Genomic DNA, 57,671 nt, shown 5'->3' on the forward strand with positions numbered 1-57,671 from the left:
AGTGTAACCCGTCCGATCAGGTTTGTTGTAAATGCAGGATTCACAGGCAGTATCCGGAACTTTGCAGAGATCAGTGGAGCACAAAATGCGAAGAATCTGGATGATATTGACTCAACACCAGATAGCAATCCGAGCAATGACGGCGCACCGAAAGATGATGTCATCAACGAAGATCACAAGAATAATCCGACGCAGGATGAGGATGATGCCGATTACGAAGATATCACCGTGGCACCGAAACCTTGCAAACAGGAATTGTGCATACCGTTTACGGTGAAAATCAAGCGAAAATAATAGTAATGATAAAAGGTATTTGATTCTGTCAGGAATCAGATACCTTAAAAAGATAACAAATAAGTAAAGTGGGTTCTGGAAAGAAATGTTTTTGCGAGCGAAGCTAACCTTAACCCGGATATGTAAACCCTCAGTCTTTGATTGAGGGTTTCTTTGAAAAAAGTCGTGAAAATCAATACAAAATGATATTTCGCTATTGCTATTATTAAACAGAGATAAAATGATAAATGTGTATTATTCGCCTAATAAAATCAGTAGTCTGTTAGACTATAATACGGTACACGTAAAAAATAATCATAAAGGAGCAGGGTTACCTCATATTAATTTTGAATACAGCAAAATAGAGAAAGGCTTTGAGATTGTGAGTGTTGAGATAATAGCCGGGCAAACGGTGCGATGTATTCAGGAGCCTGATCTGGAGAATAGATGGGTTTTAATATACTTCTGGCTTGAAGGTTTAGCTATTACAGAAAATACCGTTGTCTCAGATTCTAAGATCCATAAAAACGATGGTATATATATGAGTTCATCAATCTATCCCGTGTGCTTTGAAAATATTTCCTCCAAAACAGTAAAAGGCTTTGTAATAGCATTACAGCGAAGCTGGATTCATAAACGGGTACCTGAGAAAGAAGTAGCTAATTTTTGTATGAAAGAGAAGAGAAAGATTAAAGAGCTCTCAATGGACTATGATGCCTGGAAATATATTCGCAACCTGACAGACAATATGATGGATTTTCCTACTGACTGGTATCTGGGTTCGGTTGGCTGGTCGTTAGTAGGGTTGTTTTTCTCACAGTTAAAAAATAAGGGGCTTCAAGCCTGAACCGAAGTTCGTGGCTCACGGACCACCTTTATGCTCTGTGTGCCACAGAGCATGGGTTAGGGGCTTCAAGTCTGATTCTTAACTAATATGATTTGCGACTATCTCTCTTCCCCTTGATTTATGTCCCTGACCTAGCCGTCAGGCTACATGTTGTTTGATATTAATATTTAAAGATTAAAGGAGCATCTACTACATAAGAGTTTCGCATTATTTATTGTTGGATTATTGATGTATAAATTACTCTAAGACACCATCATAACATTTTGAACCGTGGTCCGTGGCTCACTTTCCTTTATGCTCTGTGTACCACAGCGCATGGATTAGGAATAATATCATAATTGACCTTTACCGTATAAACATGCCGTTATACAATCTGATTAAATTATGAAACAAAATTATAACACACACTTCATGGCTGCAATCGTTACGCTGCATGAAACTTCAGACCCTCAGTTAAACAAAAGACGGGTGAAAATCCTTTTTTGTTGTACGTTATTAGTACTGGGGTTACTGACAAGTATAACCGCCACTGCTCAGCAAGGATATATCTATGTCCATAAACAGGCATTGGATGAAAGCTCAAGTGTAAATTCTACGTTTACTGTTACCGGAGGCAGTACCTCTGTAACACCTTTCCAACTAAATGACCAACCTGCTCAGGTTAATATTGCAGATATAGGATCATCACAAAATGGCAGACTGTGGGCAGTTGATGTCAATGATAAGCTTTACTACAGGAATTCCGGCAGCAGTCAATGGGTTCTGACAAATGTTACTGCTAAGAAAGTAGATGGCGGCCCGGGTGGCGATTGCTATTTTATTAATGGTGGAAGTCAGGTGTTTCGTTACGATGGTACAACTGCCACGAAAATAGGTGATCCCTTATCAGGTAGTAATTGGGGGAATGGGGTTGGATTGCTTAGCGGTGATATCTGTAATGGATGGGATGGTAATCCTTACATCATTACCGATCAAGGTAAAATTTTTCGTTTTACAAATTTATGGGTACAATTAAACCCCTCGACAAACAATCGGTCTCTTGATGAATTTGTTGATGGTTCTGGGAGCATTCTGGTAGCAAAAAGTGATTTTAATATCTATAAGATTAGTTCAACGGGAGTTGAAACCAATCTAGGCAGACCATCAAGTGCAAGTGCTTCATACTATCCAAATGATGTGGGGGTAGACGATCAGGGAAATATCTACGCTATTTATTGGGGAAGTAATGGGGCATCTGTATATAAATGGGTCAGTGGAACTTCCTGGACTGCTTCAGAACAGACAAGTATTCATGCTATGAAACTTACTGGTGGTGTAGGTAAACAGATGTGGATGTCTACGGCTTACACGTATTATCAAAATATTTTTGCTCGTAGTACAAATGGAATCAATATAATATGGATTGAAGATGAATTGGTACGGACAAATCCTGTTGGCAATGCAGCAATGATAGCTGTGTCACCAGGTACCTATACAATCACTGAGACAGTCCCTTCAGGATGGGATCTGTATGATATAACCGTAAATGACCCTACAAGTAATTCTTCTAAAAATATTCAGTCAAATACGGCAACGTTAGTGGTTGGTGCCGGAGAAACCGTAAATGTAATATTTCAAAGTGGGCTGGTGAATACACCGAGTAAGGTCCCCGGTTGTGGAACCGCAGGTCGATATATTGAAACATTTGGAACCGGTGCCGCTTGCACCTATGGAACACCTCTGATTGGTCAAACCTCTTATCATTTTGACAATACAACCAACGGTACTCCTCCCGAAGGAGGCTATAATATCGTAGGCAATTCAATAAAATGTAATTCTTCAAATTGGGCTAATATAAATGATCACACCGCTGGAGATGGACTTGGAAGAATGATGGTGGTAAATCCGAATTACGGTCAAGACCAATTTTTTAGACGTCGCTTCGATAATGTTTTAGTAGGACGCCCATATACATTTTCTGCATGGATTGCCAATTTAACAAGCGACCAGGGGAAACCCAATGTGATATTTCAGGTGGTAGACCCTTCCAGTATGAGCGTAATCGCAAGTAATAGCACAGGTGATATTACGAGTCTTGGTGTCTGGACAAAATATTCAATAACTTTTACCGCTACCACCACTGCAGTAGATCTGGTACTAAGGAACAACGGCCCCGGTGGTGGTGGTAATGATTTGGCTTTGGATGATATTTCTTTCCAATTGAATAATTGCCTGGCTGATTTGTCGATCAAAAAAACAGGCCCCGAAAGTATAAATCCATACGGAACTTTAAGTTATAGTCTGGTAATAACCAATAACGGGCCTGATGCCGCTGATGGCGCTATTATCAAAGATCTTGTTGTTCCAAACTTTACAGCAGATACCGTAACCTGTGGCACAGCTACAGGCGGAGCAGCTTGCCCGATACTTCCGTACCTTACCCAATTACAGGGCAGTGGTATGGTGATACCCACCTTACCAAGCGGAGGATCGGTAACGCTGACAATTCCGGGGAACGCAGGGGCAAGCGGGAAAATTACGAATATTGCAACGGTAAGCCCGCCAGCGGGAACTACAGATTCAACTTCAAGTAATAATTCTAGTACAGCTATTACTCAGATTGGCTGTGAGCCATTCAGTATTACAGCAAGTGGGGCAATTTCTCAAAATACCTATAAAACAGATGGCAGCATTACGATAACAGGGTTTACGCCCGGTCATACGTATCTGATTAGCTATAACTTTAATGGTACAGTACAATCAGGGGTTACATATCAGGCAGATGCCGCCGGAAAGATAATGATAACCGGATTTACCAAAGGTGCTTATGATGCTTTTAGTATTAAAAACGACACCGGTTGCTCTACCGGAGCATTTAGCGGGGTAGCAGTATCATTGACAAATTAGGCTGATGACAGCAGTGAAGATAGAAACGTACCTGTAATCTTTAGTACATCTTAACTTCTCTTTACCTTGAACCGTGGTCCGAGGCTCACGGACCACTTTCCTTTATGCGCTGTGTGCCACAGAGCATGGATTAGAGAAAATATAAACAACATGAATTAATAATAGCAATTAAACAATATGATCATGAAGAAGTTATCCATACTATGTGCTCTGGTTCTGATGGGCACCACCGCTTTTGCACAGCAACGCATAAGCGACGGTACTGCCAATGCAGCTATTAATCCTGATGCTGTAGTGGAAATGCAGAGCAACAACAAAGGTATGTTGTTACCCCGTGTAGCGCTTACCGGTACTGCCAATGCAGCACCACTCAGTGCGCATGTAGCAGGTATGCATATATACAACACCGCCACCGTAGGTGATGTAAAGCCGGGGGAGTATTACAATAATGGAACCAAATGGGTGAGTATTGGTGGTACAGGATGGTATCTTAGTGGCACTACGACTGACGCCGGTGACAACAAGACGAATGACATCTATAGAAATGGAGAAATCACTGCAGTTCAGTCAGGTTTCACCAATAATGCCGCCGCTAATCATAGTTTCGGGACACTTGGACGTGGTCTCATCGAACTATGTAGCACTGGTACTATTTACATAGACTTTAAGGACAATTCCGCTGATGATTTTGATGGGCGTCTGACCTATAATCCATCAGCGGGCGAATTTGACTTCTGGAAATACAGCGGTGGGAGCTTTCCGCAGGCATTCATAGGCGCAGGAGGATATAAGGGCAAAGCCGGTATAAATGCCACAGCGTTTAGTAATACTTTCAACTTCAACTGGACCGGTGGGGCTTTAGAAGCTTGGATTGATGCAACGAAAGTCGGCAATGTCTCTTTAACTTCCGATCGTAGGTTAAAGTCCAATATTGCACCGTATAGCTTCAGTGCGTTAGAGAAAGTAGCCCGGCTAAAACCTGTAACCTTCTATTACAAAGATATTCCCAATAGCATCTTCAAAGCCGATTCTCAACAAAAGCTTGGCTTCATTGCCGATGAGCTGCAACAAGTAGTGCCAAGTGCGGTAAGTGGAGAGAAAGACGCAGTTACCACCGATGGGCAAATACAACCTCAAACTTTAAATCTTGCACCGGTAGTTTCCCTGCTTACCAAAGCCATTCAGGAACAACAGGCGCAAATAGAAGCACTGAAAAAACAAGTGGAAGCCTTGCAAGAGAAGAAGTAATACAGACTAACAAACACCCAAGATATAGATTTTAACGCAGATGCTATCCCATGTAACAACCTATAAAAATATAGCCTTGTTCCTTGCTCTGGCCCCCTCCGGGTTGCGCAGGCACAGAACGTCAACGTCTATAAAGCAAGGAACTTTGATGTGGGTGGCACCACCGGGTACAGCTAATATCTGTATCTCTATTCCAATACTAACATACTGTATTTCCGAATTAAACAATATGATCATGAAGAAATTATCCATACTGTGTGCTCTGGTTCTGATGGGCACCACCGCTTTTGCCCAGCAACGCATAAGCGACGGGACGAGTAATGCGGCTATCAACCCCAACGCTATTGTAGAAATACAGAGCAACAACAAAGGCCTGCTACTGCCCCGTGTAGCGCTTACCGGTACTGCCAATGCAGCACCACTGAGTGCGCACGTAGCGGGAATGCATGTATACAACACCGCCACCGTAGGTGATGTAACACCGGGAGAGTATTTTAACGATGGTAAGAAGTGGAAGCAGGTCTTGGCCGATATAGTACCTGCCTACTACACCCGGCTTGCTTGGTCGGGTACGGCCAATCAGAACTTTCCCGCATCGGTGGGTACACAGATTAATGTAGGTACCTGGACCATACCGAAAACAGGGAAGTACTTAATCTTATATCACTCTTTTTTAAGGAGCGTAGCTAATTCTAATAGTGTAGTCTCTTTTTATGTACGACCCCGTCTTAATACTACAATAGTAAGGGATGAAGAAACCTATCTATACATAGGAAATTACGTTAACACGCATTATTCAACAGTAATCACCGCTACGGTCGGTCAGGTACTTAGTTTTGATATTGCTCCAACTTCTGCTATGTATATTGAACAGAGTTTGGGGTGGCGGAATGCCTTTGACATCATCTTTGTAGGGGAGTAATTCTGGAATGTTTAATCCTCATGTTAAGTTCTAAAATCAAATTGTAACATGAAGCACATATTCCCAAAAATCATATTACTCTGCGCACTGCTCGCTCCCTGGGCTGTGCAGACAGAGCAACAGGCACAAATAGAAGCCTTGCAAAAGAAGAAGTAATACAAACTGGCACATATTCAAGATATAGATTTTTAAAGCAGAAGCTATCCCATGAAACAGCTTATAAAATACATAACACTGCTCTGCGCACTGATCGCCCCCTGGGCAGTGCAGGCACAGAGTACGACCGTTTACAGCGGTACCTCCGATGTAGGCGGCACCACCGAGTACAGCCAGTATCTGTACATAGGCTCAGGTGCAATCATCACCATCCCCGCGGGGAAGCAATGGATCATTGCCAGCCAGTACGTTTACATAGATCCCGGGGCTAGTATTAGCGGCCCGGGGCAGATGATCTTCGAAAACCCCGGCAAGATCGGCACCCTCAATGAAACCGTAGCCTGGGCAGGTCAGCCCACTACAGTACATGGTGGCAATAGCAAGATCTTGACTTCAGTACTAATCCGTAACCCCAACAATATTGTGCTGGGTTGGGTAACCATATTACCGTCCGTTGAAATTGCCACTACCAATACCGACAATACCCTGTATATCGGGAGCAGTCTAACCTGGGCAGCCAAGAATGCAGACAGCACCGCTCTGATGGGAAATGACATTATTCTTGCTAATAATGATCTGAGATTCAGCAGTTTGGCTACCCAAACAGGTTCCGATGCAAACAGTTTTGCTGTTACAAATGGAACTGGTCATGTAGTAAAAGACAGCTACAGCAGTGACTGGCTTTTCCCGGTAGGTATGGCAGAAGGTGATTATACGCCTGCCACCGTTTCGCCCGCAGCCGCCAACGGTGTGCATGTAAATGTGGCGAGCTATAGTAACAGTTCACCAACAGAAACCACCACGCAAGGTATAGGGCGCACCTGGAACATCTACGGTGAGAATGCCAGTGGGGCCTATATTACCCTCCAGCACAACACTGCCACCAACCAGACGGACTTCAAGCCGCAGAAGAACTTCGTAAGCCAATATGGTGCCACTCCCAATAACACAGGTGATGCACCAAGCCAGACCGGCTGGCAGGTAAACACCATCACCGCCAGTGCCAGCACTGCAGGTACAGAACCCTCCAGTGAGGTAAACAGCCGGAACTATTCGGCCCTGGCTACGAGTGCCACGGCAAACGAGGCATTCTATACCAAAGAGTCACAAGCCTGTGAGCCATTCGATATAACAGTGAGCGGAGGCAATTCTCAAAACATCTATAAAACAGATGGCAGCATTACGATAACAGGGTTTACGCCCGGTCATACGTATCTGATTAGCTATAACTTTAATGGTACGGTACAATCGGGGGTTACGTATCAGGCAGATGCCGCCGGAAAGATACTGATAACCGGATTTACCAAAGGTACTTATGACGCCTTTGATTTTAAAAATGACACAGGTTGCTCTACCGGAGTATTTACCGGGAAAACAGTAACATTGACAAATTAAGCTGGAACCGTGGTCCGTGGCTCACGAATCACTTTCCTTTCCTTTATGCTCTGTGTGCCACAGAGCATGGATTAGAGCATGGATTAGGGAAGCAACGAAAGAGCAAAAGAGAGAAAATATAAATAACATGAATTTTTACCAACAATTAAACGATATGATGATGAAGAAATCTAAATGTATGTATGTATGTATGTATGTATGTATGTGCGCTACCGCTTTTGCCCAACAGCGCATAAGCGACGGCACTGCCAATGCGGCTATTAATACTAATGCGGTGTTAGAAATACAAAGCAATAACAAAGGGCTATTGCTGCCCCGGGTAGCGCTAACCGGCACCGCCAATGCAGCGCCACTCAGCGCGCATGTAGCTGGTATGCATGTATACAACACCGCCACCGTAGGTGATGTAACACCGGGAGAGTATTACAATAATGGGACGAAGTGGGATCGGATGGTTGGTGCGAGCGATTTGAATGTTACAGTTGTCAATCAGACGGGAGATATGCCTTATGGCAGTTATTCATCAAGTTCATATGCCAATACAGGTGTTTCTTTTAACTTTTTGCGAGCCGGAACGTACATTATTAAATTGCAGCAATCATATGGCTATATAAGCGGTTGTCAGGACTTGGTATTTACGTTTAGTGGCGCTACGATTGTGACTCAGTCAGTTGAAGAAAAGAAACAATTGTGTGGTAATATTAATGCAGAATGGTGGACTCCCATCTATTATATCTCGGTGAACGGGCCGGGTGTAGTGAACTTGAAATATCGTGTATCTACGGGAACAGCTGTGAATTTGAGTATTCCGGGTAATACGGGCAACAGAGCTATCTCTATAAACTAGAAAATCTGTTTGGCAACAGTCTTTGCGACTGTAATGAGTAAAACACAATGTATTAGATTGCTTTTAAATCAAATAGGGGCTTCTTAAAATAGCTAAAAACCATAGAGTGGCTCTGTGTATACCTGAACCGTGGTCTGTGGCTCACGGACCACTTTCCTTTCCTTTATGCTCTGTGTGCCACAGAGCATGGCTTAACTAGCGCAAGCGTCTCGCTTGTGCTATACTGGCTATACTGGCCTTGTGCTATACTGGCAAAGTTGCTATTGATTAATTGTCATAATAATAAATTAAAAATGAGCAGAAAGTATAAATTTTCGGATAATGACAAATTGTATTTTATCAGTTTTGCAGTAGTTTATTGGACTAGGCGTCCCCGATAGACTTGTTTGTTAGAGATGAGTATAAAAGAACAGTTTTAGAAAGCTGGCGATATTGTCAAAAAGAAAAGGATTTAGAAATTTATGGTTGGTGTATTATGACTTCGCACATACATATGATAGTTGGTAGCAAGGGCAGAGCATTAGACAAAGTTGTTGGAGAAATGAAAAGTTTTACTTCAAGAGCATTACGTAAAATGATAGAAAATCATCAAGGAGAAAGCCGAAAAGAATGGTTGATTTGGATGATGAAAAGGGCAGGTACAAAAAATGGCAACAACAATGATTGGCAATTTTGGCAACAGAATAACCATCCAATAGAACTGTTAAATGATGAAATGTTTCATCAAAAACTTTCTTATATTCATAATAATCCAGTAGAAGCGGGTTTTGTTGAAAATCAAGAAGATTGGCTTTATAGTAGTGCTAGAGATTTCTATGGCCAAAAAGGATTAATAGAATTATGTTACATTATTTAAGAGGCACAAGCGAGGAAGGGGCGAAGGGCACAAGCGAGAGTTACATTATTTAAGAGGCACAAGCGAGACGCTTGCGCCAGTGAAGGAACCGTGGTCTGTGGCTCACAGACCACTTTCCTTTCCTTTATACTCTGTGAGCCACAAAGCATGGATTAGGGTTCTGCATATATATTGTAAATCAGATACTCCTTTCCTTTATGCTCTGTGGCACACAGAGCATGGATTAGATACTCTGATACTCTGTCTGTAACACAAAAAAGCTGTAAACATATAAAAGTATGTCTTTTTTGTTTCTTTAAATGTCTTTTTTGTACTAGTGACGGCAAGCTTATTGAATAGTGATATATATAAAGGAACTAACCATCTGAACCGTGGTCTGTGGCTCACAGACCACTTTCCTTTCCTTTATGCTCTGTGTGCCACAAAGCATGGATTAGGGAATGTACAAGTTTCAATCTTACATCTTTTGCCGCTTACCCATACTAATTGTAACATATTTAATCTCCTGCAAATGGTCGGTAGTAAAAAAGTATATAGCTTACTGAGTCTTATTGCTGGTTTAAGCTTTTTCGCACAGCATGTTTATGGGCAAACGTATACAAATATATACAATGGAATCAGCTATTCATCAGATCATCCGTATAATCTGAATGTGGTTTATTTTGTACCAAACGATGTTCCTTTAGACTCTACTTATCAGACCCGGCTAAGTGCCTTACTCCTGTATGGGCAAGGTTTTTATAAGCAAAATATGATCAATAACGGATATGGTCCTAAAACATTCGGCTTATTCACCCAAACGGCCAATCCTGATCAGGTAAAGATTATTTTGATCCATGGTCAGGAAAGTATAGGTTCATATCCTTCCAGTGGTGGAGCTGACAAAATTATGTCAGAAACCAATGCTTTTTTCGCCAATAATCCATCACAAAAAACCAGCGAACATACACTGTATATTACGGCTGTATCTGATCAGACTACAGCAGATGTTCCATTTTATGGCTTGGGCAGAAACTGTTTTGCCCTTGATTACCCTCAGTTAGATATTCAATACAAAGGTGCTTCGGGTAACTGGGGAGATTTGTTTACAAAATGGTTCGGGGGTATGATGCATGAATTAGGGCACGGTTTAAACCTGCCTCATAGTCACCAGACAAATACGGAAAATAATGACCTTGATAAAGGCATGAACCTCATGTTTGGAGGGAACTGGACGCTTGGTATAAATCCCACTTTCATCAATCGTGCAGGTTGTGCTATCCTGAATAACTGTCAGGTTTTTGCAGATGCTCCCGGTGTTACTTACTATAATGGATATAAGTCTGGCCTGACTAAGCTTCATGCAGAATACGATAATGGCGACCTGGTGGTTTCAGGTAAGTTCTATTCCGACAAAACAGTAACGGATATTAATATTTATCAGGATCCTTATGCAACACCCAGTGAGGGGTATTACAAAGTGGCCTGGTCAGTAAGTCCTTTGTCTAACACTTTTTCCCTGCGTATGCCCGTAAGTGAGCTTGCCACAAAGACGGGTCCTTATAACCTTCAGGTAGAACTTGTATTGGCCAACGGTGAAACTACTTTTAACTATTATCCTTTCTCATACGATAACAGTATACCGGCAATTAACATTGATTTCGACGATAACGCAGTTTGCGATGCCCTTCCTGCAGGATGGCATTTCACGAATGTCGGCACAGGAACGACGCCCGGAGTTGTTTGTTACACCGATTCAACGAGGAATTACTGGATAAAGTGTTACGGTTCGGGTGTAAGTGATCCCAATGACGATTTGCCTTTTGTTTACACGATGCTAAGTGGTGATTGCCGGATTATTGCCAGAGTTAAAGACATTACCAGCGATTGGAACACTTTTGGTGGTCTGATGATGCGTAACACCTTAGCGGGGAATAGTAGTTTTATCAGTGTGAATGCCCTTGATACACGAGGGGTATTCCATACCTACAGAATCGTAACCGGCGGTAATACAGGTTACCAGCTTGTTAGCGCCCTTGCTTTGCCAATGTGGTTAAAGCTTGAACGAGTGGGCAACGTAATTACCTCTTATTATTCTGCTGACAGTGTAAATTGGTCGGCCTATCATTCCTCAACAGTATCCTTTAATTCTACTGTTTATGTGGGTTTAGTTGCTTCAGGTTCAGGTGCAACTACTGATATTGATATGGTGAGTGTAAGCAGCAGTTTATGCTCCTGCAACACCAGGTGAATGTAACAGCGACTAATATCAGCCTGGTAGAGTACTTACCAGCGAGTCTGAGTCACAGGTGTATCCGGAAGCCCTGTGTGCCACAGAGCATGGATTAGGGCGAAAAAGATAGTAATGATAAAAGGTATTTGATTCTGTCAGGAATCAGATACCCTCAAACAAGATAATAAATAAGTAAATGGGTTCTGGAAAGAAATTTTTCATGAGCGAAGCTAACCTTAACCCGAATATGCAAACCCTCAGTCTTTGATTGAGGGTTTCTTTGCATGAAATACATATAAAAGAATACTAAATGATTATAATATATGATTTGCCTGATCTATCCATGAAAAGAAAGAAGGTATGTTGTTTGATTGCCATTAAAGGAGTGTTAATTGTACTTGCTACGTTTTTTTTATCCTGTAAGAATACTAAGGATTCAGGTAAGGAGTTGAAGGCTGTCCGGTCGGAATATAAGTTAGTCTGGTCTGATGAATTTGAGCGGAATGATGTGGATACTTCAACATGGAATTTTAGCAGGGCTGATGAAAACACGGATTTACTGAAATATCATGCTGCTAATGCAAAAACAGAAAATGGCAGATTGGTGATAACTGCTATGCAGATAAATAAAAATGAACAACGTTATACTTCCGCAAAACTGAATACCCGGGATAAGTTTTTAATAAAATACGGTCGTATCGAAGCAAGAATGAAACTGCCGATGGTTCCCGGAACATTGTCTTCGTTTTTTTTGCTTGGTAAAAATATCAGTGACGTTGGATGGCCTGAATGTGGAGAAATTGATATTGTGGAGAAAATAAATGATAATGAAAATATCCGGGGAAATATGCATTGGTTCAATGAGGACTTTTTAGATGGCCATGCCAGTAATTCAGGTGTAGATTTCTGTACCCCGGGAAACTATCATGTATATGCAATTGAGTGGGATAGCTTTAGTATAAGATGGTATGTAGATGATATCCTGTATCATATCGGTAACATTCAGAATAATATCAATAATACGGGTGCTTTTCAACTTCCGTTTTTCATGGTGTTAGACCTGTCTGTCATTGGCAATTTACACAATGATAAAAGCGATAATGACCTGTTCCCTGCCAGAATGTTTGTTGACTATGTACGACTTTTTCAGTTTGTTCCGGATCCGGAAGGCCCTCCGTTTGGTCAGGCAATAACTTTAAAAAGTGTAAACAATGGTTTTGCAGGCATAGAAAAAGGGACAGCCTTATTGAAATGTGATCGCCAGACTTCCGAAACTTTTACTGTTGTTAATGCCGGAAACGGTAAAGTAGCCTTGTTAAATATGGGTAAATACATGTCCGGTGAAAACGGGATAAAAGCAGTTACCTGTAATAGACTCATATATGGGGAGTGGGAAAAATTCAGCTGGATCGTAAATACCGATGGCACCATTTCATTGCAGGATAACAACGGGAAATTTCTATCTGTTTCTGATAAAAATGGTTCTAAAGTTATGAAATTTCACAACACTGACTCAAATACCTCTGAGCGTTTTGTAGTAACAAAATTGTCTGACACAAAGCAGGAAGAGCAATTTTTTGAAAATATCAGATAATTGCCCTGTTTCTGTATCGTTATACGGAAAATCTATACTCAACTTTCCCGATTTAATCTGGTTTACAAAACAAATAAAGAAGCTGTATTGAACTCAGGTTCAATACAGCTTCTTTACTTAATCCATTATAATTTTCATGATAGGGCAGATACCTTACCTTAATAATCTCACAATAGATTCATTTCCCTGAATATTGGCATAATCAAGAGCTGTTTTATTATAATTGTCTCTTATTGTTTTATCAGCTCCTTTTTCGCACAATATTTTTACGATGGCATCTGCTCCAAAATTTGCAGCAAAAATTAAAGCTGTTGCCCCGTTAAAATTTTTCTGATTAACATTGGTATGATAGCTCAATAATAGCTGTACCATTTTGTCAAGCCGTTTAAAGCAAACCCCCATAAGTGCGGTATTACCCATTTTATCCTGAATGTGCGGGTTTGCCTTGTTTTTTAATAATAGATCTGCTGCTTCGTAACTGTCATTATAACAGGCTATTATTAAAGCTGTGCTCCCTCTTGCATCTGTAGTGTCTATATTTTTCGTTTCAGACAGAATCTCTTTGAGTTGAGCTACATTGTTGTTACGGGCTGCATTAAAGATGTTCCTCTCCTGAGCGGGAACAAGATGTGAGAGCAGCAGTAATAAAAGTGATACGGAAATCTTGATTTGTGTCATTTTTCTCAAAATCTGTTACGGTCTTGAAAACATTTTTTCAACTTCTTCTCTGGTTAAACCAAGTTCCTTTGCCAGACGTTTACCATAGTCACTATCTGCCATATAGAAATAACCGACCATCTTACGCACAACATCTTTATTGCTTACATTCTTCAAATCACCGGTAAGGTTTTTTATTAAATTCGCTTTATCTTTTTCAGACAAAGAGCGGTAGAATTCGCCAGCCTGCTTAAAATCATTTGGTTTACTGATTTTTTGCTGTACAGAACCGGTATTGGTAAAAGTTGATTTTGAATACTTGTTGTCGGCATTATCTATAAAACCATTTTGCGTAGCACTTGGCTGATAATTGATGTCTCCATTGGTTTTTCTTGTAGCAAAGGCACCATCCTGATTATTTGTCGCAACTGTCGTTTTGGGAGCATTTACAGGTAATTGCTGAAAATTTCCGCCTATTCTGTAACGTTGTGTGTCAAAATAGGAAAACAAACGTCCCTGAAGTAATTTATCTTCCGAAGGTTCTATGCCTGGTACCAGTGTTCCCGGAGAAAAAGCGGCCTGTTCTACTTCCTGGAAAAAATTGTCAGGTATTCTGTTTAGAGTCATCTTTCCTGCCAGTTGCAGAGGCGCAACATTTTCCGGCCATATTTTAGTCGGATCCAATGGATTGATATCGAGTTTGTCAAAATCTGAAGCTTTTAGCAATTGAACGTAGAGTTCCCATTGTGGAAAATTACCCTTTCTGATGTTATCATACAGATCGACCGTTGCATGCTGAAAATCTTTACCTTGCATAACCATTGCTTCCTCTGCTGTCAGATTTTTTACACCCTGCAATGATTTCCAGGTATATTTTACATACGTTACCTCTCCGGCATTGTTAATCCATTTGAAAGCATGTACTCCTGAGCCATCCATTTCTCTGTAACTGGCCGGGATTCCATAGTCAGAATAAACACGAGTCAGCATATGTGTGCCTTCCGGGATATTGCTGAAAAAATCAAACACTCTGTTAGCATCCTGTTTATTGTTTATCGGAGAAGGTTTAAATGCATGTACCATATCCGGGAATTTTATAGCATCACGGATGAAAAACACAGGCAGGTTATTGCCAACCAGGTCATAATTCCCCTGATCTGTATAAAATTTCGTAGCAAATCCCCTTGGGTCTCTCAGGGTTTCCGGGGAACCATTTCCATGAACAACCGTAGAAAAACGAACAAAAACAGGTGTGGTTTTTCCTTTTCCGAAGACAGATGCCTTTGTGAATTTTGTAAAATCGCCGGAAGAAACGAATTCACCATAGGCCCCGACACCTCTTGCATGAACAACTCTTTCAGGGATACGCTCACGGTCAAAATTTGCCAGTTTTTCAATCAGGTGAATGTCCTCTAATAGAACCTGCCCGTCCTGCCCGACAGTTTTGGAATTTTGATTATCACCAACAGGTGCACCTGTATTGGTGGTAATTTGTTTTTGTTGTGCTGCTGCCATCATAGTGGTCATAAGTAAGGCAGCCAGAGTGATTTTTGTTTTCATAAGGATTATAGTTTTATATGACAAATGTATATTTGTGTTTTGATAGATGAAAACTGATATTTTCTATAATAAAATAGATAAAAACTAACAACATGAATATACAACAGCTGGAATATGTAGTAGCACTGGATAAGCACCGGCATTTTTTAAAGGCTTCAGAAGCCTGTTTCATTACTCAGGCTACATTAAGTGGTATGATAAAAAAGCTGGAGGAAGAATTAAATGTTACTTTATTCGACAGAAGCAAATATCCCGTGGAGCCTACAGATGTAGGCAAAAAAATAATAGAACAAGCCAGAATTGCTCTTAGGGAGATTAATCGCATCAAGGAAATAGTGACTGAAGAAACCGGCGAGATAAAAGGTGATATTAAGATTGGGATTATTCCTTCACTGGCTCCTTATCTGATACCGCTTTTTATAAGAGATTTTACTGATACTTATAAGGAGGTGAAATTGATTATTAATGAAATGACTACTGAAAAAATAAAGCAAAAACTGAAAGATAGCGATATTGACGTAGGCATATTGGCAATCCCTCTGATGGATAAGGAGCTGAAGGAAGATACACTGTTTTATGAAGAATTTTATCATTACGGAGAATTGAACCTGAATTCCGGTAAAAAGAAATATATTCTTCCTGAAGATATAAACCTGCCTAAACTATTGCTTTTGGAAGAAGGTCATTGTCTTCGGAATCAGGTACTTAATCTGTGTGAATTGAGAGTAAAGGATTCCAAAGATTTAAGGATTGAGTATCAATCCGGGAGTATCGAAACCTTAAAACAGATGGTAGATCTGGAATTGGGTTCTACGATCTTGCCGGAGCTATCAATTCTGACACTTAATGGCAAGCAAAAAGACAAGTTAAGCAGTTTTTCTGCACCATACCCGGTCAGAGAAATCGGTTTGGTATATTCCAGCCATTACATTAAAAAGAATTTGATTGAGGCATTAAAAAAATGCATTTTGGATAATATTCCGGATAAAATTCTGTCAAAGAAAAACGTCTGTATTATTCCTGTAAAATAGTGTTGCCGTTTCCTGCTGAACAAAAAAGATAAATAAAGGTTACAAAGGTGCAGACAGAGGAAATATATTGTATGACGAAATTAAAAAATGCTTGGTTGCGGGATTTATATTGTCCTCAAAAACAACTTTTCCAAGAAAATCAGTCATTTTATTGAGTTATTTGCCTGAGACTTTATTTATCTCGAATTTATTTTATTAATTTTCTCAATCTTAGAATTTTGCCTTTCTGAGATAAAAACCAAAAAGTCGGAATTTTTCAATTTCTGACCAGAAACTTTGATTTATTTGAATCTATTTTTTTGAAAAATACTTTTATTGGTACATTTTAAGTCGAAACTGAAGCCTAAAAAATAAATCAGGTGAAAATGTACTTTTTTCTACGAGATCATTTCTATAAAGTCAGGCATGAAAAAAATGTACTTTTTGACAAAAAACCATGACGGATAAATCAGTAATTAATTACAACATATATGACGACCACCAGCTTTTAAGTTTTATTGCAAAGGACGATGACCTGGCCTTTGATGAAATTTATGAAAGATATTGGTCGAAACTATATGCCTATGCCTATAACCGAATCAGAATTAAAGAAATTTGTGAAGAAATTATCCAGGATGTATTTGTGTCACTCTGGTCAAACCGTCATATCCTTGTTCTCTCTGCTCCGCTTTCTACTTATTTATATACCGCAGTAAAATACCAGATCCTGAATTTCGTCAAATCCGAGCGCGTTCGCAGCGCCTATGCGGAAAGTTTTATGAAGTTCAGGGATAGCTTGTTTGATGATTCAACCAATGAGCAAATGAATCTGAATGATTTGAAATTATTGGTAGAAAAAAGTATTGGAGAGCTTCCTGAAAAGTGCCGGGAAGTATTTCGTATGAGCCGATCCCAACATTTAAGTATTCAGGAAATAGCGCTTCAGCTTAATATTTCGCATAAAACCGTTGAAAATCATCTTACTAAAGCGCTTAAACATTTGCGTGGTTCCTTAGGAGATTTTATGGCAATAATCGTGTTTTTTGAGGTATATAAAGACTTTTAAATCCACAGAATCTCTTCCGTTTAAACACAGATTAAAAAATTATTAAAAAAACATTACCCTGTAGTAGGTGTATATCCCGTTTGAATTTACTTCACTATAAGAAGGTATTAGAAATAATATTTGGTGGTTTTTGATAAATACAGAATTTTCTTTACCTGTTGAACTTTGGTTAAAATGAAAGATGCAAATTTTATAGAATTGGTGGAAAAATATCAGAAAGGTATTTGTACCGATTCTGAAAAAATGATGGTTGAAAACTGGCTGGATTCTCTCGCTTCTGATGAAAATGAATTCAGGGAATTCAGCGGAGAAGAGAAGTTAGCGTTGAAAGGAAAAATGCAGCAGGCAATTAAACAGAAAATTGCCCTGAACAGATCTGCCCGTGTGATTCCTTTTTACAGAAGAGTACAATTTTTAAGAATTGCGGCGATCCTTGCTTTGGCAATAGGATTAGGATTTTATGCCGGACCATTTGGCAGAGATATTTTTAACCTGAAAAATGAAACACTTTTGCTTACCTCAAATGGCATTACGCAAAAAGTGATTCTTTCAGACGGAAGTATAATCTGGCTGAAAGGAAAAAGTACGCTTTCGTATCCGGAGGAATTTCTGGATAAAAACCGGGAAGTTTCACTTAACGGAGAGGCTTTGTTTGAAGTAGCAAAAGATCCTTCTCATCCTTTTATTATTCATTCAGGAGGGTTTGTTACCCGTGTACTCGGAACCAGTTTCAATATCCGAAAGATTGGTAAAAAAATGGAAGTGGTAGTTTTTACAGGAAAAGTAACGGTTTCAGGATTGAATTCGCCGCATCCTTTGGTACTGTTACCGGAAGAAAAAGCAGTTTTTATCAGTGGAAATACCTCAGTTAATAAGGAAATTTACCATGAGAAGAACGAGTATCTTGCTGGTACTGAGTATAATATGAATTTTGAGGATAGCCGCATGGAGGATATCCTTTCAAAAATAGAATCAAAATTTGATGTAAAGGTAAAAGTAGAAGATCCGAAAATACTGAATTGCCTTATTACGGCAGATTTTACGGATCAATCTTTACAAAAGACCTTTGAACTTTTATGCCAGGCGTTAAACGGGCGTTTTGAAATAGAGGGGAATACAGTAAAATTACAGGCGGAGGGATGTGAATAGTAATGATTTAATGTTGAAAAACTAATTTGCTAATAAACCAAACTAATTATTTACTTAAACCCAATCTTCATCATTCATGACTCATAAAAATTCATAAAAAAAGCAGGAGTGTTCGTACCACTCCTGCTTCGGAAAACTTGCTGATTTTCATAGCGCCGTGATAACGGCGGAAGAAAACTATTGTCTTATTCCAGATTTTCAACAGAATAAAACCAATCAAAGGTATGGTAGAAATTTATCGAATCAAAGATTTAACAAAAAGAATTATGCGGTTTACAATGTATCAGATCATTATGATTATGATTTTTGCGGGAGTCATTCACGCACGTGTAAATTATGCACAAGGTGTTCTTAATAAGGGAGTTGTAGTTCGTATTGAAAATGTTACTTTAAAGAAAGCACTGGATAAACTGGAGAAAGAGGCGAATGTCAAATTTGTATATAGCAGCAGTCAGATTAACCTGAATCAGCCGGTAAGTATTAACTCTTCCAAAGAAACGCTCGGAAATGTGCTGGAAGTTTTACTAAAACCGATCGGGATAAAATTTGTAGTTCAGGATGAGCGTTTTATCATTCTTTCAAAGATCAATGTCATTAAAACAAGTACGCTGAAATTTCCCGATAACAGCAATGAAACAAATTTGTCTTCACAGGATGTTGCAGCCAGGGAGGATATAACAGGGGTTGTTACTTCTGCCGAAACCGGAGAAGCTCTGATTGGTGTTTCTATTACAGCCAGAGGTACGCCTTTCGGAACAATCACTGATGAAAACGGCAAATTCAGAATCATGGCCAAACGTGGATATGTATTAGTATTTACTTATGTTGGCTTTGAATCTATGATCTTAACCGTTGGTGCAGCCAGCGACCTGAAAATTGCCTTAAAACCTTCTTTAAAGGCTTTGGAAGAAGTGGTTGTAATCGGATACGGAACGACTACCAAAAAAGTAAGTACCGGATCTGTCAGTTCAATTACTGCGGCTGAAATCAGTAAACAACCTGTGGCCAACGTATTAGCGGCCTTACCGGGAAGAATTGCCGGAACAATGGTAGCACAGAATAACGGCCTTCCGGGAAGTGCGGTTCAGATTCAGATTCGTGGCCAGGGTTCTTTGTCTTCAGGAACGATTCCGTTGTATGTGATTGACGGTGTGCCTTTTACCAATTTTAACGGAGGTTCTCCTGCCAATGACAACCTGAATGCCTTCGGTACTTCCGGTGCGAATGGCGGAGTCAGTCCTTTTGGGATGATTAACCCTGCTGATATCGAGCGGATTGATATTTTGAAAGATGCAGATGCCACTTCAATTTACGGTTCAAGAGGCTCTAATGGCGTAGTATTGATTACTACAAAAAAAGGAAAATCCGGAAAAACCAAACTGGATATCAATGCTTCAACAGGGATAACTGAGCTAAATCGTTTTATTCCGGTAATGAACCTTGATCAGTACCTGAATTTAAGAAATCAGGCTTTCAAAAATGATGGTGTAACCCCAACTGTAGCAAATGCACCGGATTTACTGGTTTGGGATAAAACCAAATCGACCGACTGGCAAAAAATGTTTTTAGGAGGAACAGGGCACGTTTCGGACATTCAGGCAACCCTTTCCGGTGGAGATGCTTATACCCGCTTTCTGTTCAATTCAAGTTATCGTAAGGAAAGTACTGTTTTCCCCGGTGAAAACTCAGACCGGAGAATTTCCGGCCGTCTGAATCTTGATCATAATTCGAGGGACAAAAGGTTTAACGCCAGTTTCGCAGTGAGTTATTCAAATGCAAATTCAGATATTCCGCAGACAGATATTTCAACTGTATATAATCTGCCTCCCAATTTACCATTGTATGATGCTTCCGGAAAAATGTTCTGGGCAAACGGATTTACCAACCCTTTGTCAAGTTTGCTCAGAAGGTACCTTGCGGTAACAACAAACATGATTACGAATGCAACGTTTAAATATACCGTTATTCCGGGATTGAACCTGAAATCTAATTTCGGATATACTACCACGGATCTGGATCAGAAAGTAATTACTCCTGCATCTGCCCTGAATCCTGCCTCAAATCCGATAAGCAGTTCTGTATTTGCAGACAACAAAGCCAAAAATTATATTATCGAACCAACGGCTGATTATACAGTGCAGATGGGAAAAGGGAAAATCAATGGTTTAATAGGAGCAAGCTGGCAGCATAATACGTCAGAGGGCTTTTATGTTACGGGAAGTAATTACAGTAATGAGGCTTTGCAAAATACTTTATCGGCGGCGGGTACAATTATCGTAAATTATAATAACATCGTAGAATACAAGTACAATGCGATTTTTGGACGGCTTAATTATGACTGGGATAACAAATATATCATAAATGCTACTTTCAGAAGAGACGGCTCTTCCCGTTTCGGGCCAAATAACCGTTATGGAAATTTTGGAGCAATAGGCGCTTCATGGATTTTTTCAGAAGAACCTTTCGCAAAAGACAAGCTGCGTTTTCTTAGCTTTGGTAAGTTAAGAGGGAGTTTCGGAACTACGGGTAACGATCAGATTTCTAACTACATTTACTTACCCCTGTATTCTTCATCCACTACTTATTTAGGAAATGCTACGACAAATCCGGTGTCATTGCCAAATGCAGATATTCAATGGGAAACTACCAAAAAGCTCGAATTTGCGCTGGAATTAGGTTTTCTTGAAGACAGGGTTTTACTGACAGCAAATTATTACCGTAACCGTTCCAGTAATCAGATTGGTTCGCTGGCTCTTCCGACACAGACCGGATATAACTCAATTCTTGCCAATTTACCTGCCCTGATTCAGAACAGCGGTCTGGAGCTCGAACTGAATACTACCAATATCAAACGCGGGGATCTTAAATGGACTACAACCTTTAACATCACGCTTCCTAAAAATGAATTAGTAGATTTTCCTGGTCTCGATAAAACATTTTCAAGTGGGAGTTATGTAATCGGACAGCCATTGGTTTTCTATAAATTATATCATTATCTGGGTGTAGATGCCAAAACTGGTCAGGCAAAATATGAGGACCTTGATAAAGATGGCGTAATAACTTCGAATGACAGATATATTGCAGACATCGGCACGCCGTTTTTCGGAGGTCTGGGAAATACCATTTCGTACAAAAATTTCCAGCTTGACTTCTTTTTCCAGTTCAATCATCGTTTTGGGGTAACCAATGTTCTGAACTCCCGTCCCGGAATTCTTAGTAACCAGAATACCTCATTTCTGGAGGTCTGGCAAAAAGAAGGGGATCAGACAAATGTACCGGCTGCGACGGCAGTTGCCGGCACACCGATTTACAACTCATATAATCAGTATTCACAATCGGATGCTGTGTACGGAGATGCTTCTTATCTGAAATTCAGATCAGCCGGTATTTCTTATTTTGTGCCTCAAAAACTGGCAAAAGCACTCGGAATGACAAATTGCAGGGTATATGTACAAGGACAAAACCTTTTCACCTGGTCTAAAAACAAGTATATCCTCGATACAGAGACAACCGTTCAGGGAGGCCCTCCGGGTTTGGGTACAGGTACAATCAGTCAGGTACTGCCTCCATTGAGAACTATCATGTTTGGTATTAATTGTTCATTCTAAAACGAGATTCTGATGATAACTATCCATAAAATATTCAAAGGCAGTTTTATTGTCGCAGCGATCAGTTCGGTCTTTTTATTGTCGTCGTGCGAAAGTTTTGTAGAGTTGGGCCCTCCGCCTACCCAAACCGTTTTGGGGGATGTATTTAAAACAGATGCATCAGCCTCAAGTGCAGTGCAGGGTTTATATACCGGAACGCCTATGCCTACAATGATTTCAAATTATTCGTTTTTTCTGGGAATGTCAGCAGACGATATTCAATACAACACACCAAGTACCTTATATGATGAGTTTGAAAACAATTCAATAACCGTACTGAATGGATTCAATGAAAATACAATCTGGTTTTATGCGTATCAGTTGATTAAAAATGCAAATAATGCGCTGGTTGGGCTTAATAATACCCAGACACTTACACCGGCAGTAAAAGATCAATTGACAGGTGAGGCAAAATTTATAAGGGCATTTGCTTATTTCTACCTTGTAAATCTCTATGGTGATGTTCCGATGCCACTTACGGGCGATGCTGACTATATGACTAATGCGAGTTTGTCGAGAACGGATTCAAAATTGGTCTGGACACAGATCATTTCTGATTTGAAAGATGCGCAATCGCTTTTGCCTGCTGCTTATGTTGGCACCTTTAAAGCCAGAATTAATAAATGGGCAGCAACTACTTTATTGGCAAGGGCATATCTGTATAACCAGGATTGGGCTAATGCTGAGTCTCAGGCTTCTCAGGTAATTAATTCAGCGGTTTATAGTTTGCAGACCCCGGCGAATACTTTTATCAATACCAGTCCGGAAATTATCTGGCAGGTTGCAAACCTTACCGGAGTATCTGCGTTCGGAGCTAACTATCTGGCATCAGCGGGAGTAATTCCGACTTACTCTATGTATGATACCCTTTATAATTCATTTGAACCGGTTGATTTACGCAAAAGCAACTGGGCTGGTGTGTCGAATATCGGAGGTAAAAACTATTATTTTGTCAACAAATATAAAGTTAGAGCCGGAACCGGGAATGAGTATAATATCATGCTTCGTTATGCAGAATTGTATCTGATCCGTGCTGAAGCCAGATTGCAGCAAAACAATCTGAAAGATGGGAAAACCGATCTTGAAGTAATCAGAACCAGAGCAGGATTAGGAGCCCTGAATGCTTCTCTGAACCAATCACAATTGCTATTGGCTGTTGAACAGGAGAGAAAAGTTGAGCTGTTTGGTGAATGGGGACATCGCTGGCTTGATCTGAAACGAACCAATCGTGCAAATGCTGTGATCGGCGGTCAGAAACCAACCTGGAAATCCACCGCAGTTTTGTATCCGATTCCTGAAAACCAAAGAATTTCCAATAAAAACCTTACCCAGAATCCGGGGTATTAATGATTTTCCGCAAGCATTGTACTTTTCAAAAGAATGGCAATGCTTGCTAAATCTGCTTAAACATTCATAACCATAGCACTTCATGCAAAATTATTGTAAGTTCATCGCACTTTGTCTGGTGGGATTGCTGTCGCAGACTGCTTTTTCACAGAAAACAAAAACAGCTGACAAGGATACCACATTCAGTTATTATTCCAAACTGGCGGCCTCTGCTAAGGAGGAGGATAAAACCTTGTTAGAAAGAAAATTATATGATTTGTTGAAAAGTGAAAAAGAACAGGATTGGTTAACTGCCCAGCAGTTTTTTTATCAGCTTAAGAAAAACGGTATTTCAGATTCTATTGCAAAAGCTGATAAGATAAAATTTCCTAAAGGCCAGTTAGTAAGAAATGAGGAGGTAAGGGTTGTTTATGACGAACCGGATGCAGCTAAAAAAGAAGCTGCTTACCTGGCCTGGCTGAAGAAGTTTCCTCCTGCTAATTTCGGTACAGACAGAATTACGTATGACTATGCCCGAAACAGTTTAGCAACAGCCTACGCCAGAGAAGGGAATGTGAAAAAAGCGCTGGAATATGCCAATATGGTAAAAACTCCGGTTTGGAAAGGAGAGGGCTGGGCAGGCACCGCCAATGAACTGGCAAAAAAGGGATATTTAGCCGAGGCAGGCATTTTGTTTCAAAAAGCACTTGAAAATTCTTATAAATACATGACCACCAATAAGGAGGATTATGGCGCTCAATTTGCGGCGATAGGTTATCCAGGCTATTGTACTTCTCTGGCTGATATTCTGTATAAAGAAAAGAAATATGAGAAAGCGTTGAAATATATCAGACTGGCTCATGATAACAGCAAAGGAGTAAGAGCCAATATCAATTCAACTTATGCCGATATATTAATTGCGCTGGGAAAAGATCAGGAAGCCTTTGAGATGATTAATGAAACGGTGAAGGAAGGATTGGCCACCCTTGATATGAAAAAGAACCTTAAAACACTTTATGCGAAAGTGAAAGGAAGCAATGAAGGGTATGAGGAATATATGGAGAGTCTGAATAAAATTCTGGCTGCAAAGGTCAGAAAGGACCTGGCAAAACAAATTATCAATGTGCCTGCTCCTCAGTTTACCCTGAAAGATCTGGATGGAAATACAGTGTCCTTGAAGGATTTTAAAGGAAAAACGGTTGTTTTGGACTTCTGGGCAACATGGTGCGGACCTTGTAAAAAGTCATTTCCTGCTATGAAAAAAGCAGTTGAGAAGTTTCAGGCTGATAAAGATGTGAAATTCCTGTTTGTTCATACCTGGGAACACGGTGATAAAAATGCTTCTGAAAATGCCCGTAAATTTGTTTCGGAAAAAGCATATCCTTTCCAGGTATTAATGGATTTACAGGATGAAAAGACTGGTTTGAATAACGTGGTGGATAGTTTTAAAGTGACGGGAATTCCTACCAAATTTGTCATTGATAAGGAGGGAAACATTCGTTTCAAATTTACCGGATTTGCAGGAGGAGATGATGCTGCCGTAGAAGAAATTACAGCCATGATTGAAATGTCAGAGAAAAAATAATTAATCACAATGCCGGGTATAACAAGCCCGGCATTTACCCAATAATCCTTATTTAACTTCAACAAAAAAAGATGAAAAAACTATCATTGACGCTGTGTCTTACAGCTTTGTCAATCGGGACGATCTTTGCCCAGGGCAAACCGGTTAAGCAGGAAACGTACAATCTTTCCGGGAAAATAGAAGGGTTGACAAACCAGAAAATTTATCTTTCCAATTACGATGGGAAAAAAGTACATGTTGATTCCTTAACCAGTACTGACGGAAAATTTGCCTTTAAAGGGGTATTAGACCATCCTTCGGTTTACAATATATACCTGACACAGAGAGATCGCTTATCGGTTTTCGTTCAGAGCGGATCAATTACCGTTACAACCTATAAAGATTCTGTTTCAAAAGGAATCGTGAAAGGTTCGGCTTTACATGAAAAATGGATGGTTCACAGAAAAGAAATGGAAGCAGCATATGCGCTGATGAGCAAAGCTGATAAAATGTACCAGGAGTTTTCCGGAAAAGGGAAAAAGAAACCTGCCGATAGTCTGGAAAGAGAGAAAGCAGCTCATAAAGTGTTTATGGCAGGAGAAGCATATGCCGATAGTGTCTGTAATCATTTTATCTCAACTAATCCCAATTCAATCATCAGTGCCTTTATTATCAACAGCTATTACATGCGTCCGGGTTCTGAAGAGAAAATGATGAAATATTATAATTCGCTCAGCGCAGAAGTGAAAGCTTCATTTTTTGGGAAAGAGATAAAAAGCTTATCAGATAAACTGGCGGTGGTTGATACCGGTAAAATGGCTCCTGACTTTTCTATGGCAGACACTACCGGGAAAAGTATCCGCTTATCCTCGTTGAAAGGGAAATATGTACTGGTAGATTTCTGGGCAAGCTGGTGCGGGCCGTGCCGTAAGGAAAACCCGAATGTGGTAAAGGCGTATAATGAGTATCGTGATAAAGGATTTGAAATCATCGGCGTTTCTCTGGATAATAAAAAAGAGGCCTGGTTAAAAGCCATTAACGCTGATAAATTAACCTGGATCCATGTCTCAGATTTGAAAGGCTGGCAAAATGATGCCGCTAAATTATATGCGGTAAGTGCTGTTCCGATGAATTTTTTACTGGACAAAAACGGTAAGATTATCGGTAAAAACCTGAGAAGCGAAGAATTACATAAAAAACTTTCAGAAGTAGTACGTTAGTGATTTAATAGGGGGTTGACGGGGTCAGAAGTTTTCTGACCTCCGGAAACTATTTGCCCGGAGTATGCTTAAAAATTACTTTTTTATAAAGAAACCACCTCATTTAAGAAGTCATTTCTCAAGCGTAAAAACATGCAGTCAACAACAAAAACAATCGGATTAAATAAAGACCTTCAGGAAAAATTCAATCATTTGTGGCATTTGGTAGGCAATACCCCCATGATGGAGATTTTCTATACGTACCGGGGGCAATCCCGTTCCCTGTACGTAAAATGTGAGCATTATAACCTGACCGGAAGTATCAAAGACCGAATGGCTTTGTATATCCTGCAACAATCTTATCAGGAGGGTAAAATCAATGCCGGAGATTTAATTGTGGAAGCAACCAGTGGGAGTACCGGTATATCCTTTGCCGCAATTGGCCGCACATTGGGGCATCCTGTACAAATTATCATGCCCGACTGGTTAAGCAAAGAACGAACGGATATCATAAGTAGCCTGGGAGCCAAAATTACCTTAATCAGTAAAAAGGAAGGTGGTTTTCTGGGGAGTATAAAATTTTCGGAAGAGCTGGCCGCCGGTGATCCCTGTATTTTTCTGCCCCGGCAATTTGCCAATCGCTATAATGCAGATGCTCATCAGCAGACAACCGGAAAAGAAATCTGGCTTCAGTTGCAAAACATTGATATTACTCCTGATGCATTTGTAGCAGGAGTTGGCACCGGAGGAACAGTGATGGGTGTAGGGCGTTTTCTCAAATCCAGAAAGCCTGATATCCGTATCCATCCGCTTGAACCGAAGGAATCCCCAACCCTTACCGCAGGTAAAAAGATAGGGACTCATAGAATTCAGGGTATTTCTGATGAATTTATTCCGGAAATAGTCAAATTGAATGAGCTGCACTTTCCGGTTCAGGCAAGTGACGGAGATTCAATTCTGGTTGCACAGAAACTGGCCTCTCAATTGGGAATAGCAGTAGGAATTTCTTCAGGGGCCAATCTGATAGGAGCCATCAAACTGCAAAATGAAATGGGAAGATCTGCCCGAATCGTTACCATTCTTTGCGATAGCAATAAAAAATACTTAAGTACAGATCTGATGAAGGAAGAACCTGTCAAAAACGACTATCTATCACCGGAAATTGAATTTACTGATTATCGTCCGATAAGTCGTTTACCAATTTCTTTGCCAAATCTTATTTAATTAACCACATTTCTTTTCATGAAAGGGTCTCGTTTCTTATGAAAAAATACCTTGTAATTTTCCTGCTCTTATTGACCCGGTTTTGTCCGGCTCAAATCGAACATCCTGTCACCTGGGCGTTCAAAGCAAAAGCGATCAATGATACAGACGCATTACTGACATTGACGGCTACGATTGAAAAACACTGGCATATTTATTCTCAGCATATTGAGGGTGGAGGCCCCGTGCCTACTTCCTTTACATTTACCAGATCTGAGGATTATGACCTGATGGGTTCAGTAGCTGAAAACAGTAAACCCACGAAAGCCTTCGACCAGTCGTTTAACATGAATATCCTCTGGTTCGAACATAAAGCTGTTTTTTCTCAAAAAATAAAGCTGAAAAAGCCTGGTACAACCGTAAAAGGAAGTCTTGAATTTATGGTCTGCAACGACGTACAGTGCCTTCCGCCGGATCAGGTAGAATTTTCGATTCCGGTTTCTCCGGAGAAAACAAAAGAGAAAAAAAGTACTGAAGATGTTCATGGCAACCCTATCAGCAAAGACTCTGTTAATGAAACGGTTTTTAAGAAGGCTGTTCAGCCGGAGATACAGGAAAACCCGCTGGATATTGAACAGAAATCTAAAAAAAAAGCAGTATCTCAACCTCTCTGGCTTACCTTTTTAGCAGGACTTTTAGGAGGATTTGCCGCGATTTTAATGCCTTGTATTTTTCCGATGCTGCCGATGACAGTGAGCTTTTTTACCAAGCAAAAGGGTTCGAAAGCGGACGGAATACGGAAATCAATGCTGTACGGCTTGTCGATCATAGTCATTTACGTCAGTTTAGGCTTGTGCATCACGGTTTTTTTCGGAGCAGATGCCTTGAATAACCTTTCAACAAATGGCATTTTTAATTTTGCTTTTTTTGTGTTGTTATTAGCTTTTGCCGCTTCGTTTTTGGGAGCATTTGAGCTAATGCTGCCTGCTTCCTGGCTGAATGCAGCTGATTCTAAAGCTGACAAAGGGGGATTCTTAGGGATTTTCTTTATGGCAACTACTTTGGCGCTGGTTTCTTTCTCCTGTACCGGACCAATTATCGGAACACTTTTGGTTCAGGCAGCCACAATGGGTCAGATTTTAGGACCCGCCGTCGGCATGTTCGGTTTTGCACTGGCCTTAGCTTTGCCATTTACTTTGTTTGCCATGTTTCCTTCCTGGCTGAATGCTCTGCCAAAATCAGGAGGATGGCTGAATAGTGTGAAAGTCGTCCTGGGATTTCTCGAACTGGCTCTGGCCCTGAAATTCCTGTCAAATGTTGACCTGGCGTATCATTGGGAATGGTTTGACAGAGAAGTTTTTCTGGTATTGTGGATAGTAATTTTCGGGTTCATGAGTTTGTATCTGCTGGGAAAATTAAAGTTTTCGCATGACAGTCCTTTGGTTTTTATTTCCACCCCAAGGTTATTTCTGGCTATTATATCAACCTCATTTACTTTTTATATGGTTCCTGGACTTTGGGGAGCTCCTTTGCAGTCAATCGCAGCTTTTTTGCCTCCTCAGCACACACAGGATTTTGACCTGTACACCGGAAGTCTCGGAGGGATGAGTTCATCCGCCAGTGAGCATCGTGTCTCCGTAAAATACAGTGATATTTTTCATGCGCCTTTAAATCTGAATACTTTTTTTGATTACGAGGAAGGGTTGGCTTATGCCAGAAAAGTGAATAAACCTGTTATGATTGACTTTACAGGTCATGCCTGCGTGAATTGTCGTAAAATGGAAGCGACAGTCTGGTCTAAACCGGAAGTGTTGAAACGGCTAAGAGAAGATTACGTTCTGATTCAACTCTATGTAGATGATAAAACAGAGCTGGCAAAAAATGAACAGACTACATCTGTCTATAGCGGGAAATTCATTAAAACCATTGGCAATAAATGGAGCGATATGCAGGCACAGCGGTTCAATGCCAATTCCCAGCCATATTATGTATTGTTTGACAGCAATGAAAAGTCGTTGGTAGCTCCGCAAGGTGCTGATTATGAGCCGGAAAATTTTGTGAGGTTTTTGGATGAAGGGAAAAAAGTTTTCCGGGAAAGAAAGTAAAAGATTTTTGGATAGAAGCGTGTTGACAGAAAAACAGGAAGGTGTATCAGCAGGAAGAAAAGGGGCTATCAAAGGTTGGGAATCTATATAAACCTAACCCGTTTTCTTCTTTAAAAAACAACAAAAATGAAAAACATTAAACTATGTTTCGCAATGCTTTTGTGCTTTGCGTTGATTAATTCAGCTTTTTCACAGGCAAAATTGCTTGAAAAGGTAACAAAAAAAGGAAATGAGCTAATTATTCCTTATGAAAAATACGTATTATCAAACGGACTGACCTTACTGATTCATGAAGACCATTCTGATCCTGTGGTTCATGTTGATGTTACGTATCACGTAGGTTCGGCCAGAGAAGAAATCGGGAAATCCGGTTTTGCCCATTTCTTTGAGCATATGATGTTTCAGGGTTCGGACCATGTTGCGGATGAGGAACATTTCAAGCTGATTACTGAAGCAGGGGGAACCATGAACGGAACTACAAACCGCGACCGCACGAATTATTTTGAAACCATTCCTAAAAATCAGTTGGAACGTGCACTTTGGCTGGAGTCTGACCGGATGGGTTTTTTGCTGGATGCTGTTACCCAGAAAAAGTTTGAAGTACAAAGAGCAACTGTAAAAAATGAAAGAGGCCAGAATTACGACAATCGTCCGTATGGTCTGGCCGGAGAGTATATAGCAAAAACTTTATATCCCTACGGTCATCCTTATTCATGGCTCACTATCGGATATATTGAAGACTTAAACAGAGTAAATGTAAAAGATCTCAAAGATTTCTTTTTACGCTGGTATGGTCCTAATAACGCTACATTAACGATCGGAGGAGATGTTGACGTGAAACAAACTCTCAGATGGGTTGAGAAGTATTTCGGTTCTATTCCTAAATGTCCTTCGGTCACAAAAACTATTGTTCCTGCTTTCAGACTTGAAAATAACCGTTATGTTTCTTATGAAGATAATGTGCGTTTCCCGATGTTGCAGGTTGTATTTCCGACGGTTCCGGCATATCATCCTGACGAAAAAGCACTGGATGTTTTGGCAGAAATTCTGGGAGGAGGGAGAACTTCAATTTTTTACAAAAACTTCATAAAAACACAAAAGGCTATTCAGGTTTCTGTGAGCCATCCAACCACTGAGCTGGCCGGAGAGCTGACTCTTTTGACTTTGCCGCTTCCAAATACCAAACTGGAAACGATGGAATCTTTGATTCGTCTTTCTCTCGAAGAATTTGAAAAGAGAGGTGTTACCGATGATGATATTGCTCAATTTAAAGCGAGTTATGAGTCGAACCTGATTCAGAGTCTTTCAAGTGTGGCGGGAAAGGCTTCTCAATTGGCAGGCTTTCAGACCTTCCCGGGAAATCCGAATTATTTGCCTGTAGAATTAAAAGCCGTGCAATCTGTTACAAAAGAAGATGTAATGCGTGTTTATAATCAGTATGTAAAAGGTAAAAATGCTGTTTTTCTCAGTGTTTATCCAAAAGGTAAAAAAGACCTGATTTTAGCTGCTGACAACTTTACAGCCTCTACGGCAAATTACAAAGCACCGGATTACGGGTATAAGGGTTTGAAATATGTCAAAGCAAAAGACAATTTTGACAGAAACCAAAAACCATCTCCGGGAGCCAATCCTGAATTAAAAGTTCCGCCTTACTGGACAGATAAACTGAAAAATGGTATTAAAGTGATCGGAACAACATCAGATGAAATTCCGGCTGTTACTTTATCAGTGATCTTAAAAGGGGGGCATACTTTATCAGCAAATGATTTATCGAAAGTAGGAATTGTACCACTTACTGTTTCAATGATGAACGAATCAACGGAAAGGCATTCATCAGAAGAACTCAGCACGCAATTACAGAAACTGGGAAGTACAATTTCATTTAATTATGGCGCGGAAGGGGTTTATGTAACGGTTAATTCCCCTGTGAAAAACCTTGATGCAACACTTGCTGTTCTGGAAGAGAAAATGTTCCATCCAAAATTTGCTGCCGAGGATTTTGAACGGTTGAAAAAACAGCAACTTGAAGGGATTTCAAACCAGAGTACACAGCCGGTAGCCATTGCCAGTCAGGTATTTGATAAATTGTTGTATGGACCCAAAAATGTTCAGTCGTACCCAATAAGCGGAACGCTTGAAACGGTAAAAAATATTAGTCTTGAAGACGTTGTACAATTTTACAGGAATAATTTCTCTCCTTCCAATACCCAGATCGTGGCAGTAGGCGCTATTCAGAAATCTGCATTAATTCCTAAACTTTCATTCCTGAACCAATGGGAGCCGAAGAAGATTTCATTACCGGAGAAACTCAGTGAAACGCCGTCATTTAATACAAAAATTTACCTGATTGATAAAGAGAAGGCTGCTCAGTCAGAAATCAGGATCGGGTATCTTGCAGGCTTGCCTTACAGCCCGGTTGGGGAGTATTACAAAAGTTTTGTGATGAATTATATCCTGGGCGGGGCTTTTAACAGCCGGATTAACCTGAACCTGAGAGAAGAAAAAGGTTATACATATGGTGCGCGTTCCTCTTTCAGCAACACCAGGTTACCCGGAGCATTTACTGCGCAGGCAGGCGTAAAAGCGATGGCTACAGATAGTTCTGTGGTGGAATTTTTGAAAGAAATAACCAATTATGCCAGAAACGGAATTACAGAAGACGAGTTGATTTTTACGAAAAACTCAATAGGTCAGAGTGATGCCCTTAAATATGAAACACCTTCTCAGAAAGCTTCATTTTTGGGCTTGATTCTGGATTATCCTGAAATCGCCAATTTTGTGACCGAAAGAAAAGAGCTGCTGAGCCATATCACAAAAGCTGAAATTGATCAGCTGGCAAAGAAATATTTACAGCTCGACAAAATGATTATTGTAGTAGTGGGAGATAAAAAAATGATTAAACCGGGTTTGGATAAATTAGGATATGAAGTGGTAGAAGTTGATAAAAATGGTCAGCCGGTATCTGCTGTCCCTTTAAAACCTTAAGGTCTTAGTTTGGAGTAGAATAATTTAGTTAAAGATTGACTAATGAATCCCTCTGGCTAGGGGGATTCATTGTTGTTTTTGTGAAGGCAGATTAAACCAATGCAGTTTCAATTTCTATCGAATGTGTGAGAGTCTGATGCATCGGGCATTTGTTGGCAATAGCCAGTAAGCGTGTTTTCTGTTCTTCAGAAAGTACCCCGACAAGCTCAATGTTACGTTTGAGATGAGAAACATTCGCCTGAATATCTCTTGAAAAAGAAACATCCACATTTATTCCTGTAAGTTCAGCCCAACCCTTTCTGTCGGCATACATGCGTAAAGTAGCGCAGGTACATGCGCCCAAAGCGGAGGCTAAGAGTTCATCCGGGGAGAAGCCAAGGTCTTTTCCGCCTGAACTGAGAGGTTCGTCCGCAATGATATGATTGGTTGCAGATTTAATCTCTGTTTTATAAGGTTCTTGTCCGATACTTGCTGAGATACTTGCCATTATTTTAACTTTAGATTGGGAGATTCTTGTGGAAGCGGAACAAATTCTGTTTCTCCGGGTACAGGGACAAAAGATTGTTCCTGCCATTTCATTTTGGCATTTTCAATATGTTCATGATCTGTTGCTACAAAATTCCAGTAAATCAGACGGTCTTCAGGGAGAGGTTCTCCGCCGAAAATATAAACCGTCGTATTTTCCGCCATTTCAAACTCACATAACTGGCTGTTTTTTGCCACTAATAATTGTTTGGGACCAAATGTATTTCCTTCTCCTTCCACACTTCCCTCTAAAATATAAAGCCCTGCTTCACCATATAATTCACTCCCGATTGAGACTTTTTGAGCACTTGTACTTTTTATTTCCAGAAAATACAATGGACTGTAAACAGGAACAGGGGATTCTTTTCCGGCAAATGAACCTGCCACAAGTTTATAAGACAAACCCTCTGATTTCCAATGAGGTAAATCCTCTTCAGCGGCATGGAAAAAGGAAGGTTCCATTTCTTCCAGCTCTTTGGGTAATGCTACCCATATTTGTAATCCATGTAATATTTTTTCTGAATGACGAAGGTATTCCGGCGTTCTTTCCGAGTGTACAATTCCGCTTCCGGCTGTCATCCAGTTGACCTGACCCGGCTTAATTTCGATTTCTGTCCCCAGGCTGTCTTTATGCATAATATTGCCTTCAAACAGATAAGTTAAGGTGGACAGTCCGATGTGAGGATGAGGAGGAACATCCATATTTTGATGGTCGCTTAATCTGGCAGGTCCCATATGGTCAATAAAGATGAATGGACCGACCATTCTTTTCCCCTGAAAAGGCAGGAGCCTTCCCACCATAAAATTACCGATATTGCGTGGGCGTTCTTCAATAATCAGATTAATATTAGACATGGTGCTGGTGTTGTTATATTTAAATTTCTGTTTCTGAATTTCAGGATTAAAATTGACTTTTTGAACAGAATGTCTGAATATTTAAAAGGATAACCTGAAAAGATTTTTTGGGGAAGTATGTTTCCACAAAAAGTACGTCGCATTAACTTCAAAAGGGCAGAATTATCTCTGAATTTCAGATAACTCTGCCCTTTTGGGTATAAAATGCTGATTACTTTCCGATGAAAATGTTTTTAACTGGTCTTCCTGTCCAGAGCTGAGGAGGATTTAACCCTAAAACCCAGGCAATGGTAGCGGCTGTGTCGTAGGTAACTATACTTTGTTTGATTTCGCCTTTTTGTCTGACAGCTTTTCCGTAAGCAATCCAGGGAATTTCAACTTCCACCAATGTTTTTCCGCCATGTCCTTTGTTAATACCACCATGATCTGCTGAAAGTAAAACAAGCGTTTCATCAGCTATTCCGGCCTCATCCAGCGCATTAAGAAGTTGTTTGACATACTGATCCAGTTTATTCACCTGGTTGTAATACGCTTTGGTATCATGCCCGGTTTCATGCCCTACATGGTCAACTTCACCGAAATGAATAAAAAGAAGGTTGGGTTTTTCTTTTCTGATGTATTCAGATGCATTCAGGCAAGTAAGGCTGTCTCCCGTTATATTTTTGAAATAACTGACACATTTTTTTTCGAACAGATATCCAATTCCCGGCCACTCGAAAATTACAGCGGTTTTTAGTTGTGGTTTTTGTGTTTTGGCGAGGTAAAATACAGAGGGGAATAAGCCATACTGAGTAGTGTCTTTGGAAGGAAGTTCCGGAACTTTACTTCCCCATTCAGTAAAACCATGTAATTCAGGGCCGGCTCCCATTATCATAGAAGCCCAGTTTACTGCACTGGAAGAAGGTAAAACACTTCTGGCATGGAGTGTCCAGGCACCATTTTGCATCATGTTTTTTAAAGTAGGGGCATTCGCTTTCGGAATGGCATAAGCGCCCAGCCCATCTACTCCGATGAGAATAACATGTTTAACATTTTTCAATTGAGCCAGACCTACAGAAAGCGTAAGTAACTGGATCAGGCAAAACAGAGAGATACGGATTATATTTTTCATATTGATGTTTTGAGAAATCCTTTTGAGACTTCCGGTTTTTAAAGCATTTTTCAGATTTTGTGAACAATGTACTCGTTTTCAACCCTGCCACTGGCATATAATTTTAACAAGCCATAGCCCGGAGCTGTTTCATGGAAATAAGAAGGTCCGGCAGAGTTTTTGTCGCCAGGTTCCCACCAGAACCCGCTGACAGCCCCGTTGCAGAAATAATGCACATCATTATACCAGGCTCTGTCCAGCAAGTGATTGTGTCCGCTCAGGCAAACCCTCACTTTATCTTTGTGTTTGTAAAAAAGAGATTTGAGTTTTTTATGATCAGTATGCTGTCCGCCTTCAAATGATGGAGTTACCCCAAGAATCGGATAATGTGAGAGTAACAGCGTTGGCGTACCGGGAGCCAGTTTTTCCAGTTCTTTTTCTAACCATTCGTATTGTTTTTCGTCAAGGGAAATCTCGTCATGGTTTCCATCCAGAATAATGAAATGCCAGCCTTTTTTGCTAAAACTGTAAAATCGGTCAGGAATACCAAGTCTTTTTACAACATATGGTTTCCCATACATTTCATCATTGGTGTTGGGAGCATCCCACCACATATCATGGTTGCCCAGGCAGCTATGTACTTCGTATTTTTTTCTTACCGACGACATACAATCATCCCAGATTTTCCATTGTTCCAATACTCTTTCTCTTTTGATTCCTTTATAATCCGCAGCATAAATGGAATCTCCGCCATTCAGAAAGAAATCCGGCTGATGTTTGTTTATGATTTCAGCCAGACATTTTTTGAAAATTTCGGGAGCATGATACTCAGGTCTTATGTGAACATCCGTGATATGTGCCACTGTGAGCAGAGGTTTTTCCACAGAGGGAATGCTTTTAGCCTGTGTTTCTCCGGCAGAAAGTAATGAGCCGGAGGCGGCTATCAGGGAAGTTTTACTCAAAAATGAGCGTCTTTTCATGGTTTTTGATATGTTTGAAATTTAAAAAAATCAAAGCGTTTGGGATAATACTTCAGTAATCACCTCCTCTGCCAGACCGAATGACAAGGTCATTCCTGCTCCGCCCATTCCATTTACAATCCACACATTTTCAGCAGGCTGATAAACAAAATCAGCTTCACCATTGGTTCTTTTAGGATAGGTTCCGTTCCATGATTGTGCGATTTCCCAGTTTTTGAAAGAAGCAAACTCTTTTAAGTAGCTTACAATCAGCTGATTGATTTCAGAACGATCGAACGGATCGAGATGAAGCCCGTATTCATGGCTGTCGCCTATGGTTAATTCTCCTTCTCCGTTCTGAGAAACCATCACATGAATGCCGTTTTGCAGATATTCAGGCATGTTTTCCTCATAATGTTTCTTCAAGGCAGCAAGAGAAGGTGCCATTTCAAAACCCTTGTAGTGAATCAGTGACAAACCACCGCATAAAGAAGGCCCGATTCTCCAGTTTTCAGGCTGAGAAACGATCCGCATCATTTGAAGTTTACATTTTGTAAAATGGTTTTCAGCAAATATTTCCGGATACAAAGTTTCAAAATCTGCTCCGCTGCAAATGAAAATTTTATCTGCATGATAGGTTTTCTTGCCTGAAAAAACGGTATTCCCCTCTACTCCTGAGACTGCCTGACTGAAATGAAATCCGATATCGTATTTCCTGCTTAAATATTCCGGGAGCTTTTGTATCGCAACTCTTGACTCTACGATCATCTCATCTCCGCTCCAGAGTCCTCCTTTGAGTCCGGCAGGATTGGCAGCGGGAGTTTTTGCCAGAACTTCTTCTGTATTCAGCCATCTGATGTTTCTGACTCCGGCATTTCCTTCTGCAATTTCCTGCATCACTTGTGCTTCCAGTTCAGAATAGGCCAGGTGAATGCTTCCGGCCTCTTCATACCATAATTCCGCTTCATCACAGATTTCTTTCCAGATACTTCTGCTTTTCATGGCTCTGTTATACATTTTGCCATTGGGCTGACCGATTGGCCAGATCATGCCAAAGTTTCGGATAGAGGCTCCTACAGCTTTTTCATGACGTTCAAAAACCTGTACCTTATATCCCTGAATTGCCAGACTTCTGCTGATGGCCAATCCGACTATACCAGCGCCTATTACAATAGCGGAAGGCTGGTTGTCAATTTGCTTCATATGTTAAACGTTAATTTGTTTCCTGAATGATTTGATTTAAATTTCTGATAATTAAATACTTATGTTTTATTTGTTGCTATATGAGTACTTAATTTGTGCTTGAAATAGAAAAGAGAAAGGATAATCAGTAAAATGCCTGAAAAACCTACGAAATAGATACAGCTCATAAAAAAGCCGCTCCAGGTAAGATGCAAAGTGCCGAAACCTTTGAGCATAGAGACTGTCATACTGCCTAAATACCCAAAAGAATCTGCCAGATACATGATAAACCCGACATTCCCCGAAATCTGATAAGTAGCAAGCATCCGTTCAAAATAAATGCAATTGAAAGGAATGTAGCCGATATAAAGACCAACTCCGGTAAGTAGATACCACCAGTAACCGGTCAGCTCACCTTTTGAAAATAAATAAGTTACCCCTAAAGTGATCACAAGACCACCTACAGAAATCCAGTGACAAAGTATAAAGGCTTTCCGGTTATCACGAATGATGATAAATGTGCCCATTACCGCTAAAACGAGCAATGTTGTGCCGATTTCGGTTTGGGCGAAAATGATGCCTGAACCATTTAAACCAATGTCTGAGAGAATTTCAGGGGCGAAATTGTCACGGAAATCCCGGAGAATTGTCAGCATGGTATAAGCTATAATGACCATTACCAATCCTCCTAAAAACCGCGCAAGAAAGGCTTTCCTCTCCTTTGTCTGCATGGGTTTTCGTTCACTTCTCAGAGAATTATCCTCGAGGTCCGGAGGAGGAATTGTAGAAAGCAGACGAGTGAATAACAAGGTAGGAGAGAGAAACACTGCACCGATTACAAAAGGCATCCATTGTTCATTGATATGCTGAACTTTCAACAGCCATTCTCCGGCAGATTTGGCAAAACCCGAAGAAAAAATAAAACTGGAGGTGAGTAATGCTCCCATGAGTTCTGTTGTTCTTCTGCCTTCGATATAACTGAATAGAAGTCCCCAGATCATCCCTAGAGGAAAACCATTCAGGAAAAAGAAAACGATGTTATAAGGAGCCGGAACGAGTGCAAAACCCAGTAAGGCTATCCAGGAAATTAAAAGGAGTTTGTTGATGAGTAAGGCCTGATTATTTCTTTGATTTTCAGCAATGAACTTTATCCCGAAAAATTTACTCATCATGTACCCGAGTACCTGTGCGCATACGAGCCAGACTTTATAATCCACGCCTGCAAACTGCATGTGATCATATTTGGCAGCAATGAAGGCTTTCCGGATAATAAAGGCCGCACTGTAGACAGAAAAGCAGATGAACGCACTGTAAATGGTGATAATCCATTGCGGTTGTCTGCTAAGTCTCAGGCTGATGGCTGGAAAAAAGTTCATGGTTTAGTTTAAGTTTGTTCCGGCAAGAATCGGAAGTAAATCAATCATGTCATCAATGATGAAAGATGGTTTGTAAGGTTCCAGGGCCTCTCTGGTAAATGCTCCGGTTGTAACTGCTACGGAATATTTGCATCCTGCATTTATGCCTTCGTTGATATCAACTTCGGTATCCCCGACTTTAACTACCTCTTCACTGTTTTTGACTCCGGCCTGTTCCATGATTTTCTGAATCATATATGGATAAGGTCTTCCCTGCGGAACTTCGTCGCTCGCTACCAGAAAATCTACCAGCCCGTTTTCAAGCCAGCCAAGTCTCGTCAGAATAATATTGGCAATGTCTTTTGAAAAACCGGTATCAAGACCAATTTTCACCTGCTGAGATTTTAATGAACGGAATACATTTTCCACATTCGGAAGGGGATCGATAGAAAGGCTGTTTTGATAGAAGGCAATCATATTGTCAACAAAACAAGTATGAATTTTATCAATCAGACTATCAGTAATGAGGGTTGTATCAGATTCATACTGATCCAGCATCATTCTGATAGCTACATTTTTCTTGTAACCCATTAAAGCATTGACTATTTCAGTAGGAATAGCATAACCGTAAGTTTTCATGGCTTCCTGAAAGCATTGGGTAACATTTCCTTTATCGTGAAAAGTGGTTCCTGCCAGATCGAAAATAACTAATTTGATGTTCATGAAATTAATTGGATTGTATAGATATATTGAAATGTTAAAATGCCGGCTCTTTGAATTGGTTGTTTATTATTAGTAACAAAAGTCTTTAAATTTGAATTATAATTTAGTATTTGTAAACAATCAAAGCGTAAATTTAAAGAATGCCTGCGAAGATATGAGGCTTTTTCAGATCTTTTTCTCATTCAAATGTTAAATAATATTAAACATTTGTGCAAAACAGAATGCAAAAAGGCGAAGTGTTCCTCTTCGCCTTTTAAAAATGATAATGTGAGATCAGCTAATGCGTTATCAGGTGTTTTCCTGAAAGAAATAAATTACTAAAAGCATCGCTTCTTCTTCATTAAGTGCTTTCAGATTATGAAGTTCATTCGCATCATAAAAGAGAGAATCCCCTTCATTCAATATGTATTTTTCTTTTCCGATGGTATATTCCACTGCACCTTTCAGTATGTATTTAAATTCATAGGCATTGGTGCGTACCATTGGCCGTTTTGCATTAGTCTGCAAACGAAGAATAACCACGTCAATATGATTGTCTTTGAATTTTTTGCTGAAAACACGCTGATAATGAAAGCCTTTGGCATTTTCCTTCGTAAAAGGAGTATAATCTTCTTTTCTTTTTACCACAACTTTCTGTGAAGAAGAACTGATAATGTCCTTGAAAAAAACATTCAGGTCAATATCAAGTGCCTTGATCAGCTCGAGCATTACCGGTAGAGATGGAATGGTTCTGCTGTTCTCTATCTGAGAAATCAGACCTTTGGTAACTCCTGCTTCATTGGCAATTTCCTGAAGCGTTACGCCTTTTTGTTTTCTGATTTCCTTAAGCTTATTACTGATTTGAAATAAAATATCTTCTTGCATAGGTCAATTTTGAAAAAACAAATATACTGTTTCTTATTTCAATTGCTGAGTAAGGATGAGTTTGCCGGAGCATATTTTACCGGAATATAATCATAACTGTACTGAAGGAGTGCTGCTGAAATGGTATAAACACCGGATTGCTCCAAATAAGAGCCAAACAACTTCTGTTTACAGGATCTAAGGAACTCTTTCCACAATTTTATTGGTTTTTACCGATATTATTCCGATTTTCAATTCGTTCACAAAAGCATCAGGCCTTATGAGGAAAGCCATTATTATCCTTTTTTTGTTGGTTATTTTTATCAGGACAACTTCCGCTCAGAAAGATTCCACTTCCCGAATTTATGAAGTTAATCGTAAATATGAACTGACTGGTTCGGTTTTAGGGGTGGGTTTATCTTTTTTCGGGTTCAAGGAACTTGACCGCGTAGCTACAATGACAGAAAGTGATGTAATGAAGCTAAATCCGAATGACCTCAATTCTTTTGACAGACCGATTGCTTTCAAGGATCCTGCCGGATTTGCAAATGCTCAGGATAAATCTGATCTTTTCCTCAATGTTTCCATTCTCAGCCCTGCCTTGCTAATGATTGATAAGAAAATGAGAAAAGACTGGCTGGATTTGCTTACACTTTATATGGTAACTCATGCCATAGACAATGCGGTTTATTTCGCCTGCGCTTATCCGATAAGACGTCCGAGGCCGCTGACTTATAATCCTGCACTTGATATAAAAGATAAAACAGGTCTGGCCAAGAGCAATTCATTCTTCAGCGGGCATGTATCTTTCAGTACAACTTCTACCTTCTTTCTGGCAAAAGTCCTGACAGATTATAACCATATCAAAGGCCTTAAACGGATTCTGATTTTTACGGCTGCGGCAATTCCTCCGGCGCTGGTCGGGTATTACAGAACAGAAGCGGGAAAACATTTTAAGACAGATGTGATTACAGGTTTTATAGTCGGAGCAGTTTCCGGGATTCTTGTACCGGAATGGCATAAAAGAATGAAGAAAAATGATAAAATATCACTGAGACCTTTTAGCGGTACAGATTTCAGTGGCTTAGCCCTGAATATCAGAATATAGACTGTTTCAGAAAGCTGTAAAAAATGATAAATTTCTGTAAAACTATAGCTTAAAAACGGAACAATACCTTAATATTCCGGTTTTGTTTAATAATGCTCTTTTGCGTACTTTTCATGTTTTAACACACATCCTGAACAATCCTAAGTATAACTATGAAATTCAAAACTGTACGATTACTGCTTCTGCTGAGTAGTTCTTTGTTTTTTTACGGACTGATTTTTACTGCTTCTGCCCAAACGGATGATAATCAGTTTATCTTCGGAGATGCTTTGCCCGATGCACCTGAACTTTCTGCACGCGGCACATACAAAGTTGGTGTCAGAACCCTGGAATTTGTAAACAAAGGCCAGATTGATATTCTCAAACGAAAAGACAATATAGACCCGGTTTATGACAGACCGCTGAAGGTGGAAGTCTGGTACCCGGCAATTTTACCCGATGGCGCTAAAGAACTGGTAACATATGATCAGGTAATGGGTGCGGCAAATAACCCGCAAAGACCATTAATCCCTTATACTTTTCAGGGAAGAGCTTCCAGAGATGCTGCTCCTCTGACGGCTGAAGGGGCTTTTCCATTAATTGTAGTATCCCACGGATATCTTGGTTCAAGACTTTTACTGACTTATCTTACTGAAAATCTTGCTTCCAAGGGTTATATTGTGGTGGCAATTGATCATACCGAATCCACTTATCGCGATGCAGGAGGATTTCCGAGTACCTTGCTGAACCGACCGAAAGATATCTTGTTTATCCTCAATCAAATCGCAGATTTGGGAAAAACCAAAAGTAAAAACTTTCTTTCAGGAATTGTTGATGCAGAAAATACAGCCTTAATCGGTTATTCTATGGGAGGATATGGCGTATTGAATGTAGCCGGGGCAGGTTATAGCCAGACCCTGCTCAGTACTTTTGAATCGCTTACTTCCGGCAGTAAAGCGGTGGAGGTAAGAACAACCAATCACCCTGATTTTAAAGCTTCTTATGATCCGAGAATCAAAGCTGTTGTTGCATTTGCGCCTTGGGGAATGCAAAGAGGAACCTGGGATGCAGAAGGATTAAAAGGACTGAAAGTACCTGTTTTCTTTGTAGCCGGGAGTCAGGATGATGTGTCAGGATATGCAGATGGTATCAAGGCCATTTATTCCGGTGCGGTAAACAGTGACCGTTATTTGCTGACTTATATAAATGCAAGGCATAACGTGGCTCCCAATCCGCCGCCATATCAGGCATTAAAACCAGGTTTACCTTTGCAGGAATACTATCACTATGCTGAACCTGCCTGGAATGAGAAGAAAATCAATAATATCAACCAGCATTTTGTGACAGCATTTTTAGGGATTCATCTGAAGAAGAAGGATTTTGGCAAATTCCTGGAATTAAATGAAAATTCAAATGATAAAAACTGGACAGGATTTAAACCCCGATCTTCAGTAGGCATGGAACTTTTGCATGCAGTTCCGCAGAAATAAAAGCAAATAGCCTTTCCAGGCTATTTGTGTCGGAAAGGCTATTTTTAAATCTGAGAAAAAGCCAGCGGCTCCAGGAAAACCCGCTGAATCCTTGAAACAGAGTTCGCATATTCAGGAGCCTGTGAGATTTTTTTCCAGTCAGGATCTGCGCTGAACTGTGCCCAGTTGGCATTTCTTTCTTCCATATCTTTGAAAGTAAGCATATAAGTCAGACAAGGAAGTCTTGCGCCAACCAGGACTTCTCCGAAGAAAACAATATGTAATTTTGTATGGTTGAAAATGTCAATTTCTGCTTCGTTAAACATTTTTATTTTTCTTCTTACCGCATCTTCATTAAAACCTTCATAAGTTCTTAATTCGAAAATTCTTGAAGTATTGGCCGGGACTGTCAGCGTAGGCATTCCATCAAATGCCAGCATCAGAGAACTTGCCAGCCTGTCGAAAATAGCTTTATCCGGAGTGGTCTGATGATAAGATTCACTGGCTTTTAAATATTCGCTGGCCGTCTTCATTTGCGCCAGAACTTTGAAATAAGAATCGGGAGAAGAGAAAACCAGCAGGACATGAATTTTAGCAGGTTCGTCTTTACTCAGTTCTTTAAAAATCCCGACTTTACTTACTCCTAAGCGGTTCAGACAAGGGATTAGGGCATTCTGAAGATAGCTTTCCAATCTTGGAGAAGCGCCCATTTTTAATTCATAAGTCCGCCATTCATAAATTTCTTTCTCTGTTTTTGCTAAAGTTGCAGCCTTTACTGAGGGAGAAACGGCCGTAACGCCAATGATAGATGAGGCAGCAATAAACTTTCTTCTTTTCATGGTTAATGTTGAGTTTTTCGGGTAAATTATGTTGGAATAAATAAAATTAAAGCATTGAGCCGGGCATCGCCGGAAGGTATTATCAGGAATAAGCTATTTTCTGGCTGAAGATTCTCTTACAATCAGATTGGTTTCAAGAATTTTGGTTTCGACAGGCAGTTTATGTTCATTTTCAATCTGTCTGAGTAATAATCTTACCACTTCTGTTCCCATTTCCTGAACAGGCTGACTGACACTGCTGAGGGTAGGAGACAACAGTGTACAGATCGGTTCATTGTTAAAACTGACAACTGCCACGTCTTCCGGAATTCTCAATCCTTTTTGTTTAAGGGCAAACATTGCTGAAAAGGCAATCCTGTCGCTTACTGCCACAATGCCATCCGGATTGAGTGTACTCATCATTTCAAGGGTTTTAATGACGGTGTTATCCTGGGTAAAATCGGTATGAAAAACGTTTGTATTTGAAAATGCAATACCATGTTTTTCCAGGGCTTCCTTATATCCCATCAGACGTTGAGTACTTATCAGCAGGTTTGGCGGGCCAGCTAAAAAACCTATTTTTTTGCAACCGTTTTCGAGCAGATGTTCCGTGGCTTTAAAAGCAGCCTCTTTATTATTTACGATCACTTTTGTTGCTTCAATCTCATCTGCATATCTGTCGAAAAGCACCAGCGGAACCTCTTTTCTCATTAATTTATGGATATGTGAATAATCGTTGGTATCTCTTGCCAGTGAAATAATAAAACCTTCAACCTGTCCTCTCAGGAGGTTTTGTATGTTGGTGACTTCGCGAAGGTATGATTCGTTCGACTGACAGACCATCACACTGTAACCAGCCTGCATGGCAGCTTCTTCAATGCTGTTGAGCGCGGCAGAAAAGAAATAATAACTCAGATTCGGAACAATTACACCTATCGTTTTTGTGCGGCTTTTGGCCAGATTTTTGGCCAGTTGATTGGGCTGATAGTCCAGTTCTTCAGCCAGTTTTATGACAGCAGTTCTGGTGCTTTCATGTATTTCCGGCATTCCCCGCAAGGCTCTGGAAACGGTTGAAATAGAGATATTCAGCGCTTTGGCGATATCTTTTATGGTTACGGGTGTTCCTTTCATAATTTTATAAGTAACAAAGTTGGTTAAATGACAAGCCCCGGTTTCAAATACCCTGAAATATGATTATTCCTTTTTATGAGAATTCAGAAGTGTTTGACCTCAGATTACCGGTTTATCTGTAAAGCGGAGTTCAGGAGTAAAATACTTGATTTTTCCGGTAAATTATTTTTTTCATGCAACCGTTACCGCAAACGGTTGCGGTAACGGTTGCATGAAAATATGCAAAATATATTGTGATTTTTCTTTTTTTAGTTCTGTGTAAAATATAATTTTCAATTGGTTTAGGTATAAAAATGCCTTTTCAATGACAGAATCATTGAAATTGGGAGAGAAATTATAAAAAAGGTTTTTAGGGTAAATATTGTATTTTTTTTAGACTGTAAACGAATAAGATAAAATGTCTGCGGCTTCTGCCCGCTGAAAATAAGTTTTTCGAAAATGGGTAAAAGATGAAGGAATATTGACTTTAGACAAATGATATACAGTTTTGTAATATTTATCCCCTAAATAATTTAAACACATTGTAAAAATGCAGATGCACATTCGTCAGGCAATAAGCCAAAGAGAGGCAAAAGGATTTGATACTCAGGATCTTCGTGAGAATTTTTTAATTGAATCTATTTTTGAAAATGATTCTGTTGTTCTGGAATATACCCATTACGACAGAGTGATTGTAGGGGGGGCAAAACCTGTTGGAAAAGGCCTTGAATTGCCAACGTATGATAATTTAAAAGCAGACTATTTTCTTGAACGCCGTGAAATGGGAGTTATTAATGTCGGGGGAGACGGATCAATTGAAGTAGATGGAACAAGTCATACTCTTTCTAAAAAGGATTGTCTTTTTATAGGAAAAGGAGCAAAAAAGGTGATTTTTAATAGCAATGATGCTGAAAATCCTGCCCTATATTACATTTTATCGGCTCCGGCTCATCATTCATATCCAACCCGGAAAATGACAAAAGAGGAAGCTTCACCGGTTTCTATAGGATCTCTTGAGACTTCAAATGAACGTACTATTTTCAAGTACATTCATAAGGATGGGATCCAGAGTTGTCAGGTTGTGATGGGTTTGACTGTACTGAATACCGGAAGCGTATGGAATACAATGCCTGCCCACGTACATGACAGAAGAATGGAAGCGTACCTGTATTTTGATTTGAATGAAGCACATCGGGTGTTCCATTTGATGGGAAATCCACAGGAAACCAGACATATTGTGGTAGCTAATCACCAGGCGGTTGTTTCTCCACCCTGGTCTATTCACTCTGGTTGCGGTACTTCAAATTATTCTTTTATCTGGGGAATGGCAGGAGAAAATTTAGATTATTCGGATATGGATTTTGCTCCGATTACGGAACTCAGGTAATTATGAAGCATTTTCTGAAAATAGGTATATTGTGTTTTCTCCCGGGCTCTCTTCTGATGGCTCAGGAGAAAATGCATATTACGCTTGAAAACCCTTCGGATTTTATCAGAAATGATGAAGCCATTATTCTTTCGAGGAGGTCATTGATAAAAGGACTGAAATCCGGTACAGAAGAGAAGCTGCCATTGTTCAAAAAAGCTGATGGTTCGGTATTGCCATCTCAGACAGATGATCTGGATGGAGATGGGAAATGGGATGAAGCTGTTTTTTTACTGACACTTCAGCCTTTGGAGAAAACCGGAATAAATGTATCATTTGTGAAGGCAGGAGACTTTCCGAAATTCACACAGCGTGCGCATGCCAGAATGGCGAAAATGGATGCTTCAGGTAAATTTATGCCGATTACTGCCGAAACCATGCCTGAAGGGATGAAACCTACTGATTTTTCCAAAACTAAACTGCCTTTGTATCATACGGAAGGCCCGGCCTGGGAAAATGATAAAGTGGCTTTCAGGCTGTATTTTGACCCCAGAAACGGGAAAGATATTTATGGTAAAACTACTTCAGAAATGATGATGGACCGGATTGGTCTGGGAGAAAATTACCATGAAAAAAGCTGGTGGGGTATGGATATTCTGAAACTAGGTAATTCATTGGGTGCAGGGTCTCTTGCTATAATCGGAAAGGAGAAAGATCATTTACAAAGCGTGGTGAAATTGGGAGAGCATGTTGAAAAAACTTCTTATGAGCTGATTTCCGATGGTCCGGTCAGGGCGATTTTCAGAATGAAATACAAAAACTGGCAGGTTTCGCCTGAGGAGAAATATGATGTTACGGAGGAAATCAGCATCGTGGGAGGACAATATTATTATGAAAGTAAAGTGACCCTTTCAGGATTTACCGGAGAACGACAGCTTGTTACCGGAATCGTTAACCTGCTTTCAGATAAAGCCATACAGGAAATAGGGGAGAAAGATTGTCTTTTGGCTACTTTCGATAAACAAAGCGAAAATAAAGATAATCTGGGGATGGCTGTATTGGTTAAAAAATCCTCTTTTCTTGGTTTTGATGAAGCTCCGGAGAGCGGTCCGGCAAAAGTTCAGCAGACTTATTTCGTAAAGCTGAAAAGCCTGCCGGGAGTACCGGTAAGTTTCAGGTTTTTTGCAGGATGGGAGGCTGCCGATGAGCAATTTAAAAATGCAGGACTTTTTCAGAAATTTCTGGAAAAAGAAAGGATACGTATGTCAGACACCGTTAAAGTGAATCTCAAAAGTCAAAAATAAATATATATAAAATAATGAAAAAATATTGGCTGTTTGCCCTGCTTGGCACCTCTCTGAATGTTTTTGCACAGTCTAAGATTGATGTGAAAAAAGAGATTGATTTTGCTTCCAAACAATACGAATTGATGTTGAAAACTCACCCTGATTACACTAAAACACCTCAGTCTGTAAACCCTGACGGGACTTTAAGAGACATGCCGACGTCATGGTGGTGCAGTGGATTTTTTGGAGGATCTCTTTGGTATTTGTATGAATATACTAAAAACCCTAAATGGAAAGTTGCGGCTGACAAATGGTCGATGGCAGTTGAAAAAGAGCAGTATAATACAGATACGCATGATTTGGGATTCATGCTTTATTGTCCTTTCGGAAATGGTTACAGATTGACCAAAAATCCAAAATACAAGGAAATTATGCTGACAGGAGCGAAATCTCTTGCCACACGTTTTAATCCGAAAATCGGTGTAATCAAATCATGGAATAAGTTTCAGTCTTATGATTATCCGGTAATTATTGATAATATGATGAATCTGGAGTTCCTGTTCTGGGCAAGTAAAGTGTCTGGCAATAAAGAATTCTATAAATTGAGTCTTTCACATGCAGACACTACGCTTAAAAACCATTTCAGACCGGATAACAGCAGTTTCCATGTAATCTGTTATGGTGATGGCGGAAAGGTTATTGCTAAAAAAACCGCTCAGGGTTATGCAGATGGCTCTATGTGGGCAAGAGGACAAGCCTGGGCAATCTATGGTTATACCGTGATGTATCGTGAAACGAAGAATAGAAAATATTTAGTGCAGGCACAAAAGTTGGCAGATGCTTTCCTGAATCATCCTAATCTTCCGGCTGACAAAGTTCCTTACTGGGATTTCAATGCTCCGAATATTCCTAATGAAGAACGTGATGCTTCTGCAGCTGCGGTAACGGCTTCAGCTTTGCTTGAGCTAACCAAGTATAGTGGTGCAGCTAAAGGAAAAACATATTTTGATTCAGCTGAAAAAATGCTTGAGTCTTTGTCTTCTCCTGCCTATAAAGCAAAACTTGGAGAGAATCATGATTTTATTCTTATGCATAGCGTAGGAGCAAAACCATTGAAATCTGAAGTAGATGTACCTTTGGTATATGCTGACTATTATTATATCGAAGCTTTGCTCAGATATGATAATCTGATGAAGAAACATAAATAAGTATTCCATTTCAGTAAATAATTAAGGTGTTTGTCTGGTTGTTCTGTTCGTAAAGAGCCTCCGGACAAACACTTCTTTTTAGTATTTTATCAGCAGTATATCTGGTTGAAAAAGCGGGTTAATCGCTCAGTTACATATGAAACAAATTATTCTTAAATTGAAAGCAGTGTTCCTGGTATCATTGATCCTGATCGGATCAGATACCTTCGGACAACTGAAGCAGAGAAATATTTTAAGCCGTTTCTCTCAGGAGGAAATCAGTCGTAACCTGATTCCCGCCAAAGACTGGACTCCTTTTCCCAAAACAGCGGAAATCTGGCAAAAGAATCTGCCGGATTCGGTACAGAAACAAATTATATCTAATGCAGAAAAGCTGCTTGGAAAGGAATTTCAGCCCGTTTCGGCCTCTCTCTGGCTGGAATATGTAAGAACGGGAGACAGAAACAACTTTCAGAAAGTGTCATTCAGCAGAAGAAATCAGTTGATGAGTCTGGTACTTGCAGAGGCATTGGAAAGGAAAGACCGATTCACGGAAGACATTCTGAATGGCGTCTGGGCTATTTCTGAAGAAACATTCTGGGGTGTTCCTGCCCATTTAGGCATACAAAAGGCAGGAAATGGTTTGCCCGATGCAGAGGACCCGATTGTAGATTTATTTGCTGCCGAAACTGCCTCAGTAATGGCATTGACAGATTATCTGGTAGGAGACGCCCTGGAAAAGAAATCCAAACTCATTCGTCCGAGAATTTATTACGAAGTAAACCGAAGAATCTTCACCCCATTGCTTACTGCCAGATACGGCTATCTTGGTGGAAAGGATAATAACATGTCAGTAAATAACTGGAATCCCTGGATAATTTCCAATTGGATGATGGCCAACCTGTTATTGGAAAAAAATGAAGAACGAAGGGCTTCAACACTTCATTATTCCCTGAAATTGCTGGATGTATATTTCAATAGTTTAGGAGATGATGGTGGCTGCGATGAAGGACCCTCTTATTGGTTTGCGGCAGGGGCCTGTATGTTTGATGCACTGGATATTTTGAGCAGGGCTACCAATGGCAGGATTTCAGTGTATGATGAAAAACTGGTGAAAAATATGGCTTCTTATATTTACAAAGCTCATATAGAGGGCGATAACTTTATCAATTTTGCTGATGCCGCGCCACATCTTAAACCTGACGGGATTTTGCTATATCGTTTCGGAAAAGCTTTGAATGATCCTGATATGTTAAAGTTTGGTTTGTGGTCCTATCAGAATTTTACGCCTAAACCCTCTGTTGAGCAGTTTTTCCGGTCAAGGGCTATTTTTAATCTTTTTGCTATCAAAGAATGTGCAGAGGCTTCAAAAGCTTCTCCCGGCTTGAAAGAGCCATTGTTGAATGATGTCTGGATTAGTGATATTCAGGTAATGGCAGCCCGTGCCGAAAATGGTTTATACCTTGCTTCACACGGTGGACATAATGCTGAAAGCCACAACCATAATGATGTAGGCGATTTTATCGTTTATACCGATGCTTTTCCTGTCATTCTTGACATTGGTTCAGGAACTTATACTTCCAAAACATTCTCTTCACAGCGTTATGAGCTTTGGTATAATACTTCTGCCTATCATAATCTGCCTATTGTCAATGGTTTTCAACAAAAAGACGGAAGGAAGTATGAAGCTGAACACGTTGTATATCAGGCTGGAGAAAAAGAATCAAGTCTGAAGATGGATATTGCTGCGGCTTATCCTAAAGAGGCAAATCTTAAAAGCTGGCAGAGAATCGTAAAATTACTGAAAAGCGGAAGCGTTGAAATTTCAGATGAATTTGAGTCCGGAGAAAACCTGAAAAGCCTTTCCCAGATATTTATGACAATCTGTAAAATCAACCTTGATACGCCGGGAAAAATCACTTTTACAAAACCGGATGGTAAACAGGTTGTTTTAAGCTACGATGCCAGAAAATGGAAGGCTTCTTCTGAGAAAATGCCATTAAACCAACCGGATGAACAGAAGTTTAAGCAGACCTGGAACAATATGGATATTTTCAGAATCATGCTGACGGCGAAAGTTCTGAAAGCGAAAGACAGGTTTGTCTATAAAATTGAAAAGCTGTAAAAAGAAAAGAGGTACTCAGAGCCAATCAAACTGACTCTGAGTACCTCGGCTAAAAGCCGGATAAGATCAGAATTATAAATTACCCATTTTCATTTGTTTTACGGCATAATCTGCTGCACGTGCGGTAAGCGCCATGTAAGTCAGAGAAGGGTTTTGGGTTGACGTTGAAGTCATGGAAGCCCCGTCAGTTACAAAAACGTTTTTGCAGGCATGCATTTGATTCCATTTGTTCAGAATAGACGTTTTCGGATCTTTACCCATTCTTGCACCTCCCATTTCGTGAATATCCAGACCCGGAGCCTGTTTGGTATCGCGGGTACGAATGTTCTTAAATCCTGCATTGGTAAACATCTCGGTCAATTGCTCAAAATAATCCTTGATCATTTTTTCATCGTTATTGTCATAATCGATGGCAATTTTCAGCTGAGGGATTCCCCAGGGATCTTTCTGGGATTTATCCAAAGCTACATAATTGCTTTCTTTCGGAATGGTTTCACCCATCATATGAGAACCCACACTCCATCCACCCAATTTCGGATGAAGAAGGTTACTTTTCAAATGCTCTCCAAAACCATCATTTGGCTGATAAGAGATACGGTTTGCTCCGAAACCTGCTGCATAACCTCTCAAAAAGTCTGTTTCCTGTTTGTAAACATTTCTGAAACGTGGAATATAACTGCTATTAGGGCGGCGGCCGTCTGTGGTAGAATCTAAGTAACCATCATATTCTCCGGAAATTGAAGCCCGGTAATTGTGGAAAGCAACATATTTCCCTAGTACTCCACTATCATTACCCAAACCATTCTGGAAACGATTTGAAGTCGAATTCAATAAAACAAGGTTCGTATTGATTGCTGCTGCATTGACAAAAATGATGCGCGCATAAAACTCAATCATTTCTTTGGTATGAGCATCAACCACTCTCACGCCGGTAGCTTTGCCTTTTTTCTCATCATAAATGATAGAATGTACCACAGAATCAGGACGAAGAGTCATTTTTCCTGTTTTGGCAGCCCAGGGAATAGTGGAAGCATTACTGCTGAAATATCCGCCGAAAGGACAGCCTCTTTCGCATAAAGTACGATTCTGACATTGTGCTCTTCCTTGCTGCGTATGAATTGGCTTTGGCTGTGTGATATGAGCCGCACGACCGATGATAATATGTCGGTCTTTATATTGTTTTGCAACCTGTTCTTTAAAGTATTTTTCAACGCAGGTCATATCGTGAGGAGGAAGAAACTCTCCATCCGGAAGTTCTGCCAGTCCATCTTTATTACCGGAAATTCCGGCAAATTTCTCTACGTAACTATACCAGGGTGCAAGATCCTGATAACTGATTGGCCATTCTACAGCAAAGCCGTCACGGGCAGGGCCATCAAAATCGAATTGACTCCATCGTTGCGTCTGGCGGGCCCAAAGCAACGATTTCCCACCTACCTGATAACCACGAATCCAGTCGAAAGGCTTTTCCTGAATGTAAGGATGTTCTTTATCTTTTACAAAAAAATGCTCTGTTCCTTCGTAGAAAGCATAACATTTACCTACAATCGGATTTTCTTTTTTAACCTCAAGCGGGAGTTGATTACGGTGTTCAAATTCCCAGGGCATTTTCATGGTGGTTGGATAGTCGATTACGTGTTTAACGTCACGACCTCTTTCCAGAACCAGGGTTTTAAGTCCTTTTTGGGTTAGTTCTTTCGCAGCCCATCCGCCGCTGATACCTGAGCCTACGACGATTGCATCATAAGTGCGGTCTTTTACACTAGTTATATTCAGATATGACATGGTTTTCTATGATTTTAAGGGCAAAACAGATTATCTGAGTATTCAGACAGGTATTTGCCATAAAAAGGAAAGGATTTCCTTACTATTCAAAAATTGACAAAATTACTTCTTTACTGGCACACAACCGTGGAAGCGGGCCGGAACAAGTTCATAAATCAGAAGATTGCTCAATACATATTCCGATTTCAGATATCCCTGAATGGTAAGGCCTTTGATTAGTTTGTAAAAGCTTTGTGTATCAGCATCTTTTGATTCAGAAATATCCTGAATGATTTTGTTTTTCTGAGTAGCATCACATTCGGTAAGTGATTTACCGAAAGAGGTTTTACTGAGCTCTTCTACCGTATTTATACCTTTCCTGAAATTATCCTGCGCAATTTTGTCGTAGCAATCTGCTACCATTTTCATTGCAAACTGATGAATACCAAGTGTTTTTGCACCCGGAGTATCGGTTGTGGGGATAATTGTTTCAACGATTTCCGCCAAAATCGCTTCCTGACTGGCTGAAACTTTCAGCTGGTGATTCTGAACCGTGGTTTTATCCCAGCTATTGGCCCAGGAAGGCAGGTTGATTAAACCTCCTGCTGCCATTGCCATGTTCTTTAATGCCGAACGTCTTTCCATAAAATCTTATAATGTGTCTTTAAGTTATTTCGTAATTCATAGGATTCCCAAAGATAATTATTTTTAAAGGATAGATATGCCCTGTTTTATATTCTATTTCGGGGGAAATTGACAAATAAAATTTTTGAGTTTTCCCCGGAAAATAATCCGTTTTGAACAGGATGTTTTTTAAGTATATTTACTAAAAAAATATGGCTTATGAGCAGAGTTCAATTCCCCGAAAAATCTATCTTCATTTGCGATGGCGACAAATGTGGAAAGTACAAAGAAGTGCGTAAATTCTTCAAAGAAGCAATCAAAGACGCCCATCTGAAAGATGAGGTGGAAGTATTTAAGATCGAATGTACCGATCGATGCAAGCATGCCCCGATTATGTGTTTCCAACCTCAGAATAAGTGGTTTTACGAAGTGTCAATCTGGAAAGTACAGGAGATTTTCAATAAAGAAGTGTTAGGAAAGTAGAAAGTTGTCTAACAATGCCGTAAGCATTTTTGACAGAAAATCCGGCTGTTAACGGGCTCAGATCAAGAATGCTTACCTTTTCAGTTTATCTGATAAATGAGCTTTAAATGTAGTATTTCCCTCAATTATAATTCCTGATGACCAGAGAAGAAAGTATTAATGAAGCATACAAATCGGCCGTAAATTATCCCGATTTAGCACAGAAACTTATAAATGCCGGTATTGAATCCTATTCCGTGGATGTCGCTACCGGAATAATAATATATCGTTTTGCAGAAGGCGGGAGGATATTGCACGCCAATACGAAAGTGTTAAGAGAGATTTCAGATGAGTTCAGTGAAATGAAGACCATTCAGGCTATCAGGGATAATCAGGAAGGGAAGTCGGATTATCCGGGTTTTATGAATGATATAGCAGTGGCTGGGGTAAGGTTTTATGAAGCCGTATTGTCCGGAAGTAATAAGCGGTGTATTTATGTAGGGAACGGAGGAAAATACGAAGAAAATATTCCCATATAAAATAAATCATGCCATGGTGGCGCAGAGCATATAAATACATTAACTTAAGAAGTGGTTTGTGAGCCGCAAGCCATGGTTAGACAACAGTTATCAGAATCAAAAATAAGTCCTTCTGATTGGTTTTCAGAAGGACTTATCCGGAAAAATTATAGCCTAGTTTTTGGCATCATCTTTTTTTCCGTCTTTTCCATGATGCTTGTTATCATTATTGTCTTTCTCATCATCCTTCATGGCTTTATAAGCGGCTAACTGATCGGCTGTAAAGATTTTTTGGTATTCACCCAAGCGATATGCTTTAATGTCTTTTTTTCCGTCTTTCTTCGCTTTTTTATCATCCGCTTCTTTCAGTGCATCTTTTCTTTTGATGCATTCTGTATTGACAGCCAATACTTTGCTATACTGATCGTCATTTAGTTTAAGCTTTTGCTTCAGCTCCTGAGAATATTGAACAGCTCTTTCATCAGCTGATTTTTTAGGACCTTTGTCTTTTTTGGATTCTGTTTTCGCAGCTTTAGCAGGAGCGGTGGCAGGAGCCTGTGCGTTAGTGCTTACCTGGAATGCTGTGAAAAGGAGGGCAATCAAAATGAGTTTTTTCATGACTTTAGTTTTAAATTGGATTGAATAGGTAATATATTGTTTTTAATGTGATACAACGAGTGTTCCTACAATAGGTTCTTGTCTGGTTTCTACACAAACCAGATATTTTCCGGAAGGCAGATTACTTAAATCTAAACGAATTTTATTAGCAGAAAGTTGACTCCAGCGGGAAGAATAATTTCTTCCGGTCATATCAGAAAGCTGTAAATCAGAGATACCGCCATTAAATTTATCTGATTCCAGAATGGTTTCACCAACTGCAGGATTTGGATAGATTTTGAAGTTTGTTCCCGGAACTTCAGTTTCTGTACCCAATACCTGTTGCTGCCTGAAAATAGGTAAAATACTGAAAGTTTTGTCTAACAGAATCGTTTTGACAGTTGCCTCAGAAGCACCCATCCAGTCGGTGAGAATGCTCGCATAAACTTGTCTGAAATCTGTCTGAAGCTTGATATTATTATTATCGAGGTCTTTTAAATTAGGATTTTTTCCAATCATTTGGGTCTTTACGGCATTTCCGAATACAAACAACGGGGAAGCCCAGCCATGATCTGTCCCCCGACTGCCATTAGAGATAGCTCTCCTGCCAAACTCAGAAAATGTCATTCCCACGACCTTGTTGTCATTACCCTGTGCTTTCAGGTCATCCATAAAAGCTTTAATGCCGGAAGAAAGTTTACCGAGTAAATCTGCATGACTTCCGACTGATGTATCTCCGGCATTTACCTGATTGGAATGGGTATCAAATCCACCAAGAGTTACATAATAGATTTTGGTCTGCAAGCCTCCTGCAATCAGCCTTGATACGATTTTAAGCTGATCGGCTAAAGTATTCTGAGTTGGATAGGTTACCAGATTTTTTCCTTTTCCGGCAGCTATTTTCAATTGTCCTGCATAAGCTACAGATGATATTTGCTGTTGACGGATGAATGCTGTGTATTTTCCGGCCGGGGTATCCGGCAGATCACCGGAGATAATATTTGGTTTGTCTCCTACAATTTTAGCAAAAGTATCAGGATCCTGAATTGCCAGCGCCGCTGAAGCAGAACTTGTCACGAAAGCAGTTGAGGAAATAGATGAAATCTGAATCGCTAATGGGTCAGGGTTACTCGAGCTGGGATAGTTGTCAGGAAAACCATCGTAAGTATTTTCTACATAACGACCAAGCCAGCCGGAAGTCGAAATTTTGTCTGAATCAACTGCTGTAAACCAGATGTCACTGGCTCTGAAATGGGAAAAGCTTGGATTGGCATACCCCGCTGCCTGGATGATCGACAATTTTCCTTCATTATATAAAGTTTGTAAACCGGTCATGGAAGGGTGCAGACCAGTTTCCGGTTTTCCGTTTAATTTGAGTACTTTGTTTTCCGGAATGGCAATATTTCCTCTGAAATTTGAGGCGGTATAGGTACTGTATTGATCAAGAGGTAAGACCATATTTAAACCATCATTTCCCCCGTTTAACTGAATTACAACCAAAATCCGGTCATTTGCATCTGCTATTTGCTGCATGGCTTTCATAAAGGGTGTCGTTGCTTTGGTATGAGCCTTTGCACCGAAGCCGTCCAGAATCAATGGCAGGAAAAAAGAAGAAGTTGCATACTGAATAAAATCCCGACGTTTCATGATTTTGAGTTTAAATTTAAACCTGGGTAAAAGTCAGCAAGAATAAATTGCTAAGAATATCTGAGGAAAAGTATCAAAAATGGTTCTATCCCATTTGATACTCTGCTAAACGAAGCATGAACTGTAACAGACTGTTTAATTTAAGCTTTACAGCATTTCGCTTGGCGTTGTTGGTAGGATCACTGGTATAAGCCTGCCATTCCAGCTGCCATTCATATCTGGGTAAACCCGGAATCAGCACCTGATCAATCAGATAATCTTTTTGTTCCTGTGTCAGCGCAAAAGGGTACATATTTTCACTCAGTTCATTGATCAGGATAACCGGGTCAGAAGGTTCAGAAACCTGTTTGGCCAGATTTACGGAATCAATATTGATTTTCATGGCATTTGAACCTTTTACTATGGCGTCTGTAAAACTTCCTCTTAATGCCAAAGTGGTTGAATTGATCCATATTTCATAAAAATCAGTATCATAATATGGCCGCCATCCAAAAACCGTGGGCTGGTCGAAAATATCCATTTGCTGTACTTTTGCCTGTGAATACACATATTGGGTAAACAAATCATATGAAGTCCTGTCATTACCGGAGTCAGGAGCAATCTGATTGAAAATTCTCATCGTTCCCACAATCAGATCAAGCGGAGATTTGATCTGGGAGCCAATCAGATTTTCATCATAAAAGTGATTTGAACGGAAAAGTGTTTGTAAAACAGGCTTGATTTCATAATCTTTCCTGAAAACTTTTGCCAAAGGCTCGATTACTTCCGTTTCAATTTGCGGAGAAATATCAGCCTGAACGAACCAGCGATAGAATTTTCTGACGATAAAACGAGCAGTTTCATCCTGTGCCAGGATCATGTTAATCAGGTCATTGAGTTCCTCTTCTCCGGCGGTTGCCCCGGTTCGGCCTTTGATCACCGTATTCTGATAACTTGCAGAAAATACCTTATCTGTTGTATCATGAGAGGCCGGGCGAAATTCAACCCCGATATCTGCCTGCGCAGCACTTCTGTAATTAAGCGGCCGCCATCCTGTCAATACTTTAGAAGCGGCTTTTACGTCATTTTCGTCATAATTGCCCCGGCCGATCGTAAATAATTCCTGCAATTCCCTGCCATAGTTTTCATTAGGTTTCCCCACAACATTCTGGTTCCCGTTCAGATACAAAAGCATAGCCGGATCTTTGGTGATTTCCACTACAAATGTTTTGAAATTACCTAAAGCGTATTTCCTTAAAAGCTGACTTTGCCGGTAAATGAATCTTGCATCGGAAACCACTGTAGCCGTGGAAACGAAATGGTTTTGCCAGAAAAGTGTCATTTTTTCCAGAATAGATGCCGGTTGATTTACCATTAATCCGGCCGTCCACCA

The 57,671-nt window shown here is 40.1% G+C and carries 45 protein-coding genes (1 of these 45 running past the window's edge); 28 read left to right on the top strand and 17 right to left on the bottom strand.

Annotated features, from left to right (window positions below):
* From BM179_RS25195 to BM179_RS03100, 10 genes are all read left to right on the top strand, one after another.
* Positions 1 to 294: hypothetical protein (locus BM179_RS25195; RefSeq protein WP_177219287.1), on the top strand; the 294-nt coding region annotated here is incomplete at its 5' end.
* Positions 295 to 514: 220 nt separating this feature from the next.
* Positions 515 to 1,120: a hypothetical protein gene (locus tag BM179_RS03060; RefSeq protein ID WP_092012052.1), complete on the top strand. Its 606-nt coding sequence runs from the start codon at positions 515 to 517 to the stop codon at positions 1,118 to 1,120.
* A gap of 384 nt (positions 1,121 to 1,504) precedes the next feature.
* A complete protein-coding gene (locus BM179_RS03065; RefSeq protein WP_143095137.1) occupies positions 1,505 to 4,006 on the top strand; it encodes a DUF11 domain-containing protein in 2,502 nt (833 codons plus the stop codon).
* Between the two features lie 183 nt (positions 4,007 to 4,189).
* On the top strand, positions 4,190 to 5,254 hold the full coding sequence (locus tag BM179_RS03070) for a tail fiber domain-containing protein (protein ID WP_143095138.1): 1,065 nt from the start codon (positions 4,190 to 4,192) through the stop codon (positions 5,252 to 5,254).
* 235 nt (positions 5,255 to 5,489) lie between these two features.
* Positions 5,490 to 6,176 (top strand): phage tail-like protein, encoded by a 687-nt coding sequence (locus BM179_RS03075; protein ID WP_092012060.1) that lies wholly within the window; start codon positions 5,490 to 5,492, stop codon positions 6,174 to 6,176.
* Positions 6,177 to 6,623: 447 nt separating this feature from the next.
* Positions 6,624 to 7,727, top strand: a complete 1,104-nt coding sequence (locus BM179_RS03080) for a hypothetical protein (protein WP_143095139.1) — start codon at positions 6,624 to 6,626, stop codon at positions 7,725 to 7,727.
* A gap of 202 nt (positions 7,728 to 7,929) precedes the next feature.
* On the top strand, positions 7,930 to 8,574 hold the full coding sequence (locus BM179_RS25035; protein WP_510186701.1) for a phage tail-like protein: 645 nt from the start codon (positions 7,930 to 7,932) through the stop codon (positions 8,572 to 8,574).
* Positions 8,575 to 8,956: 382 nt separating this feature from the next.
* Entirely contained in the window at positions 8,957 to 9,430 is a 474-nt protein-coding gene (locus tag BM179_RS03090) for an REP-associated tyrosine transposase (RefSeq protein WP_229632886.1), read from the top strand.
* Positions 9,431 to 9,941: 511 nt separating this feature from the next.
* Complete coding sequence (locus BM179_RS03095; protein WP_092012069.1) at positions 9,942 to 11,660, top strand: hypothetical protein; 1,719 nt, start codon at positions 9,942 to 9,944, stop codon at positions 11,658 to 11,660.
* A 325-nt stretch (positions 11,661 to 11,985) separates the two neighbouring features.
* On the top strand, positions 11,986 to 13,236 hold the full coding sequence (locus BM179_RS03100; protein WP_177219288.1) for a family 16 glycosylhydrolase: 1,251 nt from the start codon (positions 11,986 to 11,988) through the stop codon (positions 13,234 to 13,236).
* Between the two features lie 153 nt (positions 13,237 to 13,389).
* On the opposite strand, the gene BM179_RS03105 is transcribed toward BM179_RS03100, so the two are convergent.
* Together BM179_RS03105 and BM179_RS03110 are read right to left on the bottom strand one after the other, a co-directional pair.
* Complete coding sequence (locus BM179_RS03105) at positions 13,390 to 13,914, bottom strand: ankyrin repeat domain-containing protein (RefSeq protein ID WP_218159154.1); 525 nt, start codon at positions 13,912 to 13,914, stop codon at positions 13,390 to 13,392.
* Positions 13,915 to 13,929: 15 nt separating this feature from the next.
* The gene (locus tag BM179_RS03110) at positions 13,930 to 15,453 is read right to left on the bottom strand and encodes a catalase (protein WP_092012078.1); all 1,524 of its coding nucleotides are present in this window, start codon (positions 15,451 to 15,453) and stop codon (positions 13,930 to 13,932) included.
* A gap of 92 nt (positions 15,454 to 15,545) precedes the next feature.
* Between BM179_RS03110 and BM179_RS03115 the strand changes: the two genes are divergently transcribed.
* The 10 genes from BM179_RS03115 (at position 15,546) to BM179_RS03160 (ending at position 32,707) form a co-directional block, all read left to right on the top strand.
* On the top strand, positions 15,546 to 16,484 hold the full coding sequence (locus BM179_RS03115) for a hydrogen peroxide-inducible genes activator (protein WP_092012081.1): 939 nt from the start codon (positions 15,546 to 15,548) through the stop codon (positions 16,482 to 16,484).
* A 436-nt stretch (positions 16,485 to 16,920) separates the two neighbouring features.
* Positions 16,921 to 17,529 carry an RNA polymerase sigma-70 factor gene (locus BM179_RS03120; protein ID WP_092012085.1) on the top strand — a complete coding sequence of 203 codons (609 nt, stop codon included), beginning with the start codon at positions 16,921 to 16,923 and terminating at the stop codon, positions 17,527 to 17,529.
* Positions 17,530 to 17,703: 174 nt separating this feature from the next.
* Positions 17,704 to 18,678, top strand: coding sequence for a FecR family protein (locus BM179_RS03125; protein ID WP_092012087.1), 975 nt, complete (start codon positions 17,704 to 17,706; stop codon positions 18,676 to 18,678).
* Positions 18,679 to 18,902: 224 nt separating this feature from the next.
* Positions 18,903 to 22,286, top strand: coding sequence for a SusC/RagA family TonB-linked outer membrane protein (locus tag BM179_RS03130; RefSeq protein WP_092012090.1), 3,384 nt, complete (start codon positions 18,903 to 18,905; stop codon positions 22,284 to 22,286).
* A gap of 12 nt (positions 22,287 to 22,298) precedes the next feature.
* The gene (locus BM179_RS03135) at positions 22,299 to 23,672 is read left to right on the top strand and encodes a RagB/SusD family nutrient uptake outer membrane protein (RefSeq protein ID WP_092012093.1); all 1,374 of its coding nucleotides are present in this window, start codon (positions 22,299 to 22,301) and stop codon (positions 23,670 to 23,672) included.
* Positions 23,673 to 23,754: 82 nt separating this feature from the next.
* Positions 23,755 to 25,236 (top strand): TlpA disulfide reductase family protein, encoded by a 1,482-nt coding sequence (locus BM179_RS03140; RefSeq protein ID WP_092012096.1) that lies wholly within the window; start codon positions 23,755 to 23,757, stop codon positions 25,234 to 25,236.
* 71 nt (positions 25,237 to 25,307) lie between these two features.
* The gene (locus BM179_RS03145; protein WP_092012099.1) at positions 25,308 to 26,435 is read left to right on the top strand and encodes an AhpC/TSA family protein; all 1,128 of its coding nucleotides are present in this window, start codon (positions 25,308 to 25,310) and stop codon (positions 26,433 to 26,435) included.
* A gap of 132 nt (positions 26,436 to 26,567) precedes the next feature.
* Positions 26,568 to 27,638 carry a PLP-dependent cysteine synthase family protein gene (locus BM179_RS03150; RefSeq protein WP_092012102.1) on the top strand — a complete coding sequence of 357 codons (1,071 nt, stop codon included), beginning with the start codon at positions 26,568 to 26,570 and terminating at the stop codon, positions 27,636 to 27,638.
* Between the two features lie 38 nt (positions 27,639 to 27,676).
* Entirely contained in the window at positions 27,677 to 29,722 is a 2,046-nt protein-coding gene (locus BM179_RS03155; protein WP_092012106.1) for a protein-disulfide reductase DsbD family protein, read from the top strand.
* A 126-nt stretch (positions 29,723 to 29,848) separates the two neighbouring features.
* Positions 29,849 to 32,707, top strand: a complete 2,859-nt coding sequence (locus BM179_RS03160) for a M16 family metallopeptidase (RefSeq protein WP_092012109.1) — start codon at positions 29,849 to 29,851, stop codon at positions 32,705 to 32,707.
* A 91-nt stretch (positions 32,708 to 32,798) separates the two neighbouring features.
* Here the strand turns inward: BM179_RS03160 and BM179_RS03165 are convergent, their stop codons facing one another.
* The 8 genes from BM179_RS03165 to BM179_RS03200 all read right to left on the bottom strand — a co-directional run bounded on the left by BM179_RS03165 (position 32,799) and on the right by BM179_RS03200 (position 40,260).
* Positions 32,799 to 33,194, bottom strand: coding sequence for an OsmC family protein (locus tag BM179_RS03165; RefSeq protein WP_092012112.1), 396 nt, complete (start codon positions 33,192 to 33,194; stop codon positions 32,799 to 32,801).
* Complete coding sequence (locus BM179_RS03170; RefSeq protein WP_092012115.1) at positions 33,194 to 34,087, bottom strand: pirin family protein; 894 nt, start codon at positions 34,085 to 34,087, stop codon at positions 33,194 to 33,196. The genes BM179_RS03165 and BM179_RS03170 overlap by 1 nt, the downstream gene beginning before the upstream one ends.
* A gap of 211 nt (positions 34,088 to 34,298) precedes the next feature.
* A complete protein-coding gene (locus BM179_RS03175) occupies positions 34,299 to 35,198 on the bottom strand; it encodes an alkaline phosphatase family protein (protein WP_092012118.1) in 900 nt (299 codons plus the stop codon).
* A gap of 50 nt (positions 35,199 to 35,248) precedes the next feature.
* On the bottom strand, positions 35,249 to 36,157 hold the full coding sequence (locus BM179_RS03180; RefSeq protein ID WP_092012121.1) for a metallophosphoesterase family protein: 909 nt from the start codon (positions 36,155 to 36,157) through the stop codon (positions 35,249 to 35,251).
* 30 nt (positions 36,158 to 36,187) lie between these two features.
* Complete coding sequence (locus BM179_RS03185; RefSeq protein WP_092012125.1) at positions 36,188 to 37,339, bottom strand: TIGR03364 family FAD-dependent oxidoreductase; 1,152 nt, start codon at positions 37,337 to 37,339, stop codon at positions 36,188 to 36,190.
* A 59-nt stretch (positions 37,340 to 37,398) separates the two neighbouring features.
* The gene (locus BM179_RS03190) at positions 37,399 to 38,694 is read right to left on the bottom strand and encodes a DUF5690 family protein (protein WP_143095141.1); all 1,296 of its coding nucleotides are present in this window, start codon (positions 38,692 to 38,694) and stop codon (positions 37,399 to 37,401) included.
* A gap of 3 nt (positions 38,695 to 38,697) precedes the next feature.
* The gene (locus BM179_RS03195) at positions 38,698 to 39,396 is read right to left on the bottom strand and encodes an HAD-IA family hydrolase (RefSeq protein WP_092012132.1); all 699 of its coding nucleotides are present in this window, start codon (positions 39,394 to 39,396) and stop codon (positions 38,698 to 38,700) included.
* A gap of 288 nt (positions 39,397 to 39,684) precedes the next feature.
* Positions 39,685 to 40,260 (bottom strand): helix-turn-helix domain-containing protein, encoded by a 576-nt coding sequence (locus BM179_RS03200; RefSeq protein ID WP_092012135.1) that lies wholly within the window; start codon positions 40,258 to 40,260, stop codon positions 39,685 to 39,687.
* A 259-nt stretch (positions 40,261 to 40,519) separates the two neighbouring features.
* Between BM179_RS03200 and BM179_RS03205 the strand changes: the two genes are divergently transcribed.
* Positions 40,520 to 41,347 carry a phosphatase PAP2 family protein gene (locus tag BM179_RS03205; protein ID WP_092012138.1) on the top strand — a complete coding sequence of 276 codons (828 nt, stop codon included), beginning with the start codon at positions 40,520 to 40,522 and terminating at the stop codon, positions 41,345 to 41,347.
* A gap of 152 nt (positions 41,348 to 41,499) precedes the next feature.
* On the top strand, positions 41,500 to 42,816 hold the full coding sequence (locus BM179_RS03210; RefSeq protein WP_092012141.1) for an alpha/beta hydrolase family protein: 1,317 nt from the start codon (positions 41,500 to 41,502) through the stop codon (positions 42,814 to 42,816).
* Positions 42,817 to 42,860: 44 nt separating this feature from the next.
* Here BM179_RS03210 and BM179_RS03215 read toward each other — a convergent pair whose 3' ends face one another.
* Positions 42,861 to 43,634, bottom strand: a complete 774-nt coding sequence (locus BM179_RS03215; protein ID WP_092012143.1) for an NIPSNAP family protein — start codon at positions 43,632 to 43,634, stop codon at positions 42,861 to 42,863.
* A gap of 93 nt (positions 43,635 to 43,727) precedes the next feature.
* Positions 43,728 to 44,744, bottom strand: coding sequence for a LacI family DNA-binding transcriptional regulator (locus BM179_RS03220; protein WP_092012146.1), 1,017 nt, complete (start codon positions 44,742 to 44,744; stop codon positions 43,728 to 43,730).
* A gap of 535 nt (positions 44,745 to 45,279) precedes the next feature.
* Between BM179_RS03220 and kduI the strand changes: the two genes are divergently transcribed.
* The 4 genes from kduI to BM179_RS03240 all read left to right on the top strand — a co-directional run bounded on the left by kduI (position 45,280) and on the right by BM179_RS03240 (position 50,687).
* Complete coding sequence (kduI, locus tag BM179_RS03225; protein ID WP_092013597.1) at positions 45,280 to 46,110, top strand: 5-dehydro-4-deoxy-D-glucuronate isomerase; 831 nt, start codon at positions 45,280 to 45,282, stop codon at positions 46,108 to 46,110.
* A 2-nt stretch (positions 46,111 to 46,112) separates the two neighbouring features.
* Complete coding sequence (locus BM179_RS03230; RefSeq protein WP_092012149.1) at positions 46,113 to 47,393, top strand: DUF4861 domain-containing protein; 1,281 nt, start codon at positions 46,113 to 46,115, stop codon at positions 47,391 to 47,393.
* 14 nt (positions 47,394 to 47,407) lie between these two features.
* Positions 47,408 to 48,583, top strand: coding sequence for a glycoside hydrolase family 88 protein (locus BM179_RS03235; protein WP_092012152.1), 1,176 nt, complete (start codon positions 47,408 to 47,410; stop codon positions 48,581 to 48,583).
* A 136-nt stretch (positions 48,584 to 48,719) separates the two neighbouring features.
* Positions 48,720 to 50,687 carry a heparinase II/III domain-containing protein gene (locus BM179_RS03240; protein ID WP_092012154.1) on the top strand — a complete coding sequence of 656 codons (1,968 nt, stop codon included), beginning with the start codon at positions 48,720 to 48,722 and terminating at the stop codon, positions 50,685 to 50,687.
* Positions 50,688 to 50,759: 72 nt separating this feature from the next.
* Here BM179_RS03240 and BM179_RS03245 read toward each other — a convergent pair whose 3' ends face one another.
* Entirely contained in the window at positions 50,760 to 52,472 is a 1,713-nt protein-coding gene (locus BM179_RS03245; RefSeq protein WP_092012157.1) for a GMC oxidoreductase, read from the bottom strand.
* Between the two features lie 102 nt (positions 52,473 to 52,574).
* Positions 52,575 to 53,096, bottom strand: a complete 522-nt coding sequence (locus tag BM179_RS03250) for a gluconate 2-dehydrogenase subunit 3 family protein (protein WP_229632887.1) — start codon at positions 53,094 to 53,096, stop codon at positions 52,575 to 52,577.
* A 198-nt stretch (positions 53,097 to 53,294) separates the two neighbouring features.
* Here BM179_RS03250 and BM179_RS03255 point away from each other — a divergent pair, with 198 nt between their 5' ends.
* A complete protein-coding gene (locus BM179_RS03255; protein WP_092012163.1) occupies positions 53,295 to 53,558 on the top strand; it encodes a (2Fe-2S) ferredoxin domain-containing protein in 264 nt (87 codons plus the stop codon).
* A 137-nt stretch (positions 53,559 to 53,695) separates the two neighbouring features.
* Positions 53,696 to 54,076, top strand: a complete 381-nt coding sequence (locus BM179_RS03260) for a DUF1398 family protein (protein ID WP_092012166.1) — start codon at positions 53,696 to 53,698, stop codon at positions 54,074 to 54,076.
* Positions 54,077 to 54,229: 153 nt separating this feature from the next.
* On the opposite strand, the gene BM179_RS03265 is transcribed toward BM179_RS03260, so the two are convergent.
* From BM179_RS03265 to BM179_RS03275, 3 genes are all read right to left on the bottom strand, one after another.
* A complete protein-coding gene (locus BM179_RS03265) occupies positions 54,230 to 54,673 on the bottom strand; it encodes a hypothetical protein (RefSeq protein WP_092012169.1) in 444 nt (147 codons plus the stop codon).
* A gap of 42 nt (positions 54,674 to 54,715) precedes the next feature.
* A complete protein-coding gene (locus tag BM179_RS03270; RefSeq protein ID WP_092012172.1) occupies positions 54,716 to 56,299 on the bottom strand; it encodes a DUF1501 domain-containing protein in 1,584 nt (527 codons plus the stop codon).
* Positions 56,300 to 56,384: 85 nt separating this feature from the next.
* Positions 56,385 to 57,671: the 3' portion of a DUF1800 domain-containing protein gene (locus BM179_RS03275; protein ID WP_092012175.1), read on the bottom strand. The gene runs 276 nt beyond the window's last position; 1,287 of the gene's 1,563 nt are visible here — the last part of the coding sequence; the start codon falls outside the window, past its right edge; it ends in the stop codon at positions 56,385 to 56,387.

It is taken from the genome of Pseudarcicella hirudinis (assembly GCF_900115665.1).
GTDB classification, from domain to species: domain Bacteria; phylum Bacteroidota; class Bacteroidia; order Cytophagales; family Spirosomataceae; genus Pseudarcicella; species Pseudarcicella hirudinis.

Coding starts and splice junctions, on each gene's coding strand:
- BM179_RS03060 (WP_092012052.1), top strand. CDS start 515: ATGATAAATGTGTATTATTCGCCTAATAAAATCAGTAGTCTGTTAGAC.
- BM179_RS03065 (WP_143095137.1), top strand. CDS start 1,505: ATGAAACAAAATTATAACACACACTTCATGGCTGCAATCGTTACGCTG.
- BM179_RS03070 (WP_143095138.1), top strand. CDS start 4,190: ATGAAGAAGTTATCCATACTATGTGCTCTGGTTCTGATGGGCACCACC.
- BM179_RS03075 (WP_092012060.1), top strand. CDS start 5,490: ATGAAGAAATTATCCATACTGTGTGCTCTGGTTCTGATGGGCACCACC.
- BM179_RS03080 (WP_143095139.1), top strand. CDS start 6,624: ATGATCTTCGAAAACCCCGGCAAGATCGGCACCCTCAATGAAACCGTA.
- BM179_RS25035 (WP_510186701.1), top strand. CDS start 7,930: ATGTGCGCTACCGCTTTTGCCCAACAGCGCATAAGCGACGGCACTGCC.
- BM179_RS03095 (WP_092012069.1), top strand. CDS start 9,942: ATGGTCGGTAGTAAAAAAGTATATAGCTTACTGAGTCTTATTGCTGGT.
- BM179_RS03100 (WP_177219288.1), top strand. CDS start 11,986: ATGAAAAGAAAGAAGGTATGTTGTTTGATTGCCATTAAAGGAGTGTTA.
- BM179_RS03105 (WP_218159154.1), bottom strand. CDS start 13,914: ATGACACAAATCAAGATTTCCGTATCACTTTTATTACTGCTGCTCTCA.
- BM179_RS03110 (WP_092012078.1), bottom strand. CDS start 15,453: ATGAAAACAAAAATCACTCTGGCTGCCTTACTTATGACCACTATGATG.
- BM179_RS03115 (WP_092012081.1), top strand. CDS start 15,546: ATGAATATACAACAGCTGGAATATGTAGTAGCACTGGATAAGCACCGG.
- BM179_RS03120 (WP_092012085.1), top strand. CDS start 16,921: ATGACGGATAAATCAGTAATTAATTACAACATATATGACGACCACCAG.
- BM179_RS03125 (WP_092012087.1), top strand. CDS start 17,704: ATGAAAGATGCAAATTTTATAGAATTGGTGGAAAAATATCAGAAAGGT.
- BM179_RS03130 (WP_092012090.1), top strand. CDS start 18,903: ATGGTAGAAATTTATCGAATCAAAGATTTAACAAAAAGAATTATGCGG.
- BM179_RS03135 (WP_092012093.1), top strand. CDS start 22,299: ATGATAACTATCCATAAAATATTCAAAGGCAGTTTTATTGTCGCAGCG.
- BM179_RS03140 (WP_092012096.1), top strand. CDS start 23,755: ATGCAAAATTATTGTAAGTTCATCGCACTTTGTCTGGTGGGATTGCTG.
- BM179_RS03145 (WP_092012099.1), top strand. CDS start 25,308: ATGAAAAAACTATCATTGACGCTGTGTCTTACAGCTTTGTCAATCGGG.
- BM179_RS03150 (WP_092012102.1), top strand. CDS start 26,568: ATGCAGTCAACAACAAAAACAATCGGATTAAATAAAGACCTTCAGGAA.
- BM179_RS03155 (WP_092012106.1), top strand. CDS start 27,677: ATGAAAAAATACCTTGTAATTTTCCTGCTCTTATTGACCCGGTTTTGT.
- BM179_RS03160 (WP_092012109.1), top strand. CDS start 29,849: ATGAAAAACATTAAACTATGTTTCGCAATGCTTTTGTGCTTTGCGTTG.
- BM179_RS03165 (WP_092012112.1), bottom strand. CDS start 33,194: ATGGCAAGTATCTCAGCAAGTATCGGACAAGAACCTTATAAAACAGAG.
- BM179_RS03170 (WP_092012115.1), bottom strand. CDS start 34,087: ATGTCTAATATTAATCTGATTATTGAAGAACGCCCACGCAATATCGGT.
- BM179_RS03175 (WP_092012118.1), bottom strand. CDS start 35,198: ATGAAAAATATAATCCGTATCTCTCTGTTTTGCCTGATCCAGTTACTT.
- BM179_RS03180 (WP_092012121.1), bottom strand. CDS start 36,157: ATGAAAAGACGCTCATTTTTGAGTAAAACTTCCCTGATAGCCGCCTCC.
- BM179_RS03185 (WP_092012125.1), bottom strand. CDS start 37,339: ATGAAGCAAATTGACAACCAGCCTTCCGCTATTGTAATAGGCGCTGGT.
- BM179_RS03190 (WP_143095141.1), bottom strand. CDS start 38,694: ATGAACTTTTTTCCAGCCATCAGCCTGAGACTTAGCAGACAACCGCAA.
- BM179_RS03195 (WP_092012132.1), bottom strand. CDS start 39,396: ATGAACATCAAATTAGTTATTTTCGATCTGGCAGGAACCACTTTTCAC.
- BM179_RS03200 (WP_092012135.1), bottom strand. CDS start 40,260: ATGCAAGAAGATATTTTATTTCAAATCAGTAATAAGCTTAAGGAAATC.
- BM179_RS03205 (WP_092012138.1), top strand. CDS start 40,520: ATGAGGAAAGCCATTATTATCCTTTTTTTGTTGGTTATTTTTATCAGG.
- BM179_RS03210 (WP_092012141.1), top strand. CDS start 41,500: ATGAAATTCAAAACTGTACGATTACTGCTTCTGCTGAGTAGTTCTTTG.
- BM179_RS03215 (WP_092012143.1), bottom strand. CDS start 43,634: ATGAAAAGAAGAAAGTTTATTGCTGCCTCATCTATCATTGGCGTTACG.
- BM179_RS03220 (WP_092012146.1), bottom strand. CDS start 44,744: ATGAAAGGAACACCCGTAACCATAAAAGATATCGCCAAAGCGCTGAAT.
- kduI (WP_092013597.1), top strand. CDS start 45,280: ATGCACATTCGTCAGGCAATAAGCCAAAGAGAGGCAAAAGGATTTGAT.
- BM179_RS03230 (WP_092012149.1), top strand. CDS start 46,113: ATGAAGCATTTTCTGAAAATAGGTATATTGTGTTTTCTCCCGGGCTCT.
- BM179_RS03235 (WP_092012152.1), top strand. CDS start 47,408: ATGAAAAAATATTGGCTGTTTGCCCTGCTTGGCACCTCTCTGAATGTT.
- BM179_RS03240 (WP_092012154.1), top strand. CDS start 48,720: ATGAAACAAATTATTCTTAAATTGAAAGCAGTGTTCCTGGTATCATTG.
- BM179_RS03245 (WP_092012157.1), bottom strand. CDS start 52,472: ATGTCATATCTGAATATAACTAGTGTAAAAGACCGCACTTATGATGCA.
- BM179_RS03250 (WP_229632887.1), bottom strand. CDS start 53,096: ATGGAAAGACGTTCGGCATTAAAGAACATGGCAATGGCAGCAGGAGGT.
- BM179_RS03255 (WP_092012163.1), top strand. CDS start 53,295: ATGAGCAGAGTTCAATTCCCCGAAAAATCTATCTTCATTTGCGATGGC.
- BM179_RS03260 (WP_092012166.1), top strand. CDS start 53,696: ATGACCAGAGAAGAAAGTATTAATGAAGCATACAAATCGGCCGTAAAT.
- BM179_RS03265 (WP_092012169.1), bottom strand. CDS start 54,673: ATGAAAAAACTCATTTTGATTGCCCTCCTTTTCACAGCATTCCAGGTA.
- BM179_RS03270 (WP_092012172.1), bottom strand. CDS start 56,299: ATGAAACGTCGGGATTTTATTCAGTATGCAACTTCTTCTTTTTTCCTG.